56 protein-coding genes and 4 tRNA genes (1 of these 60 cut by a window edge) are annotated in these 55,990 nt (G+C 68.4%); 32 read left to right on the forward strand and 28 right to left on the reverse strand.

Annotated elements, in window-relative coordinates; translation table 11 throughout:
• Positions 1-98 precede the first annotated feature (98 nt).
• From LMI96_RS02405 to LMI96_RS02415, 3 genes are all read left to right on the forward strand, one after another.
• Positions 99-1,361, forward strand: a complete 1,263-nt coding sequence (locus tag LMI96_RS02405; protein WP_228360365.1) for a DNA polymerase IV — start codon at positions 99-101, stop codon at positions 1,359-1,361.
• A 74-nt stretch (positions 1,362-1,435) separates the two neighbouring features.
• Positions 1,436-1,756, forward strand: coding sequence for a hypothetical protein (locus LMI96_RS02410; protein ID WP_223721000.1), 321 nt, complete (start codon positions 1,436-1,438; stop codon positions 1,754-1,756).
• On the forward strand, positions 1,731-2,354 hold the full coding sequence (locus LMI96_RS02415; RefSeq protein ID WP_228360366.1) for a hypothetical protein: 624 nt from the start codon (positions 1,731-1,733) through the stop codon (positions 2,352-2,354). Before LMI96_RS02410 ends, LMI96_RS02415 begins: the two co-directional genes overlap by 26 nt.
• Here the strand turns inward: LMI96_RS02415 and LMI96_RS02420 are convergent.
• The 7 genes from LMI96_RS02420 to LMI96_RS16385 form a co-directional block, all read right to left on the reverse strand.
• A complete protein-coding gene (locus LMI96_RS02420; RefSeq protein ID WP_223721002.1) occupies positions 2,306-2,815 on the reverse strand; it encodes a DUF2017 family protein in 510 nt (169 codons plus the stop codon). The genes LMI96_RS02415 and LMI96_RS02420 overlap by 49 nt on opposite strands.
• Positions 2,812-3,117: an ATP-dependent Clp protease adapter ClpS gene (gene clpS, locus LMI96_RS02425; protein WP_228360367.1), complete on the reverse strand. Its 306-nt coding sequence runs from the start codon at positions 3,115-3,117 to the stop codon at positions 2,812-2,814. The genes LMI96_RS02420 and clpS overlap by 4 nt, the downstream gene beginning before the upstream one ends.
• The gene (locus tag LMI96_RS02430; protein WP_223721617.1) at positions 3,114-3,455 is read right to left on the reverse strand and encodes a metallopeptidase family protein; all 342 of its coding nucleotides are present in this window, start codon (positions 3,453-3,455) and stop codon (positions 3,114-3,116) included. Before LMI96_RS02430 ends, clpS begins: the two co-directional genes overlap by 4 nt.
• A 40-nt stretch (positions 3,456-3,495) precedes the next feature.
• Positions 3,496-3,571: transfer RNA gene (locus LMI96_RS02435), tRNA-His, on the reverse strand.
• Between the two features lie 37 nt (positions 3,572-3,608).
• Positions 3,609-4,232 carry an oligoribonuclease gene (gene orn, locus LMI96_RS02440; RefSeq protein WP_223721003.1) on the reverse strand — a complete coding sequence of 208 codons (624 nt, stop codon included), beginning with the start codon at positions 4,230-4,232 and terminating at the stop codon, positions 3,609-3,611.
• A gap of 46 nt (positions 4,233-4,278) precedes the next feature.
• Positions 4,279-4,351, reverse strand: a tRNA-Arg gene (locus tag LMI96_RS02445).
• A complete protein-coding gene (locus LMI96_RS16385; protein ID WP_228360485.1) occupies positions 4,314-4,982 on the reverse strand; it encodes a hypothetical protein in 669 nt (222 codons plus the stop codon). The genes LMI96_RS02445 and LMI96_RS16385 overlap by 38 nt, the downstream gene beginning before the upstream one ends.
• Positions 4,983-5,043: 61 nt before the next feature.
• Between LMI96_RS16385 and LMI96_RS02455 the strand changes: the two genes are divergently transcribed.
• Positions 5,044-6,474, forward strand: coding sequence for a PLP-dependent aminotransferase family protein (locus tag LMI96_RS02455; protein ID WP_228360368.1), 1,431 nt, complete (start codon positions 5,044-5,046; stop codon positions 6,472-6,474).
• Positions 6,475-6,497: 23 nt separating this feature from the next.
• Here LMI96_RS02455 and LMI96_RS02460 read toward each other — a convergent pair whose 3' ends face one another.
• Positions 6,498-6,752, reverse strand: coding sequence for a hypothetical protein (locus LMI96_RS02460; protein WP_228360369.1), 255 nt, complete (start codon positions 6,750-6,752; stop codon positions 6,498-6,500).
• Positions 6,753-6,984: 232 nt separating this feature from the next.
• Here LMI96_RS02460 and LMI96_RS02465 point away from each other — a divergent pair, with 232 nt between their 5' ends.
• From LMI96_RS02465 to LMI96_RS02480, 4 genes are all read left to right on the forward strand, one after another.
• Positions 6,985-7,461, forward strand: a complete 477-nt coding sequence (locus LMI96_RS02465) for a single-stranded DNA-binding protein (protein ID WP_228360370.1) — start codon at positions 6,985-6,987, stop codon at positions 7,459-7,461.
• 16 nt (positions 7,462-7,477) lie between these two features.
• Positions 7,478-7,975, forward strand: coding sequence for a hypothetical protein (locus LMI96_RS02470; RefSeq protein ID WP_228360371.1), 498 nt, complete (start codon positions 7,478-7,480; stop codon positions 7,973-7,975).
• A gap of 175 nt (positions 7,976-8,150) precedes the next feature.
• On the forward strand, positions 8,151-9,830 hold the full coding sequence (gene ettA, locus LMI96_RS02475) for an energy-dependent translational throttle protein EttA (protein ID WP_228360372.1): 1,680 nt from the start codon (positions 8,151-8,153) through the stop codon (positions 9,828-9,830).
• A complete protein-coding gene (locus tag LMI96_RS02480; RefSeq protein ID WP_228360373.1) occupies positions 9,823-10,314 on the forward strand; it encodes a thioesterase family protein in 492 nt (163 codons plus the stop codon). The genes ettA and LMI96_RS02480 overlap by 8 nt, the downstream gene beginning before the upstream one ends.
• A 15-nt stretch (positions 10,315-10,329) precedes the next feature.
• Here the strand turns inward: LMI96_RS02480 and LMI96_RS02485 are convergent, their stop codons facing one another.
• Positions 10,330-11,262 carry an acyl-CoA thioesterase II gene (locus LMI96_RS02485; RefSeq protein ID WP_228360374.1) on the reverse strand — a complete coding sequence of 311 codons (933 nt, stop codon included), beginning with the start codon at positions 11,260-11,262 and terminating at the stop codon, positions 10,330-10,332.
• Between the two features lie 44 nt (positions 11,263-11,306).
• On the opposite strand from LMI96_RS02485, the gene LMI96_RS02490 reads away from it, so the two are divergent.
• Positions 11,307-11,975, forward strand: coding sequence for a hypothetical protein (locus tag LMI96_RS02490; RefSeq protein ID WP_228360375.1), 669 nt, complete (start codon positions 11,307-11,309; stop codon positions 11,973-11,975).
• Positions 11,976-11,983: 8 nt separating this feature from the next.
• Here LMI96_RS02490 and LMI96_RS02495 read toward each other — a convergent pair whose 3' ends face one another.
• The 6 genes from LMI96_RS02495 to pepN form a co-directional block, all read right to left on the reverse strand.
• Complete coding sequence (locus tag LMI96_RS02495) at positions 11,984-13,648, reverse strand: FAD-binding dehydrogenase (RefSeq protein WP_228360376.1); 1,665 nt, start codon at positions 13,646-13,648, stop codon at positions 11,984-11,986.
• A 2-nt stretch (positions 13,649-13,650) separates the two neighbouring features.
• On the reverse strand, positions 13,651-14,118 hold the full coding sequence (locus LMI96_RS02500; RefSeq protein ID WP_228360377.1) for a globin: 468 nt from the start codon (positions 14,116-14,118) through the stop codon (positions 13,651-13,653).
• Positions 14,115-15,200 (reverse strand): mechanosensitive ion channel family protein, encoded by a 1,086-nt coding sequence (locus tag LMI96_RS02505; RefSeq protein ID WP_228360378.1) that lies wholly within the window; start codon positions 15,198-15,200, stop codon positions 14,115-14,117. Before LMI96_RS02505 ends, LMI96_RS02500 begins: the two co-directional genes overlap by 4 nt.
• 46 nt (positions 15,201-15,246) lie before the next feature.
• Positions 15,247-16,074 (reverse strand): ABC transporter permease subunit, encoded by an 828-nt coding sequence (locus LMI96_RS02510; protein ID WP_228360379.1) that lies wholly within the window; start codon positions 16,072-16,074, stop codon positions 15,247-15,249.
• Complete coding sequence (locus LMI96_RS02515; protein WP_223721019.1) at positions 16,071-16,982, reverse strand: ABC transporter ATP-binding protein; 912 nt, start codon at positions 16,980-16,982, stop codon at positions 16,071-16,073. Before LMI96_RS02515 ends, LMI96_RS02510 begins: the two co-directional genes overlap by 4 nt.
• Positions 16,983-17,119: 137 nt before the next feature.
• Positions 17,120-19,663, reverse strand: coding sequence for an aminopeptidase N (gene pepN, locus LMI96_RS02520; RefSeq protein ID WP_228360380.1), 2,544 nt, complete (start codon positions 19,661-19,663; stop codon positions 17,120-17,122).
• Between the two features lie 174 nt (positions 19,664-19,837).
• Here pepN and LMI96_RS02525 point away from each other — a divergent pair, with 174 nt between their 5' ends.
• From LMI96_RS02525 to LMI96_RS02545, 5 genes are read left to right on the forward strand one after another with little or no spacing between them, the layout of a single operon-like run.
• Complete coding sequence (locus LMI96_RS02525) at positions 19,838-21,064, forward strand: ferrochelatase (protein WP_374197901.1); 1,227 nt, start codon at positions 19,838-19,840, stop codon at positions 21,062-21,064.
• Between the two features lie 21 nt (positions 21,065-21,085).
• Positions 21,086-21,634, forward strand: coding sequence for a ribose-5-phosphate isomerase (locus tag LMI96_RS02530; RefSeq protein WP_228360381.1), 549 nt, complete (start codon positions 21,086-21,088; stop codon positions 21,632-21,634).
• Positions 21,634-22,632 (forward strand): Fpg/Nei family DNA glycosylase, encoded by a 999-nt coding sequence (locus tag LMI96_RS02535; RefSeq protein WP_223721022.1) that lies wholly within the window; start codon positions 21,634-21,636, stop codon positions 22,630-22,632. Before LMI96_RS02530 ends, LMI96_RS02535 begins: the two co-directional genes overlap by 1 nt.
• A gap of 31 nt (positions 22,633-22,663) precedes the next feature.
• Complete coding sequence (locus LMI96_RS02540) at positions 22,664-23,299, forward strand: FMN-binding negative transcriptional regulator (RefSeq protein ID WP_228360382.1); 636 nt, start codon at positions 22,664-22,666, stop codon at positions 23,297-23,299.
• The gene (locus tag LMI96_RS02545) at positions 23,296-24,789 is read left to right on the forward strand and encodes an amidohydrolase (protein ID WP_374197902.1); all 1,494 of its coding nucleotides are present in this window, start codon (positions 23,296-23,298) and stop codon (positions 24,787-24,789) included. The genes LMI96_RS02540 and LMI96_RS02545 overlap by 4 nt, the downstream gene beginning before the upstream one ends.
• Positions 24,790-24,852: 63 nt before the next feature.
• Here the strand turns inward: LMI96_RS02545 and LMI96_RS02550 are convergent, their stop codons facing one another.
• Complete coding sequence (locus tag LMI96_RS02550) at positions 24,853-25,338, reverse strand: Dps family protein (RefSeq protein ID WP_223721024.1); 486 nt, start codon at positions 25,336-25,338, stop codon at positions 24,853-24,855.
• Between the two features lie 183 nt (positions 25,339-25,521).
• Here LMI96_RS02550 and LMI96_RS02555 point away from each other — a divergent pair, with 183 nt between their 5' ends.
• Together LMI96_RS02555 and LMI96_RS02560 are read left to right on the forward strand one after the other, a co-directional pair.
• Complete coding sequence (locus LMI96_RS02555) at positions 25,522-27,663, forward strand: acyltransferase family protein (RefSeq protein WP_228360383.1); 2,142 nt, start codon at positions 25,522-25,524, stop codon at positions 27,661-27,663.
• A gap of 26 nt (positions 27,664-27,689) precedes the next feature.
• Entirely contained in the window at positions 27,690-28,226 is a 537-nt protein-coding gene (locus LMI96_RS02560) for a gamma carbonic anhydrase family protein (protein WP_228360384.1), read from the forward strand.
• Between the two features lie 25 nt (positions 28,227-28,251).
• Here the strand turns inward: LMI96_RS02560 and LMI96_RS02565 are convergent.
• Positions 28,252-28,325, reverse strand: a tRNA-Gly gene (locus tag LMI96_RS02565).
• Between the two features lie 173 nt (positions 28,326-28,498).
• Here LMI96_RS02565 and LMI96_RS02570 point away from each other — a divergent pair.
• The 6 genes from LMI96_RS02570 (at position 28,499) to clpX (ending at position 33,515) form a co-directional block, all read left to right on the forward strand.
• Positions 28,499-28,572, forward strand: a tRNA-Pro gene (locus LMI96_RS02570).
• A gap of 75 nt (positions 28,573-28,647) precedes the next feature.
• Positions 28,648-30,168 carry a trigger factor gene (gene tig / locus LMI96_RS02575; RefSeq protein WP_228360385.1) on the forward strand — a complete coding sequence of 507 codons (1,521 nt, stop codon included), beginning with the start codon at positions 28,648-28,650 and terminating at the stop codon, positions 30,166-30,168.
• A 72-nt stretch (positions 30,169-30,240) separates the two neighbouring features.
• Entirely contained in the window at positions 30,241-30,771 is a 531-nt protein-coding gene (locus LMI96_RS02580; RefSeq protein WP_228360386.1) for a tetratricopeptide repeat protein, read from the forward strand.
• Positions 30,725-31,402 (forward strand): ATP-dependent Clp protease proteolytic subunit, encoded by a 678-nt coding sequence (locus tag LMI96_RS02585; RefSeq protein WP_263317338.1) that lies wholly within the window; start codon positions 30,725-30,727, stop codon positions 31,400-31,402. Before LMI96_RS02580 ends, LMI96_RS02585 begins: the two co-directional genes overlap by 47 nt.
• Before the next feature lie 28 nt (positions 31,403-31,430).
• Complete coding sequence (locus LMI96_RS02590; RefSeq protein WP_223721029.1) at positions 31,431-32,096, forward strand: ATP-dependent Clp protease proteolytic subunit; 666 nt, start codon at positions 31,431-31,433, stop codon at positions 32,094-32,096.
• Between the two features lie 150 nt (positions 32,097-32,246).
• A complete protein-coding gene (clpX, locus tag LMI96_RS02595; protein WP_223721030.1) occupies positions 32,247-33,515 on the forward strand; it encodes an ATP-dependent Clp protease ATP-binding subunit ClpX in 1,269 nt (422 codons plus the stop codon).
• Positions 33,516-33,688: 173 nt separating this feature from the next.
• Here the strand turns inward: clpX and LMI96_RS02600 are convergent, their stop codons facing one another.
• From LMI96_RS02600 to valS, 3 genes are read right to left on the reverse strand one after another with little or no spacing between them, the layout of a single operon-like run.
• Complete coding sequence (locus tag LMI96_RS02600) at positions 33,689-35,746, reverse strand: M3 family metallopeptidase (protein ID WP_228360387.1); 2,058 nt, start codon at positions 35,744-35,746, stop codon at positions 33,689-33,691.
• Positions 35,747-35,777: 31 nt separating this feature from the next.
• A complete protein-coding gene (locus LMI96_RS02605; protein ID WP_228360388.1) occupies positions 35,778-36,029 on the reverse strand; it encodes a hypothetical protein in 252 nt (83 codons plus the stop codon).
• A gap of 1 nt (position 36,030) precedes the next feature.
• Positions 36,031-38,604 (reverse strand): valine--tRNA ligase, encoded by a 2,574-nt coding sequence (gene valS, locus LMI96_RS02610; RefSeq protein ID WP_228360389.1) that lies wholly within the window; start codon positions 38,602-38,604, stop codon positions 36,031-36,033.
• Positions 38,605-38,945: 341 nt separating this feature from the next.
• On the opposite strand from valS, the gene LMI96_RS02615 reads away from it, so the two are divergent.
• Positions 38,946-39,794, forward strand: a complete 849-nt coding sequence (locus tag LMI96_RS02615; RefSeq protein WP_228360390.1) for a DUF559 domain-containing protein — start codon at positions 38,946-38,948, stop codon at positions 39,792-39,794.
• A gap of 70 nt (positions 39,795-39,864) precedes the next feature.
• Here the strand turns inward: LMI96_RS02615 and LMI96_RS02620 are convergent, their stop codons facing one another.
• Entirely contained in the window at positions 39,865-40,434 is a 570-nt protein-coding gene (locus tag LMI96_RS02620; protein ID WP_228360391.1) for a GNAT family N-acetyltransferase, read from the reverse strand.
• Positions 40,435-40,902: 468 nt separating this feature from the next.
• On the opposite strand from LMI96_RS02620, the gene ileS reads away from it, so the two are divergent.
• Genes ileS through ndk form a run of 4 tightly spaced genes read left to right on the forward strand, consistent with a single transcriptional unit; the run spans position 40,903 to position 46,504 of the window.
• On the forward strand, positions 40,903-44,307 hold the full coding sequence (gene ileS / locus LMI96_RS02625; protein WP_223721036.1) for an isoleucine--tRNA ligase: 3,405 nt from the start codon (positions 40,903-40,905) through the stop codon (positions 44,305-44,307).
• Positions 44,304-45,662 (forward strand): folylpolyglutamate synthase/dihydrofolate synthase family protein, encoded by a 1,359-nt coding sequence (locus tag LMI96_RS02630; protein ID WP_223721037.1) that lies wholly within the window; start codon positions 44,304-44,306, stop codon positions 45,660-45,662. The genes ileS and LMI96_RS02630 overlap by 4 nt, the downstream gene beginning before the upstream one ends.
• Positions 45,638-46,081, forward strand: a complete 444-nt coding sequence (locus LMI96_RS02635) for a DUF4233 domain-containing protein (RefSeq protein WP_223721038.1) — start codon at positions 45,638-45,640, stop codon at positions 46,079-46,081. The genes LMI96_RS02630 and LMI96_RS02635 overlap by 25 nt, the downstream gene beginning before the upstream one ends.
• 6 nt (positions 46,082-46,087) lie before the next feature.
• Complete coding sequence (gene ndk / locus LMI96_RS02640) at positions 46,088-46,504, forward strand: nucleoside-diphosphate kinase (RefSeq protein WP_223721039.1); 417 nt, start codon at positions 46,088-46,090, stop codon at positions 46,502-46,504.
• 102 nt (positions 46,505-46,606) lie between these two features.
• Here the strand turns inward: ndk and LMI96_RS02645 are convergent, their stop codons facing one another.
• From LMI96_RS02645 to LMI96_RS02670, 6 genes are all read right to left on the reverse strand, one after another.
• Positions 46,607-48,145 (reverse strand): hypothetical protein, encoded by a 1,539-nt coding sequence (locus LMI96_RS02645; protein WP_228360392.1) that lies wholly within the window; start codon positions 48,143-48,145, stop codon positions 46,607-46,609.
• Positions 48,142-48,462: a hypothetical protein gene (locus LMI96_RS02650; protein ID WP_223721041.1), complete on the reverse strand. Its 321-nt coding sequence runs from the start codon at positions 48,460-48,462 to the stop codon at positions 48,142-48,144. The genes LMI96_RS02645 and LMI96_RS02650 overlap by 4 nt, the downstream gene beginning before the upstream one ends.
• On the reverse strand, positions 48,459-48,890 hold the full coding sequence (locus LMI96_RS02655; RefSeq protein WP_228360393.1) for a hypothetical protein: 432 nt from the start codon (positions 48,888-48,890) through the stop codon (positions 48,459-48,461). The genes LMI96_RS02650 and LMI96_RS02655 overlap by 4 nt, the downstream gene beginning before the upstream one ends.
• A gap of 58 nt (positions 48,891-48,948) precedes the next feature.
• Positions 48,949-49,245 carry a WXG100 family type VII secretion target gene (locus tag LMI96_RS02660; protein WP_228360394.1) on the reverse strand — a complete coding sequence of 99 codons (297 nt, stop codon included), beginning with the start codon at positions 49,243-49,245 and terminating at the stop codon, positions 48,949-48,951.
• Positions 49,246-49,249: 4 nt separating this feature from the next.
• The gene (locus LMI96_RS02665) at positions 49,250-49,654 is read right to left on the reverse strand and encodes a YbaB/EbfC family nucleoid-associated protein (protein WP_228360395.1); all 405 of its coding nucleotides are present in this window, start codon (positions 49,652-49,654) and stop codon (positions 49,250-49,252) included.
• 120 nt (positions 49,655-49,774) lie between these two features.
• Positions 49,775-50,377: a vitamin K epoxide reductase family protein gene (locus tag LMI96_RS02670; protein ID WP_228360396.1), complete on the reverse strand. Its 603-nt coding sequence runs from the start codon at positions 50,375-50,377 to the stop codon at positions 49,775-49,777.
• A 286-nt stretch (positions 50,378-50,663) separates the two neighbouring features.
• Between LMI96_RS02670 and LMI96_RS02675 the strand changes: the two genes are divergently transcribed.
• Entirely contained in the window at positions 50,664-53,078 is a 2,415-nt protein-coding gene (locus LMI96_RS02675) for an Rne/Rng family ribonuclease (RefSeq protein WP_374197904.1), read from the forward strand.
• A gap of 7 nt (positions 53,079-53,085) precedes the next feature.
• Here the strand turns inward: LMI96_RS02675 and LMI96_RS02680 are convergent, their stop codons facing one another.
• Complete coding sequence (locus LMI96_RS02680; RefSeq protein WP_228360398.1) at positions 53,086-53,358, reverse strand: DUF4031 domain-containing protein; 273 nt, start codon at positions 53,356-53,358, stop codon at positions 53,086-53,088.
• Between the two features lie 229 nt (positions 53,359-53,587).
• Between LMI96_RS02680 and rplU the strand changes: the two genes are divergently transcribed.
• From rplU to proB, 4 genes are all read left to right on the forward strand, one after another.
• Positions 53,588-53,896, forward strand: coding sequence for a 50S ribosomal protein L21 (gene rplU / locus LMI96_RS02685; RefSeq protein ID WP_223721048.1), 309 nt, complete (start codon positions 53,588-53,590; stop codon positions 53,894-53,896).
• A gap of 18 nt (positions 53,897-53,914) precedes the next feature.
• Entirely contained in the window at positions 53,915-54,172 is a 258-nt protein-coding gene (gene rpmA, locus LMI96_RS02690) for a 50S ribosomal protein L27 (protein WP_223721049.1), read from the forward strand.
• 73 nt (positions 54,173-54,245) lie between these two features.
• Positions 54,246-55,736, forward strand: coding sequence for a GTPase ObgE (obgE, locus tag LMI96_RS02695; RefSeq protein ID WP_223721050.1), 1,491 nt, complete (start codon positions 54,246-54,248; stop codon positions 55,734-55,736).
• On the forward strand, positions 55,733-55,990 hold the beginning of the coding sequence (gene proB, locus LMI96_RS02700; protein WP_223721051.1) for a glutamate 5-kinase. It continues 570 nt past the right edge of the window; only the first 258 of its 828 coding nucleotides appear in the window; it begins with the start codon at positions 55,733-55,735; the stop codon falls past the right edge of the window. Before obgE ends, proB begins: the two co-directional genes overlap by 4 nt.

The following is a 55,990-nucleotide window of genomic DNA, read 5'->3' on the forward strand; positions in this document are numbered from 1 at the left end:
GCGTGGCCCGGGCCCCCGCGGCCCCCCGCGCCCGCCCCCCCCGGTGCCGGCGCGGGGGGGGCGAGGCCGATGTCGGTGGGGCGGGGGACAATCGGAACGTGGGACGCGGCGACGGATCAGGACGCATCGTGTCGCCGGATGATGCCGACGACACCGGAGCGGGCATCCTTCACGTCGACATGGACGCGTTCTATGCGGCCGTCGAAGTGCTCGACAACCCGGCCCTGGCGGGTAAGCCGATCATCATCGGTGCGCCCGAGGGGCGAAGCGTGGTCTCGAGTGCCTCGTACGAGGCGCGGAAGTTCGGCGTCCGTTCGGCCATGCCGGTCTCGCAGGCGTTGCGACTGTGTCCCACCGCGGTCGTCGTGCGACCGCACTTCGACCGGTACATCGAGTCGTCCCGCGCGGTGATGTCGATCTTCCATGAGATCACCCCCCTCGTCGAACCGTTGTCGATCGATGAAGCCTTCCTCGACGTGCGCGGTGCGCGCCGCCTGTGGGGGTCACCCGGAGTCATCGCGCGGATGCTGCGGGCGCGGGTGCGGGAGCGCACCGGGCTCACGTGCAGCATCGGTGCCGCCTCGACTAAGCACGTCGCGAAGATGGCATCGACCATGAGCAAGCCCGACGGCCTTCTGATCATCCCGGCCGACCGCACCATGGACTTCCTTCGTCCGCGTTCTGTCCGGGCGCTCTGGGGAGTGGGGCCGAAGTCCGCGGAATCTCTCGAGTCGCGGGGCATCCGCACGATCGGCGATGTGCTGGCCACACCGCGACCGATACTCGATCGCGCGCTGGGGGCGTCGATGGGCGAGCGCATCTGGCATCTCGCGCGCGGCGAAGACGCCCGCGAGATTCAAACCGAACGCATCGAGAAGAGCATCGGCCACGAGGAGACGTTCGAGGACGACGTCGACGACGACGCGGTCCTCGGCGCCGAGCTCCGCCGACTCGCTGACCGCGTGGGGGCGCGCCTGCGTGCGCACGGTGCCGAGGCGGCAACCGTCGCGCTCAAGGTGCGATTCGCGGATTTCCGCACGGTGAGCCGGTCGGTGACCCTGCCGGAGCCGACGGCCGTCGGTCAGCGCATCGGCGATGCGGCGCGCGAGCTCTTCGGCGCGTTGGAGCGACCGCTCCCCATCCGCCTGATCGGCGTCCGCGCAGAGAATCTCCGCAGCGCCACGGCGTCGGCCATGCTGTGGGACGACGACGCGGAATGGCGCCGGGTCGAAGAAGCGATGGACGGCGCGACGACCCGGTTCGGTCGCGGCGTCGTGACCCGCGCGGCGCTGCTCGGGCCACCGCGCGGAGGAACGACGCTGCCCTCGCATCCTCGGCCGCCCGCGCCGCACCCGGAGTGACGGCGAACGCGTCCGTCAAGCACCGTATCCGTCAAGCGCTGTGACATGGCGGCCGACGGCACTACCGTGGAGATATGTCCAACTTCGTACTCGACCTCGGCAAGCAGGCGACCTCCCTCGGCGTGACCGCCGTCTACGGGGAGCAGCAGGATGTCGACGGCATCCGCATCATCCCGGTGGCATTGACGTGGAGCGGGTTCGGCGGCGGCGCCGACGAGTCCGGTGCCTCCGGCGGTGGCGGGGGCGGCGCTGCGGTTCCGCTCGGCGCCTACATCCGTAAGGGCGACGACCTCCGCTTCGAACCCAACGTGGTTTCTCTGCTCGCGGTCGGGATCCCCTTCCTGTTCGTCGCGGGTCGCGCGCTCAGCCGTGTCATCCGCGCGCTCAAGAAGTAGTCGCGACCTCACGCCCGACGCGGCGGTCGATATCATCGTCACCGCCGCGTTCGCCGTGCGCGCGGTGCCCCGCATCCTCATCGATGGCCGCTCGGGGTCGGGCAAGACCACGCTCGCGCGCGCCATCGCGTCCCGGATGCCGGCCGTGCAGAGCGTCGGCCTCGACTCGATCTATCCCGGATGGGACGGTCTCCGCGAGGGCGCCGATCGTGCGTGCGTCGACATCCTCGAGCCGCACGCGGCAGGACAGCCCGGTCGCTGGCGCGAATGGGACTGGGTGATCTCGCAGTACGGCGCCGAACACGAGATCGCCCCGACACGTCCGCTCCTGCTGGAGGGAGCGGGTCTTCTCACCGCACGGAGCGCGCGGTGGGCGGACGTGTGCGTCTGGGTCGACGCGCCGTCGACCGAGCGTCGCCGTCGGGCTCTGCAACGCGACGGTGCGACGTACGAGCCGCACTGGGATCGCTGGGCGCGGCAGGAGGACGCGCACCTCGCCGAGAACTCGCCGGAGTCCCGCGCCTCATTCCGCGTCGACGCCCGCACTTTTCAGACGTCAGAACCGGATGCTGCCCGTGTCAGCCCGTCGAGCCGATAGCCGAGCCACTCGTACACGCCGTAACGGGCATCACTTGGTTCGTGATCGTCTTCGGACTGGATGCCGAGCCGAGCGGCCAACACGAGCCGCACCGCCGCGAGGGTCCGCAGCCACGCGCCCGTGCGCTCTCGGTCGAGCCGGATGACGAACTCGGCGAGTGCGTCCTCCGGGCCGTCGTGCGCGAGATCATCGGCGTGCCCCGCCACCGACAGATCGGCGAGCACCATCGCGGCCTCGTCGGTTCGCCGCCGGAGGAGCTCGGGTTGGGTCGAGGACCGGAACTGGGCGGCGGCCGCGGGATCGTCGGGGTAGGCGGACGGTACGAGGCGCGCGATCGCCGGATCGGCGGCGGCATCCGGCGCATCCGACAGGAGATCGACGAACTGATCGACGAGACCACGCAGATGCACGGCCTCGACGCGGGTGAGCTCGAGGACGACCGTCTCGGGTGGATCGATCACGCGCGCGGAGCCTTTCGAACGGTGGCCCAGAGGCCGTAATCGTGCATCGCCTGCGCGTGAAGTTCCATCTGCTCGCGCATTCCCTCCGCCACGACCGCGTGCCCATCGTGGTGGACGCCCTTCATGAGGCGGGTCGCCTCGGCCTCGGAGTAGCCGAAGTAGGTGCGGAAGACGTGCACCACGTAACTCATCAGGTTGACCGGGTCGTTCCAGACGACAGTCTGCCAGTCGGGGTCGAAACCGGGCGCGTCGAGCAGGTCGACGCCTTCGACCGTGTCGGGTGTGGCGAGCGGGGGAGTCATGCCCACCCCAGCTCGTGCAGTCGGTCATCGTCGATGCCGTAGAAGTGCGCGATCTCGTGCACGAGCGTCGTATGCACCTCATCGCGGAGTTCGTTCTCGTCTGCGCACACGGCGAGATGCGCCTCGCGGTAGACGACGATCCGATCGGGCAGCTCGCCCGAACCGTATCGTTCGCGCTCGGTCAGCGCCCACCCGTCGTACAAGCCGAGCAGGTCCGCGTCGACGTTTCGGTCCTCGACGACGAAGATCACGTTGTCCAGTCCGTTCACCATGTCGTCGGGAAGGCGGTCGAGCTCGTCCACGACGAGACGCTCGAACGCCTCGGCATCCATCTGCATTGTCACGGAGAAACGCTCACTGACCGCGAGGTTTCGCTGTTGGGGTGAGTAACGGGGCTCGAACCCGCGACATCGGCCACCACAAGGCCGCGCTCTACCAACTGAGCTATACCCACCATGTCTCCCGCGCGAGCGGGCAACCCAAAGATTCTCTCATACTTGGGGAGCGAATGCGGACACGACCGACGCCGCGACCGCGCGTGCATCGTCGCTCGTGGGACCGGGCTCGGGCACGAAGACGGCCTCGCGGTAGTAGGCGAGCTCACGGATAGATTCGCGGATGTCGGCGAGCGCCCGGTGGCCGCCATCCTTCGCCGGAGCGTTGAAGTACACGCGGGGATACCAGCGCCGAGAGAGTTCTTTGATGCTCGACACATCGACGTTCCGGTAGTGCAGCCAGCGGTCGAGCCGGGGCATGTACCGGGAGAGGAATGCACGGTCGGTGCCGATCGTGTTGCCCGCGAGCGGAGCCTTGCCCTCGACCGGGGCGAAGCGCTGGATGTACTCGAGCGCCTGGAACTCGGCTTCGGCGACGCTCACGCCATTCGGGATCTCGTCGAGGAGCCCCGAACTGCGGTGCATCTCGGTGACGAACTCGCCCATATTCTCGAGCGCCGACGCGTCGGGCCGGATGACGAGCTGGAACCCTTCGTGCAGCGGGTTCAGCTCGAAGTCGGTGACCACGATCGCGATCTCGACCAGCTGATCGACGTCGAGCTCGAGGCCCGTCATCTCGCAGTCGATCCAGACCAGCCTGTCTCCGTCGGTTCCGCTCATGCCTTCATCCTCCTCCGGGCCTCCGACATCCGCCGCAGGTCTTGTGTCCCCCCGGGGTGACTCGAACACCCGACCAAGAGATTAGAAGGCTCCTGCTCTATCCGCTGAGCTACGGGGGGTAGCGCCCTCAAGGGTATCGCGGTCGCTTCGCCGCGGTCGGCGGCCGGCCGGCGTCCGTGAACGCATGGCGAACACCGGCATCATGACGTGCACGAGCGGGCCGATGAGGAGTGCGAACGCGAGGGTGCCGATCCCGACGTTTCCCCCGAGCAGCCAGCCGATGGTGAGCACGCTCAGCTCGACGGTGCCGCGCGCGAGCCAGATCGGCCAGCCCCACCGTGATCGGATGCCGGTCATCAATCCGTCTCGCGGACCGGCGCCGAGTCGTGCGCCCAGGTAGATACCGCTCGCCACGGCGACGAGCACGATCCCGGCCAGGAGAACCAGCACGCGCAGCGCCGGGTTCGTCACGGGCGGTACGAGGGACAGGGTCGCTTGCATCGCGGTGCCCACGAGGAGGATGTTCGCGACCGTCCCGATGCCGGGGCGCTGTCGAAGCGGGATCCACAGGAGGAGAACGAGCAGCCCGATGATGTTGGTCAGCCAGCCGATGCCGATACCGGTGTGCAGCGAGATGCCCTGCGCGAAGACCGTCCACGGGTCGACGCCGAGGCCCGCTTCGATCGTGAGCGCGGCGCCCGCCCCGTACAGCGGCAGGCCGAGGAGGAGGCGAAGGATGCGGCGGATCATGTGGCTATCTCAGCCCTCAATTGGACTGTAGGCAAGATGCCAATTGCCGTACAGTGGCCGCATGGACTCCCGAATCTCCGCACGCGCCCTCACGGTCCTGCTGGGCGGATGGCGCACCAGCGAGCCCGCCTACGAGGCGCTCGCGGACAGCATCCGACTCCTCGGGCTCGACAACCGCATCGCCCCGCGCACAGCGCTGCCCGCGGAACGGGAGCTCGCCGCGGCTCTCGGAGTGAGCCGCACCACCATCGCCGCCGCGTACCGGAGCCTCCGTGAATCCGGCGACATCCGAAGCATCCGCGGCTCCGGGAGCGTCACGGAGCCGCTCGGCCGCGCCGCGGTCGCGCGCACGGTCGTCGCCGACCCGCGAGCGATCGACCTGCAGCAGGCCAGTCCGCCCGCGTGGCCGGGGCTCGCCGGCGTCATTGCGGAAGCGGCCGGCTCCGTGACGACGTTGCTCACCGCCCCGGGCTACGACGTGATCGGAAACGAGGCGCTGCGCGCGGTCATCGCCGAGCGGTACACGCGGTCGGGAATCCCGACGGATGCCGGCGAGATCATGATCACGAACGGTGCGCAGAGCGCTCTCCACCTCCTTGCGACGACCCTCGTCGTGCGGGGTGATCGGGTGCTCATCGAGAGTCCCACCTACCCGCACGCGGCGGAGTCGTTCCGGGCGGCGGGGGCGCGACTGGTGAGTGTGCCGGTCACGACCGGCGACGGGTGGGACCTCGACCGCGCCGAGCAGGCCTTCGAGCGTACGGCGCCGACGCTCGCCTACCTCATGCCCGACTTCCAGAATCCGACTGGGCGGTCGATGAACAACGCGGAGCGCGACGCGATGGAGCGGGCGGCCGCGCGCGCCGGCACGACCGTGATCGTGGACGAGACGACGGCCGACCTCGACATCGACCGCGCCGTGAAGCCTCGGGCTTTCGGGATGTCCGACGCGGGCGCGTCCGTCATCCGCGTGGGGTCCTTCGGCAAGACGGTGTGGGGCGGACTGCGGGTGGGCTGGATCCGGGCGAACGCGGATCTTCTGCGGCGGGTCATGGCCGCGCGCTTCGCGATCGAACTCGGAACTCCCGAGTGGGAGCAGCTGATCGCGCGCACGCTCGTGCCCCGCCTCCCTGAGATCATCGCGCAGCGTGCGCACGTGCTTCGCGAGGGGCGAGACGCTCTCGTCGACGCGCTGCACGAACGGCTGCCGGAGTGGAGCATCCCCACCGTCGACGGAGGGCTGTCGCTGTGGGTCGATCTGGGCGCGCCGCTCTCGGGTGCGCTCGTCATGGGGGTGCGCTCGGAAGGTGTGCTCCTGTCGGCCGGCCCTCGGTTCTCCATCGACGGCGGATACGAGCGCAATCTTCGGGTGCCGTTCACCGTTGCGCCGGCGCGGATCGACGCGGCGGTGAACGCGCTCGCGGTGACCTGGCAGCGGATCCGCGCCGGGGCAGCCCCGGTCATGCTCGACCGGCTCGACGCGGTCGTCTGACGCGGTCGTTTGACGCGAGGCGCTCAGGAACTCCGGAGCGCCTCGAGCGCGTCATCCACGCTCCAGAACTCGCCGATCCCGACGAAGGACCGCGAACTCCAGCGATATCGGAGCGCGCGGTAGCGGGCACCGCGCGGGCTCTCGTGCTCTTCGATCAGGCCCGTCGCGGCACCGTGCGCGTCGAGCACACGCCATCTGCCCCAGCCGAGCGGCACCAGTGCCTCGGTGCGCATGCGCGTCGTGCCGGAGGATGACGGGACTGCGGAGATCGCGGACATGGATGGTCCTCTCGGTTCTGATCCGACGGTACGCAGGGCCTCCGACATCCGAACCCGCCACCGCGCAGTGCTCCTCCCCAGCACCGAGATGCGCGCGTTTGTCCACGGAAGCGTGAATCGTCCGGGCGCCCGCCCGGCCTTCGCACGACAGTGGACCCAGCTGCGGCGTCCGACGGGCACTCGGGCGCCGCAGCATCCGGGGAAGGCCCTCGGAGGAGAAAGGGAGACGAACATGAGCGAGAAGATCACCATCGTCGGCAACATCGCCGCGGTCCCGGAGCGCCGCGAACTGCCGCGCGGGGGAGCAGTGACGAGTTTCCGCATCGCGGTCACGCATCGGCGGTACGACCAGACGGCCTCCGCGTGGGTCGACGACTACACGAATTGGTACACCGTCAGCGCGTTTCGGGCGCTCGGCGAGCACGCGTACGAGTCGCTGCACAAGGGCGACCGGGTGGTGGTCACCGGGCGGTTCCGTCTGCGCGAGTGGGAGGCGGGCGGACGAAAAGGAGTCAGCGCCGAGATCGACGCCGACGCGCTCGGGCACGACCTGCTGTGGGGAACGAGCACGTTCGACCGGAAGCAGTCGAGTCGCCAAGAGGTGGCTCCGACTCCGACGGCGTCGGACGACGACGGCGCCGCTGCCGACTCCTGGGCCGCTCCGGGCACCGAGCGCGAGCTGGTCTCCACAGGGGAGACACCGTTCTGATGCTTAGACTGGCGCCGTGACTTCGACCCGTCTCGGCCGACTGCCCGCATCCCTCCTGATCATCGCTGCCGGGGCGGTCGCCCTCGCGGGGTGCACGGGCACGACCCCCGCGCCATCTCTGTCGCCGTCGCCGACGGTTGTCGTGAGCGATACGCCGAGCGCCACGCCCACCCCGACCGGGCCGGCGCTCGTGCCGGAGGGATCGGCCGACGACAACCTCCCGTATTTCGCAGAGCTCGTCGCTCAGGTGTGGAACGGGGGAGACCGCGTTTCTGGGCGCGCCTACATCGACGCGCTGGTCGCCGCCGGTTTCGACAAGTCGGCGATGCAGGTGACGGCCGACCAGTCCACGGTGGGAAACCCCGCCGAGAGCATCCAGTTCTCCGTGCGGTGGGGGCAGGAATGCCTGATCGGACAGGTGGGCCCGGCGACGGGTAACCCCGTGTCGATCGTCGCCGAGGGCCTGCCGGACGGCGGATGCCTGCTGGGTCGCACGCGCACCATCGATTGGTGATGCACGCGTCCTGATGTGCGCACCGCGAGATCATGAGCGCGCGCCTGATCACGCGCGATTATGGCCCGTCGGATAAGCTGGTGACGACTTCCGCCGACCAGTAGCGCCGACCTCCCGCGCGGCGTGCTGCGTGCCTGAGCGGCCCTGTTCGACAAGCGAAGGTGATTTTCCCGCTATGGCTGAGTACATCTACCAGATGGTCCGTGCCCGCAAGGCAGTCGGCGAGAAGCTGATTCTCGACGACGTGACGATGTCGTTCCTCCCCGGAGCGAAGATCGGCATGGTCGGGCCGAACGGTGCGGGCAAGTCGACGATCATCAAGATCATGGCGGGCCTGGACGCCCCCTCCAACGGCGAGGCGAAGCTCACGCCGGGCTTCACCGTCGGCATCCTGATGCAGGAACCCGTGCTCGACGAGTCCAAGACGGTGCTCGAGAACATCCAGGATGGCGTCGCGATCAAGCCGAAGCTCGACCGCTTCAACGAGATTTCCGCACTGATGGCGGATCCGGATGCGGACTTCGACGCGCTGCTGGCCGAGATGGGCGTGCTGCAGGAAGAGATCGACGCGGCCGACGGCTGGGATCTCGACTCCCAGCTCGAGCAGGCGATGGATGCGCTCCGTACGCCTCCGGGCGACGCGGCCATCGCTCCGCTCTCCGGTGGAGAGCGCCGCCGGGTGGCGCTCGCGAAGCTGCTCCTCCAGAAGCCCGATCTGCTGCTCCTCGATGAGCCCACCAACCACCTCGACGCCGAAAGCGTGCAGTGGCTCGAGCAGCACCTGCAGTCGTACAAGGGCGCGGTCATCGCCATCACCCACGACCGGTACTTCCTCGACAACGTCGCGGAATGGATCGCCGAGGTCGACCGCGGGCGCCTCATCGGCTACGAGGGCAACTACTCGACCTACCTCGAGAAGAAGGCCGAGCGTCTCGACGTGCAGGGCAAGAAGGACGCCAAGCTCGCCCGTCGTCTGAAGGACGAACTGGAGTGGGTGCGTTCGAGCGCGAAGGGTCGCCAGACCAAGTCGAAGGCGCGACTCGCCCGCTACGAGGAGATGGCCGCCGAAGCCGAGCGCACGCGCAAGCTCGACTTCGAAGAGATCCAGATTCCGGCCGGTCCGCGACTCGGCAGCATCGTGATCGAGGCGAAGAAGCTGCAGAAGGGCTTCGACGGCCGGTCGCTCATGAGCGGCCTCAGCTTCAGCCTGCCGCCGAACGGCATCGTCGGTGTCATCGGCCCGAACGGTGTGGGAAAGACGACGCTCTTCAAGACGATCGTCGGACTCGAGCCGCTCGACGGCGGCGATCTGAAGATCGGCGAGACGGTCAAGATCAGCTACGTCGACCAGAGTCGCGCCAACATCGACCCGAACAAGACGCTGTGGGAGGTCGTCTCCGACGGCCTCGACATCATCACGGTCGGCAAGACCGAGATCCCCTCGCGGGCCTACGTGTCCAAGTTCGGCTTCAAGGGACCCGATCAGCAGAAGAAGGCGGGCGTCCTCTCCGGCGGTGAGCGCAACCGTCTGAACCTCGCGCTCACTCTGAAAGAGGGAGGCAACCTGCTCCTCCTCGACGAGCCGACGAACGACCTGGACGTGGAGACGCTCGGCTCGCTCGAGAACGCGCTCCTCGAGTTCCCGGGCTGCGCCGTGGTCATCACGCACGACAGGTGGTTCCTCGACCGCATCGCGACCCACATCCTCGCCTACGAGGGAACGGATGCGGAGCCCGACAAGTGGTACTGGTTCGAGGGTAACTTCGACGCCTACGAAGAGAACAAGATCGAGCGCCTCGGACCGGATGCGGCGAACCCGCACCGCTCCACCCACCGCAAGCTCACGCGTGACTGACGCGTCGCCGGTCGGCGGCGCACCGCGTCTGCACATCCCGATCCACCTGCGTTGGGGTGATCTCGACGCGTTCAATCACGTCAACAACACGTCGATGCTCAAGCTGCTCGAAGAAGCGCGCGTGCGCGCGTTCTGGAAGCCGCCCGTCGGCGAGCCCGCTGCGCCCACCGCGATCGTTCCGACCGGCGAAGGAACACTGACGCTCGTCGCTCGTCAAGAGATCGAGTATCTGCATCCGGTACCGTACCAGCGCGCACCGCTTGACGTGCAGATGTGGTTCGGGAAGCTCGGTGGATCGAGCATCGAGGTCTGCTACGAGGTGTACAGCCCCGAGGGCGCGCCCCAGACGCTCTACGCGCGTTCTTCTGCCGTCATCGTGCTGGCGGATGCCGGGAGTGGGCGCCCGGTGCGCATGACGCCGGAGATGCGGCAGGCCTGGGAACCGTTCGTCGGCGAGCCGCTGACCTTCGGTCGCCGGCGCTGACGCCGGAGCGCGTGCTCAGCCCTCGGCCCGCGCGCGCTCCTCGAGAATCTCCTTCGGTGCGCGCACCATGACCTCCTGCGCAACGCTCGCGACGAGGTCGCCGTCGCGCGTGTAAATGCGTCCCGTGGCCAGGCCGCGCCCGCCGCGGGACGTGGGGGACTCCTGCACGTAGAGCAGCCAGTCGTCGACCCGGACGGGACGATGCCACCACATGGCGTGATCGAGGCTCGCCACGGTGCCACCCGGCGTCATCCACGTCAGGCCGTGCGCACGGAGGATCGACTCCTGGATCGTCATGTCGGACAGGTACGCGAGTGCCGCGCGGTGGAGCAGTGGGTCATCCGGCATCTCGCGGCGCGATCGCACCCACACCGCCTGGCGCGGCTGCGGAGCGACGGGATCTGCGCCGTAGAGCGATCCCTCGACGTGCCGCACCTCGATCGGAAGGTCGCCGAACCGCCGCCGTGACATCGGGTGCACGCCGGTGCCCTCGGGGGAAGAGATCTCATCGGGGCCGGGGACATCTGGCGCGGGGATTACGTGCTCGAGTCCGTCGTCCTCCGTCTGGAACGACGCGATCATCGAGAAGATCGGCACGCCCTCCTGGAATGCCTGCGTGCGACGGGCGCTGAACGATCGACCATCGCGAAGCCGGTCGACCGAGAACGTGATGCCTTTCGACGAGTCGCCCGCGCGGAGGAAGTACCCGTGCATCGAATGGATCGGGCGGTCCGCATCCATCGTTCGAGACGCGGCGACGACGGCCTGCGCGAGCACCTGGCCGCCGTAGACGCGGCCGTAGGGCATCGGGAGTGAGATGCCGGTGAAGATGTCTTCCGTGGTGCGAGCCTCCGTCGAGGCCAGAGAGAGGACCTCCAGGAGCGATTCGACCGGATCGCCCTCGGTCGAGGTGCCGCCTTGGAGGGGGTCTGATCCGAGTGCCGTCACGCTGTCTACCTCCGTCGTCGTGTGCGCTTGATAGTTTAGATCGGATGTCTCCTCGCCTTCGGTTCCCGGATGCCGCCGCGGCCGCCGACGCCCTGACCTTCGCCGGTCGCGTCGCGATCGTCGACCCCGATGCGAGCGTGCGCCTGGTCGCCGCCTCCGGCGCGCTCGCGATGACCGCGGGCGTCCTCGCGCCGCGGAGTCTGCTGGAGTCGATGCCGACCGTCCTCGCGATGCGGGTGCTCCCGGTCGATGCCGAACTCGAGTGCGACCTGACGGTGACGGCCACGGGACTCACCGCCGACGTCGCGGAGAACCAGGTCACTCTGCCGGAGACATCGGTTCGGGCTGCCTGGGCCGGCGTGTCGCCGCCGCGGTCGGGATGGGAGCGCGCGGCGCCGCTGACCTCAGCGGTGCTGGCGACGCGCGCGCAGTGGGGAATGGCGGCCGTCGCGCACGAACTTCCGACCGACCCGGGCGAGGACGTCGTCCGAACGGTTCGAGCGCGCATCTGGGGCGAGAACGACCCGGAGTTGAACGGCATCGTTCGCGGCGCGGCGTTCGCGGCCGTCTCGATGGGGTTCGTGCTCGGCGATGAGACGATCGACGTTCTCCGGGCGCCGGGTTGGACCCGCCTCACGCTGCAGCGCGGTCACGTGCTGATCCGTGAGCCGCGCCGGAGCGGCCTCACGGCCGTTCGCGCGACCGGGCGCTGACCCGCCGGCTACACCGCGCGCGCCGCCGCACGGCCTGCTGTTCGCCCCGAGAACAGGCACCCGCCGAGGAATGTGCCCTCGAGTGCGCGGTAGCCGTGCATCCCGCCGCCGCCGAACCCGCTCGCTTCGCCGGCCGCGTACAGCCCGGGAATAGGGGTGCCGTCGGGTCGGAGCGCGCGGGCGTCGAGATCGGTCTGGATCCCGCCCAGGGACTTTCGGGTGAGGACGTGGAGCTTGACCGCGATGAGCGGGCCGGCGGCCGGATCGAGGATGCGGTGCGGTGCGGCCGTGCGGATCAGGCGATCGCCCCGGAAGGCGCGAGCGGAGCGGAGCATCGCGATCTGGGCGTCCTTCGTGAACGGGTTGGCGATCTCCCGGTCCCGTGATTCGATCTCGTACCGCGCGCGCTCGAGATCGAGCGCGTCACCACCGGGCAGCTCGCTCATCCCCGCGAGCAGATCGTCGAGGGAGTCCCGGACGACGAAGTCGGCACCGTGATCGAGGAACGCCTGCACCGGTGCGGACGCCCCGCGACCAAGCCGCGATCTGAGGAGCAGACGCACATCCTTGCCGGTCAGATCGGGATTCTGCTCACTGCCGGAAAGCGTGAATTCCTTCTCGACGATGCGCTGCGAGAGCACGAACCAGGAATGGTCATGACCGGTCGCTCGGAGGTGCGCGAGCGTGCCGAGCGTGTCGAAGCCGGGGAACAGAGGAACGGGGAGTCGCGTGCCGCTCGCGTCGAGCCACACCGATGACGGTCCGGGCAGGATGCGGATCCCATGCGCGGGCCAGACCGGATCGACGTTCTGAATGCCCTCGACGTAGTGCCACATCCGATCGCCGTTAATGAGTCGGGCGCCCGTGCGCTCCGCGGTGCTCAGCATGGCGCCGTCCACGTAGGCGGGCACGCCGGTGATCATGGTCTCCGGCGCCGTGCCGAGACGTGCGGGCCAGTTGCGCCGCACGAGGTCGTGATTTCCGCCGATGCCGCCCGAGGAGACGATGGTCGCCCCCGCGCGGACCTCGAAATCGGAGGTGACGGCGGCGTCTGCGGCCACGCCGCGCGGCGCACCGGTGGGTTCGCGGATGTCGCCGGTCACGCCGACGACAACGCCGTTCCGGGCGACCAACTCCGTGACGCGGTGGCGGGGGAGCACCGTGATCCGCCCGCTCCGCTCACCGGCCTCGACCTCTCGCTGGAACGGGGCGACGATGCCGGGACCGGTGCCCCAGGTGATGTGGAACCGGGGAACGGAGTTTCCGGGGCCGGTCGCCGTGTACCCGCCGCGCTCCGCCCAACCGACCACGGGGAAGAACCCGACGCCCTTCTGCCGCAGCCACGATCGCTTCTCCTCGTGCGCGAACGCGAGATACGCATCCGCCCAGCGCCGCGGCCACTCGTCTTCGGGTCGGTCGAAACCCGCGGTCGCGAACCAGTCCTGACGCGCCAGCTCGATCGAGTCACGCACCCCCATCCGGCGCTGTTCGGGGGAATCGATGAAGAACAGTCCACCGAACGACCACCACGCCTGTGCGCCGAAGTCCGCGCGATTCTGCTGATCGACGATGATGACGCGCCGTCCGGCGGCCGCGGCCTCCGCTGCCGCCACGAGACCGGAGAGGCCCCATCCGATCACCAGGACGTCGGTTTCGTGGGTCGTGGCGGGCACGGCTACTCCTTCGTGAGCTCGTCTCCGGTCGGGGCGGCGATCCCGTGCTCCGGGCGACCGCCCGTCGAGGGACCGATTCCGCTCGGCTCGAAGGTATTCACCATCGCATGCGCCGCGCGCGTGAGGTAGTCCCAGAGCGTCGCCTCGAGGATCGGGGGGAGAGCGACGGCGTCCACCGCGCGTCTCATGTGCGCGAGCCAGCGGTCGCGGGCGTCGGGATTCACGTGGAACCCGGCGTGCCGCAGGCGGAGGCGCGGATGGCCCCGTTGGTCGCTGTAGGTCGTGGGACCGCCCCAGTACTGCTCGAGGAAGAGCAGCATCCGCTCACGGGCCGGGCCGAGGTCCGCATCCGGGTACATCGGGCGCAGCACGGGATCGTCGGCGACCCCCTCGTAGAACACGTCGACGAATCGCTCGAAGAACGCGCGGCCGCCGACCTGGTCGTAGAAGCTGATCGGGGTATCGGTCATGCGTCCGTCTCCTTGCCGGGAGAGGCCTCCGGAGGCGTCGACCCGTTGTCATCTTTCGCCGCGGCGCCGCGCCCGGTGCGCTTCGGCTTCCAGACGGGCCGTACCGGTGCGGCGATCGGAGTCGGCCGGGTACGCGGGGGATTCGCGCCGCGCACGCTCTGGGCCCCCTCGAAACCGGTCAAGGTGATGGAGTTCAGCTGCGGGAGGCGCACGTCCATCGCATCCATCGCGCGCTTGAGCCGCACGCGCAGTTCGCGTGCGACGTCGTCCTTTGCGTTCGACCGGGTCTTCTGCACGAGGCGGATGACGAGGGCATCGCCCGACACCGATTCGAGGCCCCAGATCTCCGGCTGCTCGATGACGCGGGTACGCCACTTCGTATCCTTGGCGAGGCCGCGGGCGGCGTCGAGCATGGCTTTCTCGACCGCGTCGAGGTCGGCGTCGGCCGGCACGGCGAGGTCGATGATCACGCGCGACCACCCCTGGGACATGTTCCCGATCCGGGTGATCTCACCGTTGCGGACGTACCAGAGCGTGCCGTTCACGTCGCGGACGTGCGTCACGCGGACGCTCACGTATTCGACGACACCGGTCGCAAGCCCCAGGTCGACGACGTCGCCGATGCCGACCTGGTCTTCGGCCACGATGAAGATGCCGTTCAGCACGTCCTTCACAATGTTCTGGGCGCCGAAGCCGAGCCCCGCGCCGATCGCCGCGGTCAGCAGGGCGAAGGAACTGAGGATGTCGGGTGCGACGACGTTCACGATGAGGATGACGGCGACGATGACGACGGTCACCCCGGCGATGTTCTGGAGGATCGACCCGAGCGTCCGCGTGCGCTGCACGAGGCGGACGGCTGCGAGAGGCGAGCGGTCGAGAGCTTGCGTGTCGTCGACGCGGGCCTTCGTCTTCGCTCCGGAGACGATTCGCTCGACGACCCGATGGATCACCGCTTTCAGGATCAGGCCGATGACGAGGGCGACGGCGATGATCAGCAGGATTTGCAGGAGTGTGAACCCGATGCCTGCGAAGAATCCACCGATGGCTGCCCAGGTCTCCGGGGCCGTGATGTCGATATCCATTGTCTCGATGTTACCGAGCGCCCCGATGCCCTCCCTGGGTGCGGACCTACGCGTCGCGGGTGCGCAGAATCACTCCGCCGAGCCCGAGGCCGACGACCGCCCATGCGAGGAGGGTGAGCGCTGCGGCCCAGGGCTCGAGCGCACCGTTACCGCCCGCGGACATCAGCGCCTGGCCGGCGGACGTCGGTAGGTACTTCGCGACATCCTGGATCCACTCCCAGCCGGGCGATGCGGGGAAGAAGGCCGGCAGGAGCGGGAGGACGAAGACGATCCCGACTCCCATCGCAATCGCCCCCGGACCGTTCCGCAGGATGTAGCCCGCCGCGACGCCGATGACGGAGATGACCGCCAGCATGAAGGCACCCGCAGCGAACCGCGGCAGCCACGAGCCGACGTCGGCGACGTCGATACCCGCGCCGGCGCCGGCGACGATCGGAGCGGTGGCGACCGCCGCGATCAGGAAGATCGCCAGGGTCGACACGAAGACGAACGCCGCGATGACCGTCGCTTTGGCCAGTAGCGAGCCGATCCGGCCCGGTGCGGCGGTGAGCGTCGAGCGCATCATGCCGGTCGAATACTCGCCGGTCACCTGGATGCTGCCGATGATGACCGCCAGGAGCACGGTGAAGCTCGTCGGTGCCAGAACGACCTGCAGAGCCAGCTCCGCATTTCCGGCCGGGGCTCCGGGGAACCCGGTGAGCGCGAAGGCGATCAGCAGCGACATCCCGACCGAGAGCACGGCGACGATTCCGATCGACCACCAGGGCGAGCGAAGAGTGACGAGCTTGATCAGTTCGCTCCGCACGACGCGGAGGAAGCTCAGACGATAAGGGGACTCGGCGACGCCGGTCTGCGGTGTGGTGGCGGTGGTCATGACAGCTCCTTGGACTTGTACTCGACCGCTTCGCCGGTCAGGGCGAGGTAGGCCTCCTCGAGAGAACCGGACTGGGGGGTCAGCTCGTGGATGGGCAGGCCGAGCCGTGCGGCGGTGTCGCCGATCTGCTCGGCGCTCACTCCTGTCACGTCGGCGAGGCCCGGATCGATTCGGGTGATATCGATGTCGTCGCTGCTCAGCGCAGCGGCCAGCTCGTCGAGGCGAGGGGTACGCACGCGCACGGCGGATCTCGTCCAATCGCGCACGAGGTCGCCGACGGGGGCGTCCGCGAGGACCTTCCCGCGCCCGAGCACGATGATGTGATCGGCGGTGATCGCCATCTCGCTCATGAGGTGGCTGGAAAGCAGCACGGTGCGTCCCTCGGCGGCGAGATACCGCACGAACTCCCGCACCCAGCGCACACCCTCGGGGTCGAGACCGTTCACGGGCTCATCGAGGATCAGCGTTCGCGGATCGCCGAGAAGCGCTGCGGCTATTCCGAGGCGCTGCCCCATCCCGAGCGAGAACCCGCCGGCACGCTTGCGGGCGACGGACTCGAGCCCGGTGAGAGCGATGACCTCGTCGACCCGCGACACGGGGATGCCGTGCGTCGCCGCCAGCGCACGCAGATGGTTCCGCGCCGATCGGCCGGTGTGCACGGCTTTCGCATCGAGGAGCACGCCCACCTCCGTGAGCGGCGAACGCATCTGCCGATAGTCGCGGCCGTCGACCGTGACGCGTCCCCGCGTCGGGTTGTCGAGGCCGACGATCATGCGCATCGTCGTGGACTTTCCGGCACCGTTCGGGCCGAGGAAGCCGGTCACCCGGCCGGGGTGCACCGTGAAGGTGACGTCGGAGACGGCATGCTTTGCGCCGAAGTCCTTGCTGAGGTTCTCTGCAACGATCATGCATCCCACGCTACGGCGCGGGCCTCGTCCGTGCCTCCGCCGGAAGTAGCGGATCCGCCGCGCCGTGTCATCCCCGAGGAGGAGACGACGGATGCCCCGCTCCGCGAGGGAACGGGGCATCCGGTGCGGCCTGGCGGCTACTGCGCGTCGCGCTCCTGCACCGCGAGGGCGCGCTCGACACCGGCGAGGTTCTCCGCGACCAGGCGGCGAAGCGCGGCCGGCGCGTCGGAGTTCGACGTGAGCCACGACCGCGTCGCATCGCGCAGCGCGATGTTCGCGAGCGGGGCCGGGTACAGTCCGACGATCAGGTAGCTCGCGATCTGGTACGACCGGTCCGCCCAGATCGGCAGCAGCATGTCGAAGTACGAGGCGACGAACGGCTCGAGGTACTCGACCGTGGCCGGGTGCACGAAGCCCGCAGCGGTGGAGCGGACGACGGTGTTCGGCAGATCCGTGTTCTCCACGAGCGAGCGCCACGCCGCCTGCTTCGCGTCGGCACTCGGGAGCGCGGCCTTCGCCTGCGCGGCGAACTCCCCGCCCTTGGCGGTGTTGTCTGCGGCGAGGGCTTCGTCGATGTCGCCCGCGGTGACGACGCCGCCGGCGGCGAGCGAGACGAGCAGCGCCCACGACAGGTCTGCGTCGATCTCGAGCCCCTCGAGCACGATCTCGCCCGAGCGGAGGGCTCGCACGATCTCGACCTGCTCCGGGGTCGCCGCAGCGGAGGCGAACGCCGTCACGAACTGCAACTGGCTGTCGCTGCCGGCCGTGGCGTCTTGCGCGAGCGCCCACAGGCGGTCTGCGACCGTGATGCGGCTCTGCGTGCGCAGTTCGGGAGCAACGTACGAGTTCGCGGCGAGCTGCAGCTGTCCGAGTGTGGTCCGAACCGTCGTCGACTCGGTCTCCGAACCGATGTTGCCCAGCACGAGATCGATGTACGCGGATGCGGACGACTCGGCGTCGCGTGTCTGATCCCACGCCGCTCCCCACACGAGCGACCGCGCCAGCGGGTCCTCGATCTTGGCGAGGTGGGCGACCGCGGTCTCGAGCGACCGGTCGTCCAGGCGGATCTTGGCGTAGGCCAGATCATCGTCGTTCAGAAGGATGAGGTCGGGACGACGGTGCCCGATGAGCTCCGCGACATCGGTACGGTCACCGTCGACATCGAGCTCGAGGTTGTGCACGCGCACGAGCCGGTCACCCTGCAGGTCGTAGAACCCGACGCCGAGGCGGTGGGGACGGATCGTGGGGTAGTCGGCGGGCGCGGTCTGGATGATCGAGAACCGCGTGATCGTGCCGTCGACGGACTCCTCCACGGCGGGCGTCAGCGTGTTCACGCCCGCGGTCTCGAGCCACTTCTTCGACCACTCGGTCAGCTCGCGACCGCTGGTCTGCTCGAGCTCGACGAGCAGGTCGCCGAGCTCGGTGTTGCCCCACGAGTGCTTCTGGAAGTAGGCGGAGACGCCCGCGAAGAATTCTTCGATGCCCACCCACGCGGCGAGCTGCTTGAGCACCGAGCCGCCCTTGGCGTAGGTGATGCCGTCGAAGTTCACCTGAACGTCTTCGAGGTCGTTGATCTCGGCGACGACCGGATGGGTCGAGGGCAACTGGTCCTGGCGGTAGGCCCAGCTCTTCTCCATCGCGTTGAACGTGGTCCACGCCTCGGTCCACTCCGTCGCCTCGGCGGTGGCGATGGTGGACGCCCATTCCGCGAAGGACTCGTTGAGCCACAGGCCGTTCCACCACTTCATGGTGACCAGGTCACCGAACCACATGTGCGCCAGCTCGTGCAGGATCGTGACGACGCGGCGCTCCTTGACCGCATCCGTCACCTTGCTGCGGAACACATAGGTCTCGGTGAAGGTCACCGCGCCCGCGTTCTCCATCGCGCCGGCGTTGAACTCGGGCACGAAGAGCTGGTCGTACTTCGCGAACGGGTACGGCACCCCGAACTTCTCTTCGTAGTACGCGAAGCCCTGCCGGGTCTTCTCGAACACGTAGTCGGCGTCGAGGTGCTGCCACAGGCTCTTGCGTGCGTACACGCCGAGCGGGATGACCCGGCCCGAGGCGCTGGTGAGTTCGGAGAACGTGGACTCGTAGGGCCCTGCCACGAGGGCGGTGATGTACGACGAGATGCGCGGGGTCGGCTCGAAGGTCCACGTCGCGACGCCCTCGCCGGCGGGCACGGGGTCGGGGGTGGGGGAGTTCGAGACGACCTTCCACGCGTCCGGCGCGGTGATCGTGAACTGGAACTCCGCCTTGAGGTCGGGCTGCTCGAACACCGCGAAGACGCGGCGCGAATCGGGCACCTCGAACTGCGAGTAGAGGTACACCTCGCCGTCCACCGGGTCGACGAAGCGATGCAGCCCCTCGCCCGTGTTGGTGTACAGGCAGTCGGCGTCGACGACGAGGACGTTCTCGGCAGCCAGACCGTCGAGTGCGATACGCGAGTCGGCGAAGGCGGCGACGTCCACGTCGCTGCCGTTCAGGGTGATCGCGTGAACCTCGCGCGCGATCAGGTCGATGAAGGTCGATGCGCCCTCGGTCGCCGTGAAACGCACGGTGGTGGTGGACCGGAAGACCTCCGGACCTGTCGTCAGGTCGAGGACGACCTGGTAGGACTGCGTATCGACGACAGCGCGGCGCTCTTGCGCCTCGATGCGGGTGAGGTTCTCTCCAGGCACTGCGTTGCTCCCGTGGGTTCTGGGGTCATGGATGCCGAGGGCGCGCGGCTGGCGACGACGACGACGCCTCCAGCCTACGGTCGGCGGGCGACATCGGTCGTCTTCGCGGCGCCGCATCACCGGATACCACGTCTCGACGTGCGGAGCGGACCGGTCCACCTCCTCCGAATCCGGATGCAGAATAGACGCGTGAGCTCTCTTGAAGCGAGTGAATCCCTGTCGGCCCGAGCGCCCGAGGGCGTCCCGTTCGCCTCGGCGCAGGCGGTGACCGGGCCCCCTCACGTGGAGGAACCCACCGACTACGACGGCATCCTGCTCGCGGGATTCGGCGGGCCGGAAGGTCAGGATGACGTCATCCCGTTCCTCCGGAACGTCACGCGCGGCCGCGGCATCCCCGACGAACGTCTCGAAGAAGTTGCCCACCACTACCGGCACTTTGGTGGCGTGAGTCCGATCAACGCGCAGAACGCCGCGCTGAAGTCGGCGCTCGAAGCGGAGCTCGCGTCGCGGGGCCTCGATCTGCCCGTCTTCTGGGGCAATCGCAACTGGGCTCCCTACCTCGAGGATGCGGTCCGCGAGGCGGCGGATGCCGGAGCGAAGACCCTTCTCGGACTCGCCACGAGCGCCTACAGCTCGTTCTCCAGCTGCCGCCAGTACCGGGAGGACTACGCGCGCGTGCTGACCGAGACCGGGCTTGCGGGCACGATCACGATCGACAAGGTGCGGCAGTTCTTCGATCATCCCGGTTTCGTGGCGCCGTTCATCGCCGGTGTGCGTGATGCGGTCGCGGGATTCCTCGCGGAGGGCGTGCCGGCGGACCGCATCCGCGTGCTCTTCTCCACCCACAGCATCCCGCTGGCCGACGCGCAGCGTTCGGGTCCCCGCGACATCGATTTCGGTCCCGGCGGCGCCTATGCCGCGCAGCACGAAGCCGTGGCCGAGATCGTGATGAGCGAGATCGCCGAGGCGATCCCGGAGGCGACCGGCATCGGTTGGGAGCTCGTCTACCAGTCCCGCTCCGGCCCGCCGACGCAGCCGTGGCTCGAACCCGACGTGTGCGATGTGATCGGCGAACTGCCGGGGCGCGACATCGACGCCGTCGCGATCGTGCCACTCGGCTTCGTCAGCGACCACATGGAGGTGCTCTGGGACCTCGACACCGAGGCGATGGAAGCGGCCGAGGAAGCCGGCATCCGTGCGGTCCGCACGCCGACGCCCGGTATCGACCCGGCGTACGTGTCGGGACTCGTCGACCTCATCGAGGAGCGTCTGCGCGGCGACGCCGCATCCGACCGACCGCACCGCACCTCTCTCGGTCCGTGGTTCGACGTGTGCCGCCCCGGATGCTGCGAGAACGTGCGCGCCGGATTCAAGCCGGCTGCGGCCGGGATCGCGCCCTGAGTGATCTCTAGGATGAGCTTCATGCGCATCCACATCGCGACCGATCACGCCGGCCTGGAGTTCTCCACTCAGCTGCAGCATCACCTGGCCGAACAGGGCCATGACGTCGTCGATCACGGGCCCCTCGAGTACGACGCGGTCGACGACTACCCGGCGTTCTGCATCCGTGCGGCACAGGCCGTCGTCCGCGACCAGGCGGCCGGCATCCCCACTCTCGGGATCGTGTTCGGCGGCTCGGGCAACGGTGAGCAGATCGCGGCGAACAAGGTCGTCGGTATCCGCGCCGCGCTCGTGTGGAACATCGCCACGGCTGAGCTCGCTCGTGAACACAACGACGCGAACGTCATCGCGATCGGTGCACGACAGCACACGTTCGACGAAGCATCGACCTTCATCGACCGCTTCATCGCCACGCCGTTCTCGGGTGAAGAGCGCCACGTGCGCCGGATCGCGCAGATCGCCGCGTTCGAGCAGGACGGTTCGCTGCTGCCCGATCCGCGGGCGGGGCTCGAGGCCGGCCCGAGCGTGCTCGCGGCGGATTCGAGCAGCTTCGATCCGGAAGCGGGCTGATGCCCGAGGGGCATTCCGTCCACCGCATCGCTCGCCAGTTCGACCGCAACATCGTCGGCCACCGAGTATCGGCGGCCAGCCCGCAGGGGCGGTTCGCGGAGGGCGCCGCGATGCTCGATGGGCGCGAGGCGATGCGTGTTCGCGCCGTCGGCAAGCAGATGTTCCTCGAGTTCGAAGGCGATACCTGGCTGCGGGTGCACCTTGGCATGTACGGCGCATGGGACTTCTCGGGCGAGATCCTCGTCGACCCGACGATCGCCTCGGCGAACGGACGTATGGGGCAGACGAACCAGCGGGGCACGGCCCCCGGCGACGCGGTGCTCGATGCGGCGGGGGAGAATTCGCTCAGCTCCATCGGCGCGCCGCGAAAGGCCCGCGTGCACGTGCGGATGTCGGAGCAGACGACCGGTCTGCCCGAGTCCGACGTCGAGTGGCCTCCTCCCGTCGTCGGTCAGGTGCGGCTGCGCCTGCTGACGGAGGCGACCTGCGCGGACCTGCGCGGCCCGACCGCGTGCGCGATCCAGAGCCCGGAAGAAGTGCAGGCGGCGATCGCGAAGCTCGGGCCGGACCCTCTCGTCGATGATGCCGACGAGGGGGAGGAGCGCTTCGTCTCCGTGGTGCGCCGCAAGCCGACCCCGATCGGGCTCCTGCTGATGGATCAGTCGGTCGTGAGCGGGATCGGCAACGTCTACCGCGCCGAGCTGCTGTTCCGTGCGCGCCTGAACCCGCACACGCCGGGGAGAGAGGTGCCCGAGCAGGCGGTGCGGGAGGTGTGGCGTGATTGGGTGCGCCTGCTCGCCATCGGGGTCGAGACCGGTCAGATGATGACGATGGACGACCTGGATCCAGACCAATGGCGTGCGGCGATGGCACGCCGCGACGATCGGCACTGGGTATATCACCGCGCCGGGCTGCCGTGTCGTGTGTGCGGCACCGCGATCCTGCTCGAGGAGATGGCAGCCCGGAAGCTGTACTGGTGCCCCTCCTGCCAGCGCTGAACGCACCGATCGTTTTCGACGTGAGGAAGAAATGAGACAGAACCCGAGCTTCGCGATGACGGACGTGGCCGAGATCCGCCGCCTGATCGCGCGCAATCCGTGGGTCACGCTCGTGAGTCAGACGGACACCGGTCTGGTCGCCTCGCATTACGCCGTGCTTCTCGACGAAGACCGCGACGACCTGACGATCGTCGGGCACGTCGGCAAACCGGATGACCTGATCCACGGGCTGGACGAGCGGGAGCTGCTCATCGTCGTGCAGGGACCGCACGGGTACATCTCGCCCGGCTGGTACGACGACGCGCCCGCCGTTCCGACGTGGAACTTCATCTCCGCGCACCTGAGCGGCGTGCCGGAGGTGTTGTCGACCGAGGAGAATCTGGCCGTGCTCGACCGGCTGGTCGATCACTTCGAAGGCGGGATGCCCGAACCGCGTCGGTTGTGGGAGCGCCCGAACGACGACGCGTTCGTGCAGCGCCTCGAGAAGGGGACGGTGGGCTTCCGCTTGACCCCGACCCGCGTCGTCGCGAAGCGGAAACTCAGCCAGAACCGCCCCGCAGAGACCGTCGAGCACATCGTCGACATGCTCCGGGAGGGCGGCCCGCATCCGAATCCCGCACTCGCGGACGAGATGGCCCGCGCCCACGCGGCGCGTCCACCGCGGTGAGCGGCCGCACGTTCGACGCGGTCCGGGGTGCGCGGATCGTCGGTCCGGGCGCAGAGTTGTTGCCGGATGCGGGGCTCCACGATCTCCTGCTGGCGGACGGCCGCATCGCCGACATCGCGCCCACGGGCGCGCTGCGCCTGCCCGGCGACGTGCTCGAGGCGGAGGGGGCCTTCCTCGTGTCCGGGCTGTGGGATCACCACGTGCACGCCACCCAGTACGCCCTCGCCGTGCGGCGAGTACCGCTGGATGCGATGGGATCGGCGGCGGAGGCGGCTCGGCGGATGGCCGACGCGCCGATCCTCGCCGACGGGCGCCGCATCGGCGTGGGCATGCGCGACGCGTTCTGGCCGGATGCGCCGAGCCTCGAGCTCCTGGACGCTGCCACCGGCGACGTCCCCACGTACCTCATCAACGCAGACCTGCACAGTGTGTGGGTCAACAGCGCGGCGCTCGCCCGCGAGGGATTCGACACCCCGGACGGCGTCCTCCGAGAAGGCCCCGCGTTCGAAGTGGGGCTGCGCATGAATCTCGGCGATCCACTCTCCGCCGATGCCGCGGTGCTCGCGATGGCAGCGGATGCGGCCCGCCGCGGGGTCGTCGGGATCGTCGATCTCGACCTGATGTGGAACGCGGAGTCCTGGTCGCGCCGCGCGGCGGCCGGGTTCGACGGGCTCCGCGTCGAGTTCGGAATCTACCCGAACGACCTCGAGCGTGCCATCGCCGCTGGTCTGCGCACCGGTGATGTGCTTGCCGGCGCCCCGCACGACCTCATCCGTGTAGGGCCGATGAAGGTCATCACCGACGGCTCGCTCGGCACGCGGACGGCCGCCTGCTCCCATCCCTACGGTGACGACCCGGCGGACCGGGGAGTGCTGGCCGTGCCGCCGGAGGAGCTCCTGGCGCTCATGATGACGGCGACGGGAGCCGGGTTCGCCTCGGCGATCCATGCCATCGGCGACGAGGCGAATCGCTTCGCGCTCGATGCGTTCGCCGCGACCGGCGCGTGGGGCACCATCGAACACGCCCAGCTGGTGGCGCGGAGCGATATCCCGCGTTTCGCCCGGCTGGGCGTGGGCGCGAGCGTCCAGCCCGCTCACGCCATCGACGATCGTGAACTCACCGACACGATCTGGGCGGACCAGACCGCGACGGCGTACCCGCTCCGGTCCTTCATCGACGCGGGCGCCAACGTGCTGCTCGGATCGGATGCACCGGTCGCACCGCTCGATCCGTGGGTCAGCATGGCGGCGGCCGTGTTCCGCACGCGCGACGGCCGCGAGCCGTGGCGCGCGGAGGAGACGCTGCCGCTCGAGACGGCGCTGGCGGCATCCACGCACGGCGGGTCTCTGCATCCGTCGTCCATCGAGGTCGGCGGGCGCGCAGATCTCGTGCTCTGCGCCGAAGATCCTCGACGGGCGGACGAACCCGGGCTCAGCTCCATGGAGGTGCGTGCAACGCTCCTCAGCGGCCGCGCCACCCACCTCGCCTGAGCGCCCCCGGACGCGACAAAGCCCCGCCGATCGACAACATCGGCGGGGCTTTCTGCACGAGTGCTACTCGGCGAGGTGCGCGGAGAGGAACCAGCGGTCCTTCTCGAGGCCCGCGCGGATCGCGATGACGATGTCCTGGCTCGTGAGGTCGATCTCGTCCAGTCCGTCGATCGCGGTCTGCACGTCGACGATCACGCCGTCGATGTCGGCCACGATGTGGCGGATCATGTCGTCCCACTGCGTGAAGCCGGCCGGGACGGTCGAGGGAAGGGTCTTCTCGGCCACCGTGCTGAGGCGTGCGTCGACCGGCAGGCCGAGGGCGACGATGCGCTCCGCGGCGAGATCGGCGTACTCCTGCGCGTGGTCGACGACCGTGTCCAGAAGTTCGTGGATCGCGATGAAGTTGGCGCCGCGAACGTTCCAGTGGGCCTGCTTACCGTTGACGGCGAGGGCCTGGAGTCCGAGGGTGACGGGGGTCAGGAACTGAGCTGCACCCGCCGCGACCGTGGGGTCCGCAGCGGTTGCGGGAATGGTCTGATGCTTCGACATTGTGGTGCCTCCATGTTCTGCAGTCTCAACTGCTGTTTCCAACGCTAGTGAGGCTGCAAAATTCCGCAAGCAAGATGAGGCTGCGCTTATCTCATCGGCCGGTGACGCGTGAGGAGCTGCGGCCGGACTTATCCGAACGCGTCGCGCCCGGGCAATTCGAGATCGAGCGGCTACCGTCGAGGGGTGGCAGCGACTGAACACGATTCGACGTCCCCGCGATCCGGTGCACCGGCCGTCGGCGGAGCAGGGCTTCGGCGTGATCGGTCGCCCGAGCACGCGGAGCCGTCGCGATTCCTTCCCCACGTGCAGGGATTGCGCGCGATCGCCGTCCTGCTCGTCGTGCTCTACCATTTCTGGCCCGGACGCCTGCCCGGCGGGTACGCCGGTGTCGACGTGTTCTTCGTCATCTCCGGTTTTCTCATCACCGGCCACTTGATGCGCGAACTCACGGCAACCGGCACGGTACGTCTCGGCCAGTTCTGGGCTCGTCGCGCGCGACGTCTGCTGCCGGCGTCCCTTCTCGTGCTGCTCTTCTCCGCGATCGTCGCCGCCTCGCCCTACCTGATGCCGGTGTCGGGCTTGCAGCGCGAGATCAGCGAGATCATCGCGTCGACCTTCTACGTCGAGAACTGGTACCTGGCGTTCACGTCGGCCGACTACCTGAACCACGCGGGCGACCCGTCGATGGTGCAGCACTACTGGTCGCTGTCGCTCGAAGAGCAGTTCTACGTGCTGTGGCCGCTGCTGATGCTGCTCGCCGCGTGGATCGGGACGAAGTTCCTCTCGGGGCGTCGCCGTACGGCGGTCCTCGTGACCCTCGCCGTCGTGAGTGCCGCGTCGCTCCTGTTCTCGATCGTCTTCACGCTGACCAACCCGGCGCCCGCGTACTTCGTCACCTTCACCCGGATGTGGGAGTTCGGTCTCGGCGCGATGATCGCGTTGGTGCCGGCGCTCCGCATCCGTCACGCCCTGGGAAGCTTCGTGCTCGGCTGGGCGGGGATCATCGCGCTCGTCTATACGGCTTTCAGATTCGATGGCACGACGGCATTCCCCGGGTACGCGGCGCTCCTTCCGGCGCTCGGGGCAGCCGCGGTGATCGCCGCGTCCAACGCGGAACGGTGGTGGTATCCGACGCGGATCCTGTCGGTCGCGCCGATGCGATTCACCGGAGACATCTCATATTCGCTCTACCTCTGGCACTGGCCGCTGATCATCATCGCGCCGTCCGTGCCCTTCTGGGGCCTGTCGATCTACCACCGTGTCGCGCTGCTGGCGATCTGTTTCGTGCTCGCCTGGCTGACCAAGCGGTTCGTCGAGGATCCGGCGCGCGGCTGGCGGGTGCTGACTCTCCGCCCCGCAAAGGTGACGCTCTGGGCGTCACTGGCTGCGATGCTGCTCGTCGCGGGTACGGCGGGAGGGGCGTGGGCTCTCAACGCCCCCGCCTACCAGGCGGGTGTGCAGCAACTCGCCGAGCTGCGCGACAATCCCCCGGAGTGCTTCGGCGCCGCATCCGTTCTCGATGAGGACTGCGCGGGCGCGACGCCCTCCGACACGATCCTGCCGAGTCCAGGTTTTGCCGGCGTCGACAAGCCGTCCGACGAACAGTGCTTCGTACAGCTGAACGACGCCCGGCCGGTGTCGTGCGAGTTCGGGTCGGACGCGCCCGACGCGCCCACCGTGGCGCTCATCGGCGACAGTCACGCGTTCCAGTTGCTGTCGACGTTCCAGCGGATCGCCGACGACAACGGCTGGCGGTTGGTGACCTACTTCAAGGGCGCGTGCCCGTGGAATGACACCCCGCTCTCGACGGGCGGTGCGTTCGGCGGTGCGTGCACCCAGTGGCGCGGCGACGTCGCGGCAGACCTCCAGGCCGACCCGCCGGACGTCGTCTTCACCTCGGCGCTCGCGACCACGCCGTACTCGGCGGCGGGCTACGACTCGTCGTACGACGCCGCGGTGGCGGGGTACCGGGCCGCGTGGTCGACGATGACGGATGCGGGCGTGCCCGTCGTGACCGTCGTCGACAACCCGGTGTGGGAGACCGATCCGAACAAGTGCCTTCGGACGAGGGATGCGGCTTCGTGCGAGGGTGCGCGAAGCGACGTGCTCGTGGCGAACGATCCGCTTCGGGGGGCGGCCGAGGGGCAGCAGGACGTGACCCTTCTCGATTTCACGTCGGTCTACTGCGACGACACGATCTGCTTCCCCGTCGTCGGCGGTGCCGGCGTCTACCGCGACCAGGACCACTTGACGGTGACATTCGTCGACTCTCTGGCACCGCAGTACACGGCGGCGCTGAAGTCCGCGCTGGCGGCCGCCGGCTGAGGATGCCGCGTCGGTAGGGTCGGGTCATGACCGTCTCCTCCGATGCCTCCATCCTCGCTCTCGGCGATTCACGCCCCACGATCGATCCGACGGCGTTCGTCGCCGCCGGTGCGCGCGTGATCGGCGCGGTCGCCCTGGGGGAGCACGCGAGCGTCTGGTACAACGCGGTGCTTCGCGCGGACGGCGACTCGATCACGATCGGCGCCCGGAGCAACCTGCAGGACAACGTCAGCGTGCACGTCGATCGCGGCTCACCCGTGGTGCTCGGTGTCGACGTGTCGGTCGGGCACAACGCCGTCGTGCACGGCTGCACGATCGGCGACGGTTCGCTGATCGGGATGGGAGCCGTGGTGCTCAACGGTGCGCAGATCGGTGCCGGATGCCTCGTGGCCGGGGGAGCAGTCGTGCTCGAGAACGCGGTGATCCCGGACGGTTCGCTCGTCGCCGGGGTACCCGCGAAGGTACGCCGCGCGCTGACGGATGAGGAACGTGCCGGTATGGTCAGCAACGCAGCCCGGTACCTCGAGCACATCGAGCGCCACTCGGAATCCTCGTCGCGCTGACGGGCGGGGTGCCCGGATCAAGAAGTGGAGGGGCTGACGAGAATCGAACTCGCATCATCTGTTTGGAAGACAGAGGCTTTACCACTAAGCTACAGCCCCATATTCCGGCGGAAAGTGCCGGAATATGCGCAGCAATCACTCGCCGCATCCGCAAGTGTAGCCGACATCAACGGCCCGCTCGCACGCGGACACCGGCGTTCGTCCCGACGCGCGGAGCAGGTCGGCTAGACTAACGGGGGCCGATTTCGGTGCACGTTCGCGTGCCCGCCGCCCGGGGCGTAGCTCAGCTTGGTAGAGCGCCCGCTTTGGGAGCGGGAAGTCGCAGGTTCAAATCCTGTCGCCCCGACGTATCGGACCCCCGAAGACCCCACAACCTTCAGCCACCGCGCGCTGTCGCGGGAACCAGAGGAGAACAACAGGCATGGTCACCAGCACCGTCGAGCAGCTGAGCCCCACCCGGGTGAAGCTCCACATCACGGTCTCGCCCGAAGAGCTCAAGCCGAGCATCGATCACGCGTATGAGCACATCGCTCAGGACGTGCAGATCCCCGGCTTCCGCAAGGGCAAGGTCCCCGCACCCATCATCGATCAGCGCATGGGTCGCGGTGCCGTCATCGAGCACGCGGTCAACGAGGGCCTCGACGGCTTCTTCCGTGCGGCCGTCGCCGATAACGAGATCCGCGTTCTCGGTCGTCCCGAGGCCGAGGTCGTCGAGCTCCCCGAGCTCTCCGACTTCTCGGGCGACCTCAAGGTCACGGTCGAGGTCGACGTGCGCCCCGAGTTCGAGCTGCCGGCGTACGAGGGCCTGACCGTCACGGTCGACGCCGTCGAAACCGACGAAGCCGCGATCGACGCGGAGCTCGACAGCCTCCGCGCGCGCTTCGGCACGCTCATCACCGTCGACCGCCCCGCCGCGACCGGCGACTTCGTGGAGCTGAACCTCGTCGCGACGATCGACGGCGCCGAGATCGACCGCGCCGAGGGCGTGTCGTACGAACTCGGTTCCGGCGAGCTGCTCGAGGGAATCGATGAGGCCATCGAGTCGCTCACGGCCGGCGAAGACACCACGTTCCGCTCGAAGCTCGTCGGCGGCGACCACGCCGGTGAAGAGGCCGAGGTCGCTGTCAGCGTCACCGCCGTCAAGGAGCGCGAGCTTCCCGAGGCCGACGACGACTTCGCGCAGATGGCCAGCGAGTTCGACACGATCGCCGAGCTCCGCGAGAGCCTGTCTGAGCGGGTTGCGCAGCAGTCCACGTTCAGCCAGGGTGCCGCCGCGCGCGACAAGCTCATCGAGCTGCTGCTCGAGCAGTCCGAGATCCCCGTCCCGCCGAAGCTCATCGAGGACGAGGTGCACCAGCACCTCGAGGGCGAAGGCCGCCTCGAAGACGACGTGCACCGCGCCGAGGTCACCGAGGCCAGCGAGAAGCAGTTCCGCACGCAGGTGCTGCTCGACGCGATCGCCGAGAAGTCCGACGTGCAGGTCTCGCAGGAAGAGCTCACGCAGTACCTCATCCAGTCGGCCGCGCAGTACGGCATGGCTCCGCAGGAGTTCGTGAACGCTCTGCAGCAGGGCAACCAGCTGCCCGCCATGATCGGTGAGGTCGCCCGCAACAAGGCCCTCGCCCTGGCGCTGGGCAAGGTCACCGTCGTCGACGCGAACGGCAAGGCCGTCGACCTCACCGGCTTCGTCGCCGTCGAGGAAGAGCCCGCCGTCGAGGCCGACGAGACGGACGAGGTCGCCGAGGCGGAGTCCGCTCCGGTCGATGAGGCTCCCGCGAAGAAGGCTCCCGCGAAGAAGGCTCCTGCCAAGAAGCCCGCCGCAGTGAAGCCGACCGACGAGGTCGCCGAGGAGGCCGCCGAGAAGAAGCCGGCCGCCAAGAAGGCGCCGGCGAAGAAGGCTCCCGCGAAGAAGGCTCCGGCCGCGAAGGCCGATTCCGAGTAATCGGATACCGAGGGAAGAGGGCGGATGCATCAGCATCCGCCCTCTTCTGTTCATTCGCCGAAGGAGGCATCGATGAATTCGACAGACGAGTGGGATGAGCGCGTCGCGGCGATATGGGCGGATGCCGCCCTCACCGACGACGAGCGCACCGACGCGATCGAGCGGATCGCCCGAGAACGCCCGGCCGACGACGCGCGCGCCCTGTTCGAACGCGCGGGCAGTTACGACTCGGCCGGCCGTGAGACCGAGGCCGAGCCGCTCTACCGGGCGGCCCTGGCGGCGGGACTCGACGACGCGCACCGGCCGCAGGCCGTGATCCAACTTGCCAGCACGATCCGCAACCTCGGCCAGGTGGAGGAGAGTCTGGAGCTCTTGCGCGCCGAGTACGAGCGCCGCGACCGCGACGGGATGCGGGACGCCGCGGCCGCGTTCTACGCCCTGGCGTTGAGTTCGGCAGGGCACGACCGCCTGGCGCTCTCGATCGCCCTCGATGCACTCGCTCCGCACCTGCCCCGCTACACGCGATCCGTGACCGGATACGCCGCCGAGCTCATGCATGCGCCGCGACGTATGCCGACGGCGAACATCGGCGAGGGTCTCTGAACGCGCCGGTAGATTCGACATCACTACCACCGAAACAGGAGTGAACATGGCCGATCCCCTTGTCGCGACGAGCGTCTTCGACAGGCTGCTGAAGGACCGCATCATCTGGCTCGGGTCAGAGGTGCGTGACGAGAATGCCAACGAGATCTGCGCGAAGATCCTGCTGCTCGCAGCCGAGGACTCCGAAAAGGACATCTATCTCTACGTCAACTCTCCCGGTGGCTCGATCACCGCGGGAATGGCGATCTACGACACGATGCAGTTCGTGCCGAACGACATCGTGACCGTCGGCATCGGTATGGCTGCCTCCATGGGGCAGCTGCTGCTCACCGCCGGCACGAAGGGCAAGCGCTACATCACGCCCAACGCGCGCGTTCTGCTGCACCAGCCGCACGGCGGCTTCGGCGGCACCTCGAGCGACATCCAGACGCAGGCGCAGCTCATCGTCTCGATGAAGAACCGTCTCGCCGAGATCACCGCATCCCAGACGGGCAAGACCGTCGAGCAGGTCAACGAAGACGGTGACCGCGACCGCTGGTTCACCGCGGACGAGGCCCTCGAGTACGGCTTCGTCGACCACATCCGCGACTCCGCAGCCGACGTCATCGGCGGCGGCGGCACCGCCAACTAGGCACCCGAAGGCGAAAGAGAGAACGCGAATGAACACCCCTACCTTCGGTATCCCGCAGGGCCTGCAGATGCCTTCCAGCCGGTACGTGCTGCCGCAGTTCGAAGAGCGCACGGCCTACGGTTACAAGCGCCAGGACCCGTACAACAAGCTCTTCGAGGATCGCGTCATCTTCCTCGGCGTGCAGGTCGATGACGCGTCCGCGGACGACGTCATGGCGCAGTTGCTCGTGCTCGAGTCCCAGGACCCCGATCGCGACATCATCATGTACATCAACTCGCCCGGTGGCTCGTTCACCGCGATGACGGCGATCTACGACACCATGCAGTACGTGTCGCCGCAGATCCAGACCGTCGTGCTCGGCCAGGCAGCATCCGCGGCATCCGTGCTGCTCGCCGCCGGGGCACCCGGAAAGCGTCTCGCGCTGCCGAACGCCCGCATCCTGATCCACCAGCCCGCGATGGGCGAGGCGGGTCATGGTCAGGCATCCGACATCGAGATCCAGGCGGCGGAGATCCTCCGCATGCGTACCTGGCTGGAAGAGACGCTGTCGAAGCACTCGAACAAGACCCCGGAAGAGGTCAACCGAGACATCGACCGCGACAAGATCCTGTCGGCGGCGGATGCGGTCACGTACGGCCTGGTCGACCAGGTACTGACAACCCGCAAGCGCACGCCCGCGGCGCTCACCGCCTGAGCGACGCTCAACACGACGCCCCGACCGTGCCCCGGCCGGGGCGTCGTGTTTTACGCGGCGCGACGCGACGAACCCCCAATACGCACCGTTGTCGGGGGCAGAGGTTAGGCTCGGATGACGACGGACTCGTCCGGGGGGAAGAGAGGCATCATGGCACGCATCGGTGAAAGCGCCGACCTGTTCAAGTGTTCTTTCTGCGGAAAGAGCCAGAAGCAGGTGCAACAGCTGATCGCGGGCCCCGGGGTCTACATCTGTGATGAGTGCGTCGAGCTCTGCAACGAGATCATCGAAGAGCGCATGGCGGAGCAGACGTCGGGCGAGGTCACCGAGTTCGACCTGCCGAAGCCCCGTGAGATCTTCTCGTTCCTCGAGGACTACGTGGTCGGCCAGGAACAGGCGAAGCGCGCCCTCTCGGTCGCCGTGTACAACCACTACAAGCGCGTCCGCGCACAGACCACGATCACCTCTGCCGAGCAGCGTGCGGAGGAGATCGAGATCTCCAAGAGCAACATCCTCATGCTGGGCCCGACCGGCTGCGGCAAGACCTACCTCGCGCAGACGCTCGCGAAGCGGCTAAACGTGCCCTTCGCCGTCGCCGACGCCACGGCCCTCACGGAAGCGGGCTACGTCGGCGAAGACGTCGAGAACATCCTGCTGAAGCTCCTCCAGGCGGCCGACTTCGACACGAAGCGCGCCGAGACGGGCATCATCTACATCGACGAGGTCGACAAGATCGCCCGCAAGGCAGAGAACCCGTCGATCACGCGCGACGTCTCCGGCGAGGGCGTGCAGCAGGCGCTGCTGAAGATCCTCGAGGGCACGGTCGCGTCCGTCCCGCCGCAAGGCGGGCGCAAGCACCCGCACCAGGAGTTCATTCAGATCGACACGACGAACGTCCTGTTCATCGTGGCCGGCGCCTTCGCGGGGCTGGAAGAGATCATCTCCTCGCGGGTCGGCAAGCACGGTGTCGGCTTCGGCGCACCCCTGCAGCGCAAAGACGATGCGCCCGATCTTTTCTCTGAAGTGCTTCCCGAAGATCTGCACAAGTTCGGCCTGATCCCCGAGTTCATCGGGCGCCTCCCCGTGATCGCTGCGGTCTCACCGCTCGATCAGAAGGCGCTGATGGAGATCCTCACCACGCCGAAGAACGCACTGGTCAAGCAGTACCAGCGCATGTTCGAACTCGACGACGTCGAACTCGACTTCGAGAAAGACGCGTTGGAGGCCATCGCCGATCTCGCCGTGCTGCGAAAGACCGGCGCCCGTGGTCTTCGCGCCATCCTCGAAGAAGTCCTCGGCCCGATCATGTTCGAGATCCCGTCGAGCGAAGACGTCGCCAAGGTCGTCGTGACCCGCGCCGCCGTCGAAGATGGCGCGGCTCCGACTCTCGTCCTGCGCCAGAAGCGCAAGTCCGCCTGAACTCCGCCTCGCACGCGCTGAGGTCGCTTTCGACGCGACTCGACTCGCGTGCAGGTCGGTAAAGGGGATGGGTCTCCCAAGATCTGCGCCTGGGCGATGTCCGAAGGTTCTGGAGGCGCGGTCGAGTGGCTGGCGGAAGGCACCGCACTGAGGTGCATGACCGCCCCGCGGGGTCAGGACTGCAGGCCGCGCCTGCGCAGCAATGGCTCGATGTCGGCATCGCGGCCGCGGAAGTCGCGATAGGCCTCGAGGGGATCCTTCGAGCCCCCCACGCCGAGAAGCCGCGTGCGGAACCGATCGCCGTTCGCGCGGGTGAGTCCGCCGTTCTCGCGGAACCACTCGACGGTGTCGGCGTCGAGAACCTCGCTCCAGATGTACGAGTAGTACCCGGCGCTGTACCCGCCCGAGAAGATGTGCGCGAAGTAGGTCGACGAGTATCGGGTGGGAACGGCGGGATCATCCAGCCCGATGTCCGAGAGCGCTGCCGCCTCGAAGGCGAGCACGTCGATGTCCGCCGATGCGGCGTCGGTGTCGAGGGAATGCCAGGCCTGGTCGAGCCAGGACGCCGCCAGGTATTCGCTCGTGGCGAAGCCCTGATTGAACGCTTCGGATGCCGCGAGCTTCTCCACGACGGTCGGATCGAGCGGCTCATCCGTGTCTAGGTGACGTGCGTAGCGGGTGAGGATCTCCGGCCACATGATCCACATCTCGTTCACCTGGCTCGGGAACTCCACGAAATCGCGGAACACCGCGGTGCCGGCGAAGTGCGGGTACGTGACGCGGGCGAAAAGGCCGTGCAGCGCGTGTCCGAACTCGTGGAACAGGGTGGTGACCTCGTCCAATGTGAGAAGCGTCGGCAGGCCGTCGCCCGGACGCGACACGTTGAGGTTGTTCACGACAACGGGGAGCGTTCCGCGCAGCTCGGACTGCGTGACGAGGGAGTTCATCCAGGCGCCACCGCGCTTCGAGTCGCGGGTGTAGAGATCGAGGATGAACAGCCCCACGGGCGCGCCATCCGCCTCGGCGACTTCGAAGACCCGGGCTCCGGCGTGATACGCGTGCAGATCGGGCCGTTCGGTGATCGTGACCCCGTAGAGCTCGGTCGCCGCGCGAAAAACGCCGTCCTGCAGCACGCGTTCCGCCTCGAACCACGGACGCAGTGCGGCGCGGTCGAGATCGTACTCGGCGGCGCGCACCTTCTCCGTATAGAACGCCCAGTCGTGCGCGGCGAGCGCGAAAGACGCGGGCTCTGAGTCGATCATCGCCTGACGCGCATCTCGCTCCTGGCGCGCGTTGCGGGCCGCCGGCGCGGCCAGCCGGCGGAGCAGGTCGTGCACGGCTTCGGGGGATCCCGCCGTCTCATCCGATGTGATGTACGCAGCATGTGAGGAGTAGCCGAGGAGCGCGGCGCGTTCGGCGCGCGTCCGCACGATGTCTCGCAGGACGTCGCGGTTGTCGTTCCCGTTGCCGCGCCGCCCGCGCGACTGCGACGCGGTCATGATCCGTGCACGGCTCTCGCGTCGGGTCAGCGACGCCAGGTACGGATGCCCAGTGTAGAGCGGCAGAGTGACGAGGTAGCGTCCGGTCAGCCCGCGGTCGGAAGCGGCCTGTGCGGCGGCGGACAGTTCGCCGGCGGTGAGGCCCTCGAGCTCGCTCGCGGAGGCGAACTCCACAGCCAGGTCGTTCGTGTCGGCGAGCAGATTCTTCTCGAACGTCGTGGTGAGGGTCGAGAGCTTCTGGTTCAGCGCCGTGAGCCGTGCCTTCTCGTCGGCACTCAACCCCGCCCCGGCGTGGGTCATCTCCCGGAATCGTCGCTCGACGAGGTAGCGCTGCTCGGCGTCGAGCGGAAGGTCATCGAGCTGCGCGTGCACGGCCGCGACGCGTGCGAAGAGGCGAGCGTCGAGGGTGACCGCGTCCTGATGCGCAGACATCAGCGGCGCGAGCTCTTCCTCGACGGCCTGGATCTCCGCCGTCGCATCGGCGGAGGACACCGTGTAGAAGGTGCGGGACACCCGATCCAGCAGCTCGCCGCTGCGTTCGATCGCCTCCAGCGTGTTGGCGAACGTCGGGGCGGCCGCATCCGTCGCGATCGCCTCTATCTCCGCGCGGTGGGCGGCGAAGGCGGTCTCGAACGCCGGTAGGTAGTGGGCGGGGTCGATTCGGCGGTAATCCGGAAGCCCGAACTCCCCGGTCGTCTCTGTCAACAGGGGGTTCGCCGCATCCGTCGCCATAGGCCCAGAGTAGTGCGGCGACGGATGCGGGTCAGCCGAACTCGTCCTCGGGATCGTGACGGACGACAGCGTGGCCGTCGGCGTCGAGGGAGACGATGACGCCCGAATCGAGTTCGGCGATCGGGCGCCCCTCGAGCCACGTCAGAGTCCACCGCGGGGTGGGCTGGTGATCGATCTGGTCGTTCGAGAGCAGGCGCTCGACGGCCGCGATCTGTGCCCGCAGCGCGTCGGGCACCGCCGTGGGCGGGGTGGCGAACGCATCCCAGCGTGTTCCGAGTTGCATGTCAGTCCTCCTGAGGGGCGAAGTCGACCTCGTGGACGACGATGGCGTCGGCGTCCGCGAAGGTGAGGTCTTCGATACGACCGACGGCCTTCAGATCGCCCACCGCCGAGTCGAGTGCCGCGTGCAGCGCGGCCGGGGCGCCCAGGACGAGGCGAGCCACCGGAGTCTTCTGCGAAGCCTTCGCCTCCGTCTTCGCGCGACGGATGCCGATGAGGGCCTGGCTGACCGCGCTCAGGACCTCCGGGTCACCCTCGATACCGAGGGCGTCGGGCCACGCGGCGACGTGCACGGAGTCGTCGTGGAACCACGACCACGCCTCCTCGGTGGCGAACGAGAGCACCGGCGCGAAGAGGCGGAGCAGCGTCTCGAGGGCGATGCGCAGGGCGAGCGCGGCAGACGCCTGGCCGCTGTCGGCCTGGTTGTACGCACGCTCCTTGACCAGTTCGAGGTAGTCGTCGCAGAACGTCCAGAAGAACGCCTCGGTGATCTCGAGCGCACGGGCGTGGTCGTACTGCTCGTATGCGCGAGTCGCGTCTCGGATGACGCCGTCCAGGGTCGCGAGCATCGCCGCATCGAGTGCGTGCGTGATCTGCGCGCCATCCGGCACGGGGAACGACAGAACGAACTTCGCCGCGTTCAGCACCTTGATCGCGAGGCGACGACCGATCTTGATCTGCGTCGGGTTCTGCGGATCGAAGGCCGCGTCGGTGCCGAGACGGCTGGAGGCCGCCCAGTAGCGCACGGCGTCCGAACCGTGCTGGTCGAGGATCGACGCGGGGGTGACGACGTTGCCCTTCGACTTCGACATCTTCTTGCGGTCGGGGTCCACGATGAAGCCGGAGATCGCCGCATCCGTCCATGGTGACCGGTCGTCTTCGAGGGCGCTCCGCAGCAGCGTCGAGAACAGCCAGGTGCGGATGATGTCCTGGCCCTGCGGACGCAGGTCGAACGGCGCGACGAGGTTCCAGAGCTCGTCGTCGCGCTGCCACCCGCCCGCGAGCTGCGGGGTCAGCGACGAGGTCGCCCAGGTGTCGAAAATGTCGCGCTCGGCATCGAAACCGCCCGGCACGCCGCGCTGCTCTTCGCTGAATCCCGGGGGTACATCGCTCGTCGGATCGACGGGGAGGGCGCCGAGCTCGGGGGTGAGAACGCGACCGTAATCCCGTTCGCCGTTCTGGTCGAGGGCGTACCAGATCGGGATCGGCACCCCGAAGAACCGCTGGCGGGAGACGAGCCAGTCGCCGGTCAGCCCGTTCGTCCAGTTCTCGAAGCGGACCCGCATGAAGTCGGGGTGCCAGTCGATCTGCTGCCCGAGCGAGATGAGCTTCTCGCGCAGCGCCCCGTCGCGCGCCCCGTTGCGGAGGTACCACTGACGGGTCGACACGATCTCCAGCGGACGGTCGCCCTTCTCGAAGAACTTCACGGCGTGCGTGAACGGCTTCGAGACCTCGAGAAGTTCGCCCGAGGCCTGCAGCAAGTCGACGACGGCCTTCTTGGCGCTGAAGACGGTCTTGCCCGCCAGCTCCGCATACGCGGAGCGCGCTGCATCCGTCACGATGACGTCGGGGGCGTCGGCGAGAATGCGGCCGTCCTTGCCGATGATCGTGCGGTTCGGCAAGTCGAGCTCGCGCCACCAGATGATGTCGGTGACGTCACCGAACGTGCAGACCATGGCGATTCCCGACCCTTTGTCGGGCTGGGCGAGCGGGTGCGCGAGAACCGGCACCTCCACATCGAAGAGCGGGGTGCGCACGGTCGAGCCGAACAGCGGCTGGTAGCGCTCGTCGTCGGGGTGCGCCACGAGCGCGACGCACGCGGCGAGGAGTTCGGGCCGGGTGGTCTCGATCAGCACGTCACCCGAGTCATCGCTCCGGTGGAACGCGAGCCGGTGGTACGCACTGGGCTGGTCGCGGTCCTCGAGCTCGGCCTGCGCGATCGCGGAACGGAAGTCGATGTCCCACAGCGTCGGAGCGAGCGCCTGGTAGGCCTCGCCGCGCTCGAGGTTGCGGAGGAACGCGAGCTGGCTGACCCGGATGGTGTCGTCCGAGATGGTGCGGTACGTCTGCGTCCAGTCGACGCTGAGTCCGAGCTTGCGGAAGAGCTCTTCGAACTGCTTCTCGTCTTCCGCAGTCAGGCGCTCGCAGAGGTCGATGAAGTTCCGTCGGCTGATCGGGATCTGGTCGGCCGCGCGCGTGGACTTGTTGTCGCCGCCCTCGAACGGAGGGGTGAAGTCCGGGTCGAACGGCAGCGACGGGTCGCAGCGCACGCCGTAGTAGTTCTGTACGCGGCGCTCGGTCGGCAAGCCGTTGTCATCCCACCCCATCGGGTAGAACACGGTCTTGCCCCGCATCCGCTCGAACCGCGCGGTGAGGTCGGTGTGCGTGAACGAGAAGACGTGCCCGATGTGCAGCGAGCCGGAGGCGGTCGGCGGGGGAGTGTCGACGGAGAACACGCCGCCTCGGCCGGTGGCCTGGGCCGCATCCCGATCGAAGAGGTAGGTGCCCCGTTCGGCCCAGCGGGCGTCCCACTTCGCTTCGAGCCCTTCGAGGGCGGGCTTGTCGGGAATCGCGGTCATGGGAGTCTCCTCGATATGTGCGGCACTGTGTGAGCGTGCCTGAGTGTGGATGCCCCCTCAGTCTACGGGAGCCCGCGCCGCCGGAACCGAGCGGCGGGAGTGGCGGCAGGTGGGGGTGTCGGGGCGGTGTCGGGGCTGTGTGTTGCTCGGTCAGGGGATTCGGAGATGTCACGAGATTCGGACGCGACGGCTCCGATCCGTCCGAATCTCGTCGCATCTCCGAATCTCGTGACGCAGGCGCGGCGAGCGACTTTGCCTCCCCAGGGCGATGAATGCGCCAGGCGCTGCACAGAGTCGCCGTTCGAGCCTCGTTCGTGGCGCTCGATCGGGACGATGGAGCGATGGATGCAGCGGCGAAACGGATGCGGGCGCTCGACGCCGTCCGCGCGGCGGGCGGCGTGGCCCGAGCGAGAGAGCTCGTCGCCGCCGGGCACACCCAGCGGACGCTCCGATCGCTCGTCGAGGACGGGATGCTCGTGCGCATCCGCCGCGTGTGGATCGCTCTTCCGGATGCCGATCCGCTCGCGGTGGCCGCAGCGCGGGAGGGCGTAGTGCTCTCCTGCGTCACGGCGGCACGCCGGCACGGACTGTGGGTGCTCGGAGACGGTCCGGCGCACGTCGCTGCGCCGCCGCACGGGGCGAGCGTGCGTGTCGCCCCCGGCACCGTCGTGCACTGGGCGGAGCCCCTCATCGTGCGTCGGCCCGGCACGCTGGTCGACGAGGTGGAGAACACGCTGGCCCTGGTGATCGCCTGCCGGCCGGAAGAAGAGGCCAGGGCGATCGTCGAGTCGGCGCTGCGTCAGCACGTGGTCGAGCGGGAGGCGCTGCTTCGCCTCCCGCTGACGCAGGCGGCACGATCGCTGATCACGGCCGCATCGCCCTGGTCGGACTCGGGGTTGGAGACGTTCTTCATTCCACGGCTCAGATGGATGCGGCTGCAGATCACACCGCAGGCCTGGATCGCGGGCCACCGGGTCGACTTCCTGATCGGTGAGCGTCTGGTGGTGCAGATCGACGGCGGGCACCACGTGGGCGCGCAACGCGAGGCGGACATCGCCCACGATGCGGCGTTGATGCTGATCGGCTACTGCGTGATCCGCATCGGGTACGCGCAGGTCGTACACGGGTGGCCGGAGGTTCAGGGTCGCATCATGCGCGCCGTCGCCCAGGGCCTGCACCTCGCACGGTGAGTGATTGCCGCATCCGCGGTCCTGGTTCGAGGCGCGTCACCGGATTCGGAGATGTCGCGAGATTCGGAGGCTACGCGGTCGGGTTCTCCGAATCTCGTCGCATCTCCGAATCCCGTGACGCCTGCCACTCGTCTCGGGAGAGGGCGAAACCGAAGTGCGGCATGTCGACGCCGCGGTAGCGCGTGACGAACCGGCGGCGTACCCGCATCCCGAGCCGGATCGCCACGTTCATCGAGGCGAGGTTCGTGTCGCGGACCTTCGCCCAGACGTGCTCGACGGGAAGCGTGGTGAGGGCCCAATCCACGCTGGCGGATGCGGCCTCGACGGCGAATCCGCGGTGCCACCTGTCGCGACGGAACAGGTATCCGACCTCGACGATCTCGTCGTCTTCGAGCTTCTGGCGGGTGATGCCCGTTTGACCGATGACGTCGCCGGTGGCCCGTTCGACGACGGCCCACAGCCCGAAGCCGTCTGCGCGATAGCGATCCTGTTGTCGTCGCAACCAATCGAGGGTCTCGGCCTCGCTGAACGCGCCCTCGTACGCAGCCATGGTCTCGTCATCGCCGAGGATGGCGCGAAGTGCGGGCAGATCGCCGTCGTCGAGCGCGCGGAGCGTGAGTCGTGCGGTGTCCGGCAGCATCCGTCGATTCTGTCGGACACCGTGCGGTCCTGGTGGGGGCGCGTCACCGGATTCGGAGATGTCGCGAGATTCGGAGGCTTCGGGGTCGGGCTATCCGAATCTCGTCGCATCTCCGAATCCTGAGACGCCCGCCACGCGGCACGGGACAGGGGAAGGACCGTGCGGACGGCCCGTCGAGCGTGCGCCACGGCCCGAAACGGAGGAGCGGATGCGGCCGCCACGACGATCTCCCGGGCAGGCCCCTGAGCGGGTAAGATCGGGGCACACGCGTTGATCCGGCCATCACCGGGGAGCACTCGGAAGAACAGCGTTCGCGCCCAGTAGAACCGAGCGGGGCAGGCCCGTCATCGCCGCAGTGAGAGTGGTCGGTTGTTCTCCGCGAGGAGCGCATCCCGGCAATGCAGGGTGGTACCGCGGTCTCTTCGAGGTCGTCCCCGCAGGCCGCATTCGACCCCCTGCGAGATGACGATGACATACCCCCGCACTTCCGCCTTCGGTCCCGCCGCCGCGCCCACCGAACCGGCGGCGCCCGTGACGCCGAGCCCGCGCTTTCCGGAGATCGAACAGAACGTCCTCGAGTTCTGGCGCGATGACGACACGTTCCGCGCGTCGATCGCGCAGCGCGAGGGCGCGCCCGAGTGGGTGTTCTACGACGGCCCGCCGTTCGCGAACGGCCTGCCGCACTACGGGCACCTGCTGACCGGATACGCGAAGGACCTCTTCCCCCGTTTCCAGACCATGCGCGGCAAGAAGGTCGACCGCGTCTTCGGCTGGGACACCCACGGTCTCCCGGCCGAACTCGAGGCGATGAAGCAGCTCGGCATCACCGAGAAGGACGAGATCGAGCGGATGGGGGTCGCGACCTTCAACAGCAAGGCGCGTGAATCCGTACTCGCGTACACCCAGGAATGGGAGAACTACGTCACCCGGCAGGCACGCTGGGTCGACTTCGAGCGCGGCTACAAGACGCTCGACACCGGCTATATGGAATCGGTGCTGTGGGCGTTCAAGACCCTCTGGGACAAGGGCCTCGCGTACGAGGGCTACCGCGTGCTCCCGTACTGCTGGCGTGACGAGACCCCGTTGTCGAGCCACGAGCTGCGGATGGACGACGACGTCTACAAGATGCGTCAGGACCCGTCCGTGACCGTCACGTTCCCGCTCGTGGGGGCGAAGGCGGAAGCGCTCGGACTCACCGGTGTGCGCGCACTCGCGTGGACGACGACGCCGTGGACGCTGCCGACGAACCTCGCGCTCGCGGTCGGTCCCGGCATCCGCTACGTCGTCCTGCCGGCGGGGCCCGCGGGCGCGGCGGATCTGCATCACACCCCCGAGGGCGCTCCCGACGATGTCGTGGAGTCCGCGGCGCATCGGTACCTTCTCGCGGAGGACCTGCTCGGCGGTTACGTCAAGGACCTCGGCTACGAGTCGCTGGATGCGGCGCGCGAGGCGGTGCAGCAGTCGCTCACCGGAGCCGAACTCGCGGGCGTCGCCTACGACCGGCTCTTCGACTACTACGCCGACGCGGAGGCCTGGGGGACCGCGGATGCGTGGCACATCCTCGCCGATGAATACGTCACGACGACCGACGGAACCGGCATCGTCCATCAGGCCCCGGCGTACGGTGAGGACGACAAGCGACTCGCGGACGCGGCCGGGCTCCCGACCATCGTCAGCCTCGACGACGGCGGCCGCTTCCTGCCGCAGGTGACCGACGTGGCGGGCGAGCTCTGGATGGACGCGAATCGTCCGATCATCCGCCTGCTCCGTCAGGGTGGGCGGCTTCTCCGCGAGGCCAGCTACGAGCACTCCTACCCGCATTGCTGGCGCTGCCGGAACCCTCTCATCTACAAGGCTGTCTCGAGCTGGTTCGTGCGCGTCACGGACGTCAAGGGTCGCCTCATCGATCTCAACGAGCAGATCACCTGGGCGCCGGAGAACGTGAAGCACGGTCAGTTCGGCAAATGGGTCGAGGGCGCCCGCGACTGGTCGATCAGCCGCAACCGCTACTGGGGTTCGCCGATCCCGGTGTGGAAGAGCGACGACCCCGCGTACCCGCGCGTCGACGTCTACGGTTCTCTCGAGGATCTGGAGCGCGATTTCGGTCGGCTTCCGCTCGACCCCGAGGGCAACGTCGATCTGCACCGGCCCTACATCGACGACCTGACGCGCCCGAACCCGGACGACCCGACCGGCGCGTCCACGATGCGACGCATCGAGGACGTCTTCGATGTCTGGTTCGATTCCGGCTCCATGCCGTATGCGCAGGTGCACTATCCGTTCGAGAACCGCGAGTGGTTCGACTCGCACTCGCCCGCGGACTTCATCGTCGAGTACATCGGCCAGACGCGCGGATGGTTCTACGTCATGCACGTGCTCTCCGGCGCGCTGTTCGACCGCCCCGCGTTCACGGGCGTATCGTGCCACGGCATCGTTCTCGGCAGCGACGGTCAGAAGATGTCGAAGTCGCTGCGGAACTACCCCGACGTGAGCGAGGTCTTCGACCGCGACGGCTCCGACGCCATGCGCTGGTTCCTGATGTCGAGCTCGGTGCTGCGCGGCGGAAACCTCGTCGTCACCGAGGAAGGCATCCGGGCGGGCGTGCGGGAGTTCATGCTGCCGCTGTGGAACACGTGGTACTTCTTCGCGACCTACGCCAATGCCGCCCGGGGCGCTGGGGGCGCGGGCTACGAGGCGCAGTGGCGCACCGATTCGACGGATGTGCTCGACCGCTACATCCTGACCCTCACCGGAGAGCTGGTGCGCGGTGTCGCCGCCGACCTGGAGGCTCTCGATTCGACGAGTGCCGCCGCCAAGCTCCGTGGTTTCGCGGAGGTGCTCACGAACTGGTACATCCGCCGTTCGCGCGACCGTTTCTGGCAGGGGGTGTCCGACGACCCGCGGAACACCGAGGCCTTCGACACGCTCTACACGGTGCTCGAGACCGTCACCCGCGTCGCGGCGCCCCTGCTGCCGCTCGTGGCCGAGCGCGTCTGGCAGGGACTCACCGGCGGGCGGAGCGTGCACCTCGAGGATTGGCCGGATGCATCCGCATTCCCGGAGGCGACGGTCATCCGCTCCGCGATGGATGCGGTGCGCGAGGTGTCGTCGGTGGCGAACGCCCTCCGCAAGCGCGAGGGCAAGCGGGTGCGCCTGCCGCTGCCGCTGCTGACGGTCGTGGTGCCGGATGCGGACGCCCTCGCGCAGTTCGACGACATCCTCCGCGAGGAGCTGAACGTGAAGGCCGTCGAACTCGTGGCTCTCCGCCCCGAGACGGCGACCGAGTACGGCATCACCCATCGCCTCACCGTCAACGCGCGCGCCGCCGGCCCTCGCCTCGGTAAGCAGGTGCAGCAGGTGATCAAGGCCGCGCGCAGCGGTGACTGGACGGAGATCGACGGTCGCGTCGTCGCCGGCGGCATCGAACTGGAGCCGGCCGAGTACGAGCTCGCCCTCGAGACCAGCGGCCGCCCGGAGGGCGAAGCGTTGTCGGTGCTCGCGACGGGGGGCTTCGTGCTCCTCGATACGCGGACGACGCCCGAACTCGAGGCCGAAGGGCTCGCGCGCGACGTGGTTCGCGCCGTGCAGGACACCCGGAAGGCCGCGGGCTTCGACGTCAGCGATCGCATCGCGCTTTCGCTCGTCTTCGCGGACGCGGCCGACGCGTCCGCGGTCGTGTCCGCGTTCGACGTGGCCGACATCGCCGGTGAGACGCTGGCGCGCAGTGCGACCGTGAATGGCGCCGTGGTGGCCGGCAGCACCTTCGACGCCGCATCCGCCGCGGAGTTCTCCGCCGACTTCGCCGGAGGCGCCTTCGCGAATGGCGGAGCGTTCACGGTGGGAGTCACCCGCATCGGAGGAGAAGCAGAATGAGCGGCAACGATCAGAAGCGGGCGGATGCGGTCTACACGCAGCTGCTGGCCCGGCAGGGCGAGCAGTGGGTTCAGCCGCGGATCGAGCGCACTCGGCGCGTGCTGGAGCTGCTCGATGATCCGCAGCGCACGTATCGCGTCGTGCACGTGACGGGAACCAACGGCAAGACGTCGACGAGTCGAATCGTCGAGAGCCTGTTGCGCGCGCACGGACTGCGCACCGGGCTGTTCACGAGCCCGCACCTCACCCGGTTCACCGAGCGCATCATGATCGACGGCGAGCCGATCGCGGATGCGGCGGTGGCCGACGCGTGGGACGAGATCGCCCCCTTCGTGGCGCTGGTCGACGCGCAGTTGGCCGCGGAGGACGACGCCCCCCTGACGTTCTTCGAGCTTCTGACGGTGCTGGCGTTCGTCGCCTTCTCCGACGCGCCCGTCGATGTCGCGGTCATCGAGGTCGGGATGGGCGGTACCTGGGACTCGACGAACACGGCGGACGGTGACGTCGCCGTGATCGCGCCGATCGGTCTCGACCATGCGGATCGGCTCGGAAACACGATCGCGGAGATCGCGACCGTCAAGGCCGGAATCATCAAGCCGGATGCCGCGGTCGTGTCGGCGGCGCAGACTCCCGAGGCCGAGGCCGTGCTCCGCGCTCAGGCCCAGCGGGTCGGCGCGACGATCGCCTTCGAGGGCCAGGACTTCGCTCTGGTCGCCGACCGCCTGGCGGTCGGCGGGCAGCTGCTCGACGTGCGGGGTCTCGCCGGCGAGTACGACGAGCTGTACCTGCCGCTCTACGGCGTGCACCAGGGCCGGAATGCGGTGCTGGCGATCGCCGCGGTGGAGTCGCTGATCGGCGGCGCAGCGCAGCGTCTGGTTGCCGACGTGCTGACCGACGGATTCGCGCAGGCCACGTCGCCGGGACGCCTGCAACTCGTCGGCATCCAACCGACCGTCGTCGTCGACGCCGCGCACAACCCGCACGGCGCCGCCGCCCTCGTGGAGGCGCTGCGCAGCTCCTTCGATTTCGACGAGTGGGGCGTGGTGCTCGGCATTCTGGGTGACAAGGATGCGGCCGGTATCGTGGCTCAGCTGCAGCCGATCGCCGCGCATGTCTTCGCGACCGCGCCCGAATCGGAGCGCGCCGAGGAGGCCGATACCATCGCGGATCTCGCAGAAGAGGCGGGCTTGAGGGTCACCGTGCACGACGATCTTCCGGCGGCGGCGGAAGCCGCCCGGGAGTGGGCGGCTGCAGCCGATCGCCGCGCGGTCATCGTCGCAGGATCCGTCGTCCTCGCGGGTGAGGCGCTCGCCCTCGCCGAGGCGGAGTCGTGGAAGGACGGGTGGACGGCGTGAGCGCCGGCACCGACCCGGCGGGCCGCGTGCCACGGCAGCGCCGCGCGCGCGGTGCCCAGGAGTCCCTCGCCCAGATCGTGCTCGTCTTCGAATCGGTCATCGTCTTCCTCGCGGGTCTGACCGTCTACGGGCTAGAGGTGCTCCCGGCGGGAATCGAGCCCTGGTGGGGGATCGTCGCGGGTTCGGTGTTCGCCGTGCTGATGGTCGCCGCGAGCGGAGTCGTGCGCTGGCGCTGGGGGATCGTCGTCGGCTGGATCATGCAGGTGGTGCTGGCACTGGCCGCGTTCCTCGTGCCGGCCATTCTTATCGTGGCGTTCATTTTCGGCGGCATGTGGGCGTATGCGACGATCAAGGGAGCGGCACTCGATCGACGCAACGCCCGACTCGCCGCTGACCCCACCCTCGCGAACGGAGACTGACCGATCATGGCCACCGAAGAAACACTCGTTCTCGTCAAGCCCGACGGTGTCGCACGCGGATTGACCGGCGCGATCCTCGCCCGCATCGAAGCCAAGGGTTACGCCCTCGTCGACATCCGCCTCGTCGAGCCCGATCGCGCTCGTTTCGAACAGCACTACGAAGAGCACGAGGGTAAGCCGTTCTACGAGCCTCTCGTGGAGTTCATGATGTCGGGCCCGTCGGTCGCCATCCGCCTCGCGGGCAACCGCGTGATCGAGGGCTTCCGCTCCCTCGCCGGCACGACCGACCCGACGTCGGCCGCGCCCGGCACGATCCGCGGCGATTTCGGTCGCGACTGGGGTCTGAAGGTGCAGCAGAACCTCGTACACGGCAGCGACAGCCCCGAGTCGGCCGCGCGCGAACTCGGCATCTGGTTCGACTGACCTCGCACCTGCACGACGCTCACGGACAGAGCGAAGGCCCGCCCTCGGACTCGAGGGCGGGCTTTTCTTTCTGCAGTGGTCCAGTGCGGGTGCGGCCGCTCGTCACTTCTCGGAGGCCGTGAAGACGCTGTGGTCGACAACCTCCCCGGTGAACAGATCGATGGAAGGCGGGGGAGTGCCGTACTGCTGGGCGTACTGCTGCTCCCACGCCCGCACCGAGTCCGTGTAGAGACCGTTGTCGTGCGCGGCCGGGCCATGCGACCCCGAGGGGTCCGGAAGAACGACTCGGTGGATGTTGGGGGGAACGTCGCCGACCACGTTGCCATCGAGCATGGGAACGACATCTGTGGCGTGTTGGAACGCGTACACCGGGATGTCGGGCGGAACGTTGAACGTGTCGATGGGGGAGCCGTTGGTCACGACGCCGATGGTGTTGTAGGGGAAGGATCCGTCGGCGGCGAGGTTCGCGGCCATGATCCCGCCCTGGCTGAATCCGGTGAGCACGACGTCTCCGCCCGCCGGAACCCCGGCGTCGCTCATCGCCTGCAGGACGGCGCGCTCGTAGGCCGTGCGCAGCAGGGGGTTGTCCATCAGGAGCGCGAGGTTCGAGTCGCGGTCGTTCATGGCTCCGGTATCTCCCTGCATTTCCCAGTCCTGCGTCGAGGGGAGAGAGACCACCCAGTGCTCGGAGCCGTCCGGCCCGATCACCTTCTTGATGTCGATGACGGTCGCGTCCGCGCCGCCCATCGAGTCGGTCGTTCCGTTCACTCCGACGAGGTCGGACAGTGACGTCAGCTCGGTCACGTCTTGGGAGTCGAGCCACGCGTCCCGCTGCTTGTCGGTGAGCTTCGCCGGGTCGACCTCTTCGACATCCGCGTCGCTCTGCAGGAAGTTCTCCGCAGCGCCGCCCAGAATGAACCCCAGACCACCGCCCAGGGGTCCGCCGACGACTGCGCCGAGGATGCCGCCGACGAGCGGGAGCATCTGCGCGATGATCTCGCGCAGATGGCTGAGACCCTCGGCGAGGATCGGAATGAGCTTCTGCAGCAGGGAGGCGAGCGCCGCGAGAGCTTCGAGCAGGTCGGTCACCATGCGGCCGGCCGACTCCACCACGTCGAACGCGGCCGAGGCGAAGTCCTTGACCCGGTCTGCGGCCTCGATCGGGTTGAGTGTGAACGAGAACATGTCGTCGGCGAGGCGGGAGACCTTCGTCAGCAGATCGCAGATGAACGTCCGGGTCGCGTCGACGATGCGGGAGGCGAGCCGGAGCGCAGCCGCCGCGGCGCCCGTCCACTCCACCGTGTCGAGACTGACCTCGAGCAGATCCTCATAGCGCTCGCGGAGCGCTCGCGCGGTTCGTCCGTCGAGTTCGCTGAGCTGCGACTTCGCGGAGACCAGCTGGGGGTGCAGATCCCGCAGCGTTCCTTCCGCGTCCTCCCAGGTCGCCGCGAAACCGGCGACTTGGGCCGAATCGCCCAGGAGATCGTCGAACCATTCGCGCAGCGGCTCGACGTACTTGAGCAGCATGCCCGCGATGCCGGGGATATCCGCGCACGAATTGGCTCCGGGGCCGCTGGTCGCCAGAGCCGAGGCCCAACCACCGCCACGGATCTCACCCGCGATAGCGCTGCCGGCACTCACGATGTTGCCTTCGTGAAGCCATCCGCCGCCTCGGTCTCGAGGGTGTCGAACGCGTTCAGTGCGGCTCCGGTGGCGCTCGACATCCGATCGCTCAGCTCGTGCGCCGTCGACAGGAGTTCGCGGGCACGCCCGGCGAGAGCGGTCACGGAGGGAACGAGAATCCCCCGGCAGAGCGCCCCGAACGCATCCTCAGCCAGACGTCCGTCTACCGACGTGCTCGTCGCCTGGAAGGTGGATGCCGCATCCTTCAGCGTCGTGACCTGCTTCGACAGGACCGACCCGTCGATCTCGATGTGCTGGTTCGCGGCGCCGGTCACGACGCACCGCCGCCGGCGATGCGCTCGGCGTCATCCATAGAGATGCGCTTGTCGGCGACGACATCCGCGCCGAGCTCCTCCAACCCCGCCCGGATGTCGATCCGCTTCTCCGCGGAATCGCGCAGGGAGAGCTCCAGCCAGCGGGCGTCGACCGTGTTCTCCTGAACGACCACGGAGATCAGCGTGCGCAGATCCGCGGAGTCGATCTCGGCCGCGTCCACGGTGCCGCCGACCGACAGCACGGTGCTGAAGCCGTCGACGCCGGTGTCCGCCCAGACATCGGTGATGCCGAGACCCGCCGATTCGACCGCCTCCGGAATGGTGCTGGTCGCCGAATCGTCCGCCGAGGGGGATGCGGTGCACCCCACCAGCGCGACCGCGGCGGCCAGGACTCCTGTCCAGGCGAGAACTTTACGCATCCGGGTCATCGTCTTCCTTCGTCTCGATCTCCGTGATTCGCGCACAAGGCGCCGGGTCTGGGGCGACTCATCCGGAGACGCCCAATGCGCGAGCGCCCTCCAGGTCCACGGTCGAGTACCCCGTCGCGAGTTGGTCGAGCGCCGTGCTGACGGTCTGCAAGAGCTCGGTGCGCGTCGCGAACAGGTCTGCCAGCCTCGCGTGGGCAGCGTCGTACGCGACCTGCGCATCTCCGGACCATTGCGATCGCAGAACCGAAGCCGCTTCGTCGAGTTGCGCGAGAGCGTCGTCGATCGCCTTTCCCGCGGACGCGATCGACGCGGCGGATTCAGCGATCTTGGCCGGGTTCACTTCCAGGCGGTCCATCGCGTCAGCGGTTCTCGATGACGGAATCGGCGCCGAACTGGGCGTCGATCTGCGCGCGCACGCTCGATACCAGCGGAGAATCCGCGCCGACCGATGACGACAAGCGGCGGACGGCCGCCTCGGCCGCTTCGCGCTGTGCTTTGCGAATCGTGTCGGTGATCACGCTCGACAGAGTGCGGGCATCCCATTCGCGCCCGCGCTCGGTGATGTCGACTCGGGTGACGGCGCCGCCGGCTTGCGCGGTCACCGACACCTCACCGCCGGGTGAGCGTGCGGTCGACGCCGCCGCACGCACCTCGTCCGCCATGACCGCGGCGTCTTTCGCTGCAGTTCGTGCGCGTTCCGTCTGCGCGATAATCCGCATCCGTGCGGATTCGACGGCAGCCAGCGTGTCGTTTTCGAGCGTCATGAACGGCCCCCCTCAAGCATCGCCCCTCACCCTAGCGAAGGCGCGCGGGCCGACGGGAAAGGCTGTGGATAATCCGATCCGACCGCGAGGGAAGGCGTTCCGCGCCGAGGTCGGGAGCGGTCAGAAGAGCGATCCGAGCACGTCGAGCCGCACCTGGGCGAGGACCGCGATGACCGCGAAGCTGAGAATGGCCATCAGCGGCACCCAGGACATGAGCGAGTCGGCGATCCGCTGCACGCGCGGCCCGACGGGGGCGACTCCGCTCCGGACGACGTGCAGGGTGACCGCATAGAACGAGGGAATCGTGACCACCCACGTGACCATGCACCAGGGGCACAGGGTGCTGAGCACGAAGATGCTCTGGCTGATGAGCCAGCAGACGAAGACGAACGACCCCAGCATCCCGACCCAGAAGAGCGCCCAGAACCACCGTGCGAATCGAGCACCGGCGAGGATCGCGGCCCCGACGACGATCGGCGCGATCCAGCCGCCGAGGCCGAGGATCGGGTTGGGAAAACCAAAGAGGCTGCCCTGCGGGGACTCGAGATTCGCGGTGCACTGCACCAGCACACTGAAGTCGCAGGAGGCGGTCGCCGTCGGATCCATCAAGAGATGGAAGCGCTCGGTGGTGAGCGAGAACGCGGCCCACCATCCGACCGCGCCGGCGAGGATGAGCCAGACCGCGAGGATGGTGGGACGCGCGGGGGCAGGGGCTTCGGGCATGGCCGGATTATGACACCCCCGCCTATCCGCCCGCCGCGTGATCGTCGAGGAAGACGCACCGATCGGCCCCGATCGCGCAGATTCGGCCGGGGGATGCGATACTGGTCCGTGATGCACCGCGCGGCCGCGCCGCGAGGGCATCACGCAGACTTTGGGCGATGACCGCCCCGCAGCCCGAGCCGAGTGCCGGCTGCAGACCGAGTGAGTTCGTGGCACCGCAGGTGCGGAGCCGCACGAGATTTCGCCGGGTGACGCGCGGTGTCGCCCGGTGGGGAGTACGCCGGTGATAGCCGATGACGCAGTTGAATTCGACAACAACGACAACCACGACGCCGAGAGCGGCGCGCTGACGCCCGACGCGGGTGCGCAGCCTGAGTCGTCCGCGGTTGACACGACATCTGTCGTGGACGTTCCCGAACCGGTCGACGCACCGACGGATGAGCCGGCCGTCGCAGAGTCCGTGACGGCGCCGGAGACGGTGACTGAGACGGACGTGGTGTCCGAGGCACCGGCCGAGGAAGAGGCACCTGCCGAGGAAGAGCCTCTGCCAGCGGCAGAGCCGGCGCCCGCAGCAGAACCTGCGGCAGCTGCCGAGCCCCAGGAACTCACCGCGGTGGCGCTCGGTCTTCTGCCCGAGAAGTTCGTGTCGGCCGTTTCCACGGCGTTGCACTTCTACGCCCCCGCCTTCGTCCCGCGCCCGGCTCTCGTCGAGCCGGACGACGACGAGGACGAGGACGATGTGCCGGTCTCCGCGAATGCGCGGCGGCGCGGACGTCGCCGGGGCGCACCGGAGCGCGGAGAGCGCACCGAACCGAACGAACCGGCCGAGGCGCCCCGCGCCCCCCGCCAGCGCGCTGTCGAGCTCATCACCGAGCCGCAGCGCATCAAGGGGTCGACACGCCTCGAAGCCAAGAAGCAGCGCCGCCGTGACGGCCGTGACGCCGGCCGGCGTCGGCCGGTCGTCACCGAGGCGGAGTTCCTCGCCCGACGCGAGGCCGTCGACCGGGTCATGGTCGTTCGTTCCAAAGGTGGCCGCATCCAGATCGCGGTCCTCGAAGACAACGTCCTCGTCGAGCACTACGTCGCACGCAACCAGGAGGCGTCGCTGATCGGCAACGTGTACCTCGGTCGCGTGCAGAACGTGCTGCCCAGCATGGAGGCCGCGTTCGTCGACATCGGCCGTGGCCGGAACGCCGTGCTCTACTCGGGCGAGGTGGATTGGGATGCGGTCGAGACCGGTAACCAGCCGCGCCGCATCGAGCTCGCCCTCAAGAGCGGCGACAAGGTCCTCGTGCAGGTCACGAAGGACCCGGTGGGCCACAAGGGCGCACGCCTGACGAGCCAGATCTCGCTTCCGGGCCGGTACCTCGTGTACGTCCCGGGCGGCGCCATGAACGGCATTTCGCGGAAGCTCCCCGACACCGAGCGTGCGCGTTTGAAGCGCATCCTCAAGGAGGTTCTGCCCGAGTCGTCGGGGGTCATCGTGCGCACCGCTGCCGAAGGTGCCACCGAAGAGCAGCTCACGCACGACGTGCAGCGACTCACTGCGCAGTGGGAGCACATCAGCACTCAGGTCTCGTCGATGCAGGCGCCCGCGATGCTCCACTCCGAGCCCGACCTGCTGGTGAAGATCGTCCGCGACGTCTTCAACGAGGACTTCACCCGGATGCTGATCCAGGGCGATGACGCGCAGCGCACGATCGAGGGATACCTCGCGGGCGTTGCCCCCGACCTCCTCGAGCGCGTCGAGCGGTACGACAGTGATGGCGACCCGTTCGATGACCTCCGCGTCACCGAGCAGATCGAGAAGGCGCTCGATCGCAAGGTGTGGCTGCCCTCGGGTGGGTCACTCGTGATCGATCGCACCGAGGCGATGACCGTCGTCGACGTCAACACCGGAAAGTTCGTCGGCTCCGGGGGAAACCTCGAGGAAACGGTCACCAAGAACAACCTCGAAGCGGCCGAGGAGATCGTTCGACAGCTGCGGCTGCGCGATATCGGCGGCATCATCGTCGTCGACTTCATCGATATGGTGCTCGAATCCAATCGCGATCTCGTGCTGCGCCGGCTCATCGAATGCCTGAGCCGCGACCGCACGAAGCACCAGGTCGCCGAGGTCACCTCGCTCGGTCTCGTGCAGATGACCCGCAAGAAGCTGGGGCTGGGCCTCCTGGAGACCTTCAGCGAAGCGTGCGAGGTGTGCGCCGGCCGCGGCGTCATCGTGCACCACGACCCCGTGACGAAGCACCGTTCGAGCAACGGCAACGGCGGCGGGAACAGCAACGGAGGCGGAAACAGCAGTAATGGCGGCAACGGTCGCCGCGGTCGCCAGCAGCCGCCGCCCCAGGCGCCGGCCAGTCCGCCGGCGCAGACCCACGTGATCACCGAGGGCGTGAAGTCCGCGCTCGCGCAGATCGCCGCATCCACGATCCACGCGGGGGCCGAAGAGGTCACCGTCGAGGAGACGACGACCGTGGTGACGAGCATCGAGGTGGCGGAACCCGCCGAAGGACGTGGGCGCCCGAAGCGCAACAAGCCCCGCCACGATGCGAAGCCCCGCACGGAGAAGGATCTGCTGCTCGACTCGGTGCTGAGCGCCCTGCCGGAGCCGAAGGCTCCCGGCCAGGGCCGCGCGCGTCGCCGCGTCAGCACCGCCGCGCTGACCGGCACGCCGGTCGTGCACGAGCCCGATCAGGACTGATTCCGCGTCACCGTCCGCGACGTTCGCGGGCGGTGACGCGGAGCCCCGAAGCGATGAGCGCCCGCACGAGCGTGTGACCGTCGACGGCGCGCGCACCGGCGGCCACGAGCCGCTCGTGGGCCTCGTCGGGGACGTCGTAGTGGTCGAGGTCGAATCCTCGGCGCGGAATGCCGTTGGCGGCGGCGAAGGCGTGCAGTTCGGCGAGATCCGAGTCGCTGACCAGATGCGACCAGAGCCGACCGTGCGCCGGCCAGCGGGGATCGTCGATCAGAATTGCCACTCCCAAAGCCTACGGGCGCCCCGAACTGCCGAGGTTGTGTGCGACACGGCGGGGGCGACTTTGCGCCGTTCAGGATTCATCGGGTAAAGTATTCCTTTGGTGCGTCGCCTTTACCGGCCCGCGGCCGCGCGGAGCGCGACCCGATCTCGCATCAGGACTTCTCCGGCTCTCGAGTCGGAGGCTTTCCAGACAATCGGAGCCGTACGCTCCCAGACGAAATAGGTGTGAAGTGGTTTACGCAGTTGTGCGCGCCGGTGGCCGGCAGGAAAAGGTCGAGGTCGGCACGATCGTCGTCCTCGACCGTCAGCGGGCGAAGATCGGCGAGACGCTCGAGCTTCCCGCCGTCCTCCTGGTCGACGGAGACGCGGTCACCACCGACGCGAACACGCTCGCGAAGGTGACCGTCACCGCCGAGGTTCTCGGCGAAGAGCGCGGCCCCAAGATCGTGATCCAGAAGTTCAAGAACAAGACCGGTTACAAGAAGCGCCAGGGTCACCGTCAGGACCTCACGCGCGTCAAGGTCACCGGCATCAAGTAAGTCCCAGGAGACGAAGAGATGGCACATAAAAAGGGCGCAAGCTCCACCCGCAACGGTCGTGACTCCAACGCGCAGCGCCTGGGCGTCAAGCGCTTCGGCGGTCAGGTCGTCAGCGCCGGCGAGATCATCGTCCGCCAGCGCGGCACGCACTTCCACCCCGGCGACAACGTCGGCCGTGGCGGCGACGACACGCTCTTCGCGCTGTCGGCCGGTGCTGTGCAGTTCGGCACCAAGGGCGGCCGCAAGGTCGTCAACATCGTCGAAGCTGCGGTTTAGCCCGCACTGACGTATTCGTTCGCGAGGGGCGGGCTTCGGCCCGCCCCTCGCGTCATTCAGGAAGCAGGAGCACATGGTCACGTTCGTCGATCGAGTGACATTGCACCTGCGCGCCGGCAACGGCGGCAACGGTTGTGTGTCGGTCAAACGAGAGAAGTTCAAGCCGCTCGCCGGCCCCGACGGGGCGAACGGCGGTAACGGTGGCGACATCGTCCTCGTCTCCGACCCCCAGGTCACGACGCTGCTGTCGTACCACCACTCGCCGCACCGCCACGCCACGAACGGCGGCTTCGGCATGGGCGATCACCGGTCCGGTGCCAACGGCGAGTCGCTCGAACTGCTGGTTCCGATCGGCACGGTCGTGAAGGATCCCGACGGCACGGTGCTCGTGGACATGGTCGAGCCGGGGATGCGATTCATCGTCGCCCCGGGTGGCCGCGGGGGGCTCGGCAACGCCGCGCTCTCGTCGGTCAAGCGCAAGGCTCCCGGGTTCGCGCTGCTCGGCACGCCCGGGTGGGAGGGGGACGTCCTCCTCGAGCTGAAGACCGTCGCCGACATCGCGTTGGTCGGATTCCCGTCCGCGGGAAAGTCGAGCCTCATCGCCGCTCTCTCGGCGGCCCGCCCGAAGATCGCGGACTACCCGTTCACCACGCTGCATCCGAACCTCGGTGTCGTCCAGGCGGGCGAAACCCGATTCACCGTCGCCGACGTTCCCGGCCTCGTCGAGGGCGCGAGCGAAGGAAAGGGGCTCGGCCTCGAGTTCCTTCGCCATGTGGAACGCTGCACCGCCCTGGTGCACGTGCTCGACTGCGCGACCCTCGAGCCCGACCGCGATCCGCTGTCCGACCTCGACGTGATCCTCGCGGAGCTCGCGGCGTACCCGGTTCCGGACGGCCAGGTGCCGTTGCTCGACCGGCCTCAGGTCATCGCGCTGAACAAGATCGACGTGCCCGAGGGTAAGGAGCTCGCCGAACTCGTGCGTCCCGATCTGGAAGCGCGCGGTTACCGCGTCTTCGAGATCTCGACGGTGAGTCGTGCGGGCCTGCGCGAGCTCAACTTCGCGCTCGGCGAGATCGTCGAGCAGCACCGCATCGAAACGGCGAACGCGCCGGTACCCGAGCGCATCGTCATCCGTCCGCGCGGCTCCGAGAAGGAGTTCAGCGTGCGCGTCGAGGGCGGCACGTACGGCAACCTATACCGGATTCTCGGCGAGAAGCCGGTGCGCTGGGTGCAGCAGACCGACTTCCAGAACGAAGAAGCGGTCGGGTTCCTCGCCGAGCGCCTCGACCGGCTGGGTGTGGAGACCGAGCTCTTTCGCGCGGGGGCTGTTCCCGGGGCGACGGTCGTCATCGGCGAGGGCGATGGCATCGTGTTCGACTGGGAGCCGTCGCTGTCTTCCGCCGCGGAGCTCATGACGGCGCCGCGAGGAACCGACCCGCGTCTGTTCCAAAACGATCGTCGGACGACGTCCGAGCGACGCGAGCGCTATCACGAGCGGATGAATGCGAAGGCGGAAGCACGCGCCGAGCTCGAAGCGGAGCGTGTCCGCAAGGACGACGCGTGACGGCCCGCACGCGCGCCGAACTCGCCGGCGCGCGTCGTGTCGTGGTGAAGGTCGGGTCGTCGTCGATCAGCGGTGAGAACGCCGCGAAGATCCAGCCGATCGTCGAGGCCCTCGCGGCCGCGCACGGACGAGGCACCGAGGTCGTCCTCGTCTCGTCGGGCGCGATCGCGACGGGGATGCCGTTCCTCGAGCTCGACAGCAGGCCGACCGACCTGGCGACCCAGCAGGCCGCCGCGGCAGTCGGACAGAATATC

The sequence above is a fragment of the Microbacterium sp. cx-59 genome (assembly GCF_020805625.1).
Taxonomy (GTDB): Bacteria; Actinomycetota; Actinomycetes; order Actinomycetales; family Microbacteriaceae; genus Microbacterium.

What these genes read in the sequence shown, in the direction of transcription:
- rpmA (WP_223721049.1), top strand. Translation starts at nt 53,915, where the DNA reads ATGGCACATAAAAAGGGCGCAAGCTCCACCCGCAACGGTCGTGACTCC.
- LMI96_RS16385 (WP_228360485.1), bottom strand. Translation starts at nt 4,982, where the DNA reads ATGATCCGCCGCATCCTTCGCCTCCTCCTCGGCCTGCCGCTGTACGGG.
- LMI96_RS02590 (WP_223721029.1), top strand. Translation starts at nt 31,431, where the DNA reads ATGAACACCCCTACCTTCGGTATCCCGCAGGGCCTGCAGATGCCTTCC.
- LMI96_RS02655 (WP_228360393.1), bottom strand. Translation starts at nt 48,890, where the DNA reads ATGACCCGGATGCGTAAAGTTCTCGCCTGGACAGGAGTCCTGGCCGCC.
- obgE (WP_223721050.1), top strand. Translation starts at nt 54,246, where the DNA reads ATGGTCACGTTCGTCGATCGAGTGACATTGCACCTGCGCGCCGGCAAC.
- LMI96_RS02670 (WP_228360396.1), bottom strand. Translation starts at nt 50,377, where the DNA reads ATGCCCGAAGCCCCTGCCCCCGCGCGTCCCACCATCCTCGCGGTCTGG.
- LMI96_RS02660 (WP_228360394.1), bottom strand. Translation starts at nt 49,245, where the DNA reads ATGGACCGCCTGGAAGTGAACCCGGCCAAGATCGCTGAATCCGCCGCG.
- LMI96_RS02490 (WP_228360375.1), top strand. Translation starts at nt 11,307, where the DNA reads ATGTCTCCTCGCCTTCGGTTCCCGGATGCCGCCGCGGCCGCCGACGCC.
- LMI96_RS02585 (WP_263317338.1), top strand. Translation starts at nt 30,725, where the DNA reads ATGCGCCGCGACGTATGCCGACGGCGAACATCGGCGAGGGTCTCTGAA.
- clpX (WP_223721030.1), top strand. Translation starts at nt 32,247, where the DNA reads ATGGCACGCATCGGTGAAAGCGCCGACCTGTTCAAGTGTTCTTTCTGC.
- LMI96_RS02535 (WP_223721022.1), top strand. Translation starts at nt 21,634, where the DNA reads ATGCCCGAGGGGCATTCCGTCCACCGCATCGCTCGCCAGTTCGACCGC.
- tig (WP_228360385.1), top strand. Translation starts at nt 28,648, where the DNA reads ATGGTCACCAGCACCGTCGAGCAGCTGAGCCCCACCCGGGTGAAGCTC.
- LMI96_RS02525 (WP_374197901.1), top strand. Translation starts at nt 19,838, where the DNA reads ATGCAGAATAGACGCGTGAGCTCTCTTGAAGCGAGTGAATCCCTGTCG.
- LMI96_RS02500 (WP_228360377.1), bottom strand. Translation starts at nt 14,118, where the DNA reads ATGACCGATACCCCGATCAGCTTCTACGACCAGGTCGGCGGCCGCGCG.
- LMI96_RS02465 (WP_228360370.1), top strand. Translation starts at nt 6,985, where the DNA reads ATGAGCGAGAAGATCACCATCGTCGGCAACATCGCCGCGGTCCCGGAG.
- LMI96_RS02430 (WP_223721617.1), bottom strand. Translation starts at nt 3,455, where the DNA reads ATGCAGATGGATGCCGAGGCGTTCGAGCGTCTCGTCGTGGACGAGCTC.
- LMI96_RS02455 (WP_228360368.1), top strand. Translation starts at nt 5,044, where the DNA reads ATGGACTCCCGAATCTCCGCACGCGCCCTCACGGTCCTGCTGGGCGGA.
- LMI96_RS02620 (WP_228360391.1), bottom strand. Translation starts at nt 40,434, where the DNA reads ATGCTGCCGGACACCGCACGACTCACGCTCCGCGCGCTCGACGACGGC.
- LMI96_RS02460 (WP_228360369.1), bottom strand. Translation starts at nt 6,752, where the DNA reads ATGTCCGCGATCTCCGCAGTCCCGTCATCCTCCGGCACGACGCGCATG.
- LMI96_RS02540 (WP_228360382.1), top strand. Translation starts at nt 22,664, where the DNA reads ATGAGACAGAACCCGAGCTTCGCGATGACGGACGTGGCCGAGATCCGC.
- LMI96_RS02505 (WP_228360378.1), bottom strand. Translation starts at nt 15,200, where the DNA reads ATGGATATCGACATCACGGCCCCGGAGACCTGGGCAGCCATCGGTGGA.
- LMI96_RS02515 (WP_223721019.1), bottom strand. Translation starts at nt 16,982, where the DNA reads ATGATCGTTGCAGAGAACCTCAGCAAGGACTTCGGCGCAAAGCATGCC.
- LMI96_RS02615 (WP_228360390.1), top strand. Translation starts at nt 38,946, where the DNA reads ATGGATGCAGCGGCGAAACGGATGCGGGCGCTCGACGCCGTCCGCGCG.
- valS (WP_228360389.1), bottom strand. Translation starts at nt 38,604, where the DNA reads ATGACCGCGATTCCCGACAAGCCCGCCCTCGAAGGGCTCGAAGCGAAG.
- LMI96_RS02550 (WP_223721024.1), bottom strand. Translation starts at nt 25,338, where the DNA reads ATGTCGAAGCATCAGACCATTCCCGCAACCGCTGCGGACCCCACGGTC.
- LMI96_RS02560 (WP_228360384.1), top strand. Translation starts at nt 27,690, where the DNA reads ATGACCGTCTCCTCCGATGCCTCCATCCTCGCTCTCGGCGATTCACGC.
- clpS (WP_228360367.1), bottom strand. Translation starts at nt 3,117, where the DNA reads ATGACTCCCCCGCTCGCCACACCCGACACGGTCGAAGGCGTCGACCTG.
- LMI96_RS02530 (WP_228360381.1), top strand. Translation starts at nt 21,086, where the DNA reads ATGCGCATCCACATCGCGACCGATCACGCCGGCCTGGAGTTCTCCACT.
- ileS (WP_223721036.1), top strand. Translation starts at nt 40,903, where the DNA reads ATGACATACCCCCGCACTTCCGCCTTCGGTCCCGCCGCCGCGCCCACC.
- orn (WP_223721003.1), bottom strand. Translation starts at nt 4,232, where the DNA reads ATGAGCGGAACCGACGGAGACAGGCTGGTCTGGATCGACTGCGAGATG.
- ettA (WP_228360372.1), top strand. Translation starts at nt 8,151, where the DNA reads ATGGCTGAGTACATCTACCAGATGGTCCGTGCCCGCAAGGCAGTCGGC.
- LMI96_RS02630 (WP_223721037.1), top strand. Translation starts at nt 44,304, where the DNA reads ATGAGCGGCAACGATCAGAAGCGGGCGGATGCGGTCTACACGCAGCTG.
- ndk (WP_223721039.1), top strand. Translation starts at nt 46,088, where the DNA reads ATGGCCACCGAAGAAACACTCGTTCTCGTCAAGCCCGACGGTGTCGCA.
- LMI96_RS02510 (WP_228360379.1), bottom strand. Translation starts at nt 16,074, where the DNA reads ATGACCACCGCCACCACACCGCAGACCGGCGTCGCCGAGTCCCCTTAT.
- LMI96_RS02580 (WP_228360386.1), top strand. Translation starts at nt 30,241, where the DNA reads ATGAATTCGACAGACGAGTGGGATGAGCGCGTCGCGGCGATATGGGCG.
- LMI96_RS02410 (WP_223721000.1), top strand. Translation starts at nt 1,436, where the DNA reads ATGTCCAACTTCGTACTCGACCTCGGCAAGCAGGCGACCTCCCTCGGC.
- LMI96_RS02600 (WP_228360387.1), bottom strand. Translation starts at nt 35,746, where the DNA reads ATGGCGACGGATGCGGCGAACCCCCTGTTGACAGAGACGACCGGGGAG.
- LMI96_RS02665 (WP_228360395.1), bottom strand. Translation starts at nt 49,654, where the DNA reads ATGACGCTCGAAAACGACACGCTGGCTGCCGTCGAATCCGCACGGATG.
- LMI96_RS02605 (WP_228360388.1), bottom strand. Translation starts at nt 36,029, where the DNA reads ATGCAACTCGGAACACGCTGGGATGCGTTCGCCACCCCGCCCACGGCG.